The sequence below is a fragment of the Rhodoferax ferrireducens genome, assembly GCF_031458075.1.
Taxonomy (GTDB): Bacteria; Pseudomonadota; Gammaproteobacteria; order Burkholderiales; family Burkholderiaceae_C; genus Rhodoferax_B; species Rhodoferax_B ferrireducens_A.
In genome coordinates this window covers 1,141,044-1,196,498 of the sequence record NZ_JAVDXT010000001.1, presented here as the reverse complement: position 1 = coordinate 1,196,498, position 55,455 = coordinate 1,141,044, and the positions used below count along the sequence as shown (strand labels likewise).

55 protein-coding genes, 1 pseudogene and 1 riboswitch (2 of these 57 running past the window's edge) are annotated in these 55,455 nt (G+C 66.6%); of the genes and pseudogenes, 33 read left to right on the top strand and 23 right to left on the bottom strand.

Annotated features, from left to right (window positions below; translation table 11 throughout):
• The 3 genes in view from J2X19_RS05665 to J2X19_RS05655 are tightly spaced (at most 15 nt apart) and all read left to right on the top strand, a layout consistent with a single transcriptional unit that may run on beyond the window.
• A protein-coding gene (locus J2X19_RS05665) for an MSMEG_0570 family nitrogen starvation response protein (protein WP_310371403.1) crosses the window boundary here: on the top strand, positions 1-222 show its 3' portion. It extends 63 nt beyond the left edge of the window; the window shows 222 of its 285 coding nt (coding positions 64-285); its start codon lies beyond the left edge, outside the window; it ends in the stop codon at positions 220-222.
• A gap of 15 nt (positions 223-237) precedes the next feature.
• Positions 238-1,527, top strand: a complete 1,290-nt coding sequence (locus tag J2X19_RS05660; protein WP_310371401.1) for an MSMEG_0569 family flavin-dependent oxidoreductase — start codon at positions 238-240, stop codon at positions 1,525-1,527.
• Positions 1,524-2,375, top strand: a complete 852-nt coding sequence (locus J2X19_RS05655) for a Pnap_2097 family protein (protein ID WP_310371399.1) — start codon at positions 1,524-1,526, stop codon at positions 2,373-2,375. The genes J2X19_RS05660 and J2X19_RS05655 overlap by 4 nt, the downstream gene beginning before the upstream one ends.
• Here the strand turns inward: J2X19_RS05655 and xerD are convergent.
• Together xerD and J2X19_RS05645 are read right to left on the bottom strand one after the other, a co-directional pair.
• On the bottom strand, positions 2,372-3,268 hold the full coding sequence (gene xerD, locus J2X19_RS05650; protein ID WP_310371397.1) for a site-specific tyrosine recombinase XerD: 897 nt from the start codon (positions 3,266-3,268) through the stop codon (positions 2,372-2,374). The two genes, J2X19_RS05655 and xerD, sit on opposite strands and share 4 nt — an antisense overlap.
• Positions 3,265-4,227 (bottom strand): tripartite tricarboxylate transporter substrate binding protein BugE, encoded by a 963-nt coding sequence (locus J2X19_RS05645; RefSeq protein WP_092758631.1) that lies wholly within the window; start codon positions 4,225-4,227, stop codon positions 3,265-3,267. The genes xerD and J2X19_RS05645 overlap by 4 nt, the downstream gene beginning before the upstream one ends.
• Before the next feature lie 119 nt (positions 4,228-4,346).
• Here J2X19_RS05645 and J2X19_RS05640 point away from each other — a divergent pair, with 119 nt between their 5' ends.
• Positions 4,347-5,252: an AEC family transporter gene (locus J2X19_RS05640; RefSeq protein ID WP_310371395.1), complete on the top strand. Its 906-nt coding sequence runs from the start codon at positions 4,347-4,349 to the stop codon at positions 5,250-5,252.
• Between the two features lie 51 nt (positions 5,253-5,303).
• On the opposite strand, the gene J2X19_RS05635 is transcribed toward J2X19_RS05640, so the two are convergent.
• Positions 5,304-6,191, bottom strand: a complete 888-nt coding sequence (locus J2X19_RS05635) for a LysR substrate-binding domain-containing protein (protein ID WP_116604401.1) — start codon at positions 6,189-6,191, stop codon at positions 5,304-5,306.
• Between the two features lie 97 nt (positions 6,192-6,288).
• On the opposite strand from J2X19_RS05635, the gene J2X19_RS05630 reads away from it, so the two are divergent.
• The 3 genes from J2X19_RS05630 to J2X19_RS05620 are packed head-to-tail and all read left to right on the top strand — an operon-like array spanning position 6,289 to position 8,047.
• Positions 6,289-6,915 carry an FMN-dependent NADH-azoreductase gene (locus tag J2X19_RS05630; protein WP_310371393.1) on the top strand — a complete coding sequence of 209 codons (627 nt, stop codon included), beginning with the start codon at positions 6,289-6,291 and terminating at the stop codon, positions 6,913-6,915.
• Positions 6,916-6,938: 23 nt separating this feature from the next.
• Positions 6,939-7,250, top strand: coding sequence for a YciI family protein (locus J2X19_RS05625; RefSeq protein ID WP_310371391.1), 312 nt, complete (start codon positions 6,939-6,941; stop codon positions 7,248-7,250).
• A 14-nt stretch (positions 7,251-7,264) separates the two neighbouring features.
• Entirely contained in the window at positions 7,265-8,047 is a 783-nt protein-coding gene (locus J2X19_RS05620; RefSeq protein ID WP_310371389.1) for an alpha/beta fold hydrolase, read from the top strand.
• 86 nt (positions 8,048-8,133) lie between these two features.
• Here J2X19_RS05620 and queG read toward each other — a convergent pair whose 3' ends face one another.
• A complete protein-coding gene (gene queG, locus J2X19_RS05615; protein ID WP_310371387.1) occupies positions 8,134-9,216 on the bottom strand; it encodes a tRNA epoxyqueuosine(34) reductase QueG in 1,083 nt (360 codons plus the stop codon).
• Between queG and tsaE the strand changes: the two genes are divergently transcribed.
• Positions 9,196-9,708: a tRNA (adenosine(37)-N6)-threonylcarbamoyltransferase complex ATPase subunit type 1 TsaE gene (gene tsaE / locus J2X19_RS05610; protein WP_405048621.1), complete on the top strand. Its 513-nt coding sequence runs from the start codon at positions 9,196-9,198 to the stop codon at positions 9,706-9,708. The genes queG and tsaE overlap by 21 nt on opposite strands.
• On the top strand, positions 9,705-11,057 hold the full coding sequence (locus tag J2X19_RS05605) for an N-acetylmuramoyl-L-alanine amidase (protein WP_310371385.1): 1,353 nt from the start codon (positions 9,705-9,707) through the stop codon (positions 11,055-11,057). Before tsaE ends, J2X19_RS05605 begins: the two co-directional genes overlap by 4 nt.
• Before the next feature lie 95 nt (positions 11,058-11,152).
• On the opposite strand, the gene J2X19_RS05600 is transcribed toward J2X19_RS05605, so the two are convergent.
• A complete protein-coding gene (locus J2X19_RS05600; protein WP_165830787.1) occupies positions 11,153-12,205 on the bottom strand; it encodes a GGDEF domain-containing protein in 1,053 nt (350 codons plus the stop codon).
• Between the two features lie 329 nt (positions 12,206-12,534).
• On the opposite strand from J2X19_RS05600, the gene J2X19_RS05595 reads away from it, so the two are divergent.
• Positions 12,535-14,151, top strand: a complete 1,617-nt coding sequence (locus tag J2X19_RS05595) for a FecR family protein (RefSeq protein WP_310371382.1) — start codon at positions 12,535-12,537, stop codon at positions 14,149-14,151.
• A 53-nt stretch (positions 14,152-14,204) separates the two neighbouring features.
• Entirely contained in the window at positions 14,205-16,991 is a 2,787-nt protein-coding gene (locus J2X19_RS05590; protein WP_310371380.1) for an EAL domain-containing protein, read from the top strand.
• Between the two features lie 56 nt (positions 16,992-17,047).
• Here the strand turns inward: J2X19_RS05590 and J2X19_RS05585 are convergent, their stop codons facing one another.
• Complete coding sequence (locus J2X19_RS05585; protein WP_310371379.1) at positions 17,048-17,773, bottom strand: GntR family transcriptional regulator; 726 nt, start codon at positions 17,771-17,773, stop codon at positions 17,048-17,050.
• Between the two features lie 105 nt (positions 17,774-17,878).
• Here J2X19_RS05585 and J2X19_RS05580 point away from each other — a divergent pair, with 105 nt between their 5' ends.
• The 4 genes from J2X19_RS05580 (at position 17,879) to J2X19_RS05565 (ending at position 23,094) form a co-directional block, all read left to right on the top strand.
• A complete protein-coding gene (locus J2X19_RS05580; protein WP_310371377.1) occupies positions 17,879-18,844 on the top strand; it encodes a tripartite tricarboxylate transporter substrate binding protein in 966 nt (321 codons plus the stop codon).
• 68 nt (positions 18,845-18,912) lie between these two features.
• Positions 18,913-19,848 carry a 2-hydroxyacid dehydrogenase gene (locus tag J2X19_RS05575; RefSeq protein ID WP_310371375.1) on the top strand — a complete coding sequence of 312 codons (936 nt, stop codon included), beginning with the start codon at positions 18,913-18,915 and terminating at the stop codon, positions 19,846-19,848.
• A 118-nt stretch (positions 19,849-19,966) separates the two neighbouring features.
• Positions 19,967-21,232: a leucine-rich repeat-containing protein kinase family protein gene (locus tag J2X19_RS05570; RefSeq protein ID WP_310371372.1), complete on the top strand. Its 1,266-nt coding sequence runs from the start codon at positions 19,967-19,969 to the stop codon at positions 21,230-21,232.
• 155 nt (positions 21,233-21,387) lie between these two features.
• Positions 21,388-23,094: a cation:proton antiporter domain-containing protein gene (locus J2X19_RS05565; protein WP_310371370.1), complete on the top strand. Its 1,707-nt coding sequence runs from the start codon at positions 21,388-21,390 to the stop codon at positions 23,092-23,094.
• A gap of 41 nt (positions 23,095-23,135) precedes the next feature.
• Here the strand turns inward: J2X19_RS05565 and J2X19_RS05560 are convergent, their stop codons facing one another.
• From J2X19_RS05560 to J2X19_RS05550, 3 genes are read right to left on the bottom strand one after another with little or no spacing between them, the layout of a single operon-like run.
• A complete protein-coding gene (locus tag J2X19_RS05560) occupies positions 23,136-24,104 on the bottom strand; it encodes a Bug family tripartite tricarboxylate transporter substrate binding protein (RefSeq protein ID WP_310371368.1) in 969 nt (322 codons plus the stop codon).
• A gap of 11 nt (positions 24,105-24,115) precedes the next feature.
• Positions 24,116-24,463 (bottom strand): AtuA-related protein, encoded by a 348-nt coding sequence (locus J2X19_RS05555; RefSeq protein ID WP_310371366.1) that lies wholly within the window; start codon positions 24,461-24,463, stop codon positions 24,116-24,118.
• Entirely contained in the window at positions 24,460-25,839 is a 1,380-nt protein-coding gene (locus J2X19_RS05550) for an acyclic terpene utilization AtuA family protein (RefSeq protein WP_310371364.1), read from the bottom strand. Before J2X19_RS05550 ends, J2X19_RS05555 begins: the two co-directional genes overlap by 4 nt.
• Positions 25,840-25,920: 81 nt before the next feature.
• Here J2X19_RS05550 and J2X19_RS05545 point away from each other — a divergent pair, with 81 nt between their 5' ends.
• The 3 genes from J2X19_RS05545 (at position 25,921) to J2X19_RS05535 (ending at position 29,319) form a co-directional block, all read left to right on the top strand.
• Positions 25,921-26,814, top strand: a complete 894-nt coding sequence (locus J2X19_RS05545) for a LysR family transcriptional regulator (protein WP_310371362.1) — start codon at positions 25,921-25,923, stop codon at positions 26,812-26,814.
• A gap of 113 nt (positions 26,815-26,927) precedes the next feature.
• Positions 26,928-28,205, top strand: coding sequence for a YjgN family protein (locus J2X19_RS05540; RefSeq protein ID WP_310371360.1), 1,278 nt, complete (start codon positions 26,928-26,930; stop codon positions 28,203-28,205).
• The gene (locus tag J2X19_RS05535) at positions 28,198-29,319 is read left to right on the top strand and encodes a M48 family metallopeptidase (protein ID WP_310371358.1); all 1,122 of its coding nucleotides are present in this window, start codon (positions 28,198-28,200) and stop codon (positions 29,317-29,319) included. Before J2X19_RS05540 ends, J2X19_RS05535 begins: the two co-directional genes overlap by 8 nt.
• A 74-nt stretch (positions 29,320-29,393) precedes the next feature.
• Here J2X19_RS05535 and J2X19_RS05530 read toward each other — a convergent pair whose 3' ends face one another.
• Together J2X19_RS05530 and J2X19_RS05525 are read right to left on the bottom strand one after the other, a co-directional pair.
• The gene (locus tag J2X19_RS05530; protein WP_116604420.1) at positions 29,394-29,600 is read right to left on the bottom strand and encodes a hypothetical protein; all 207 of its coding nucleotides are present in this window, start codon (positions 29,598-29,600) and stop codon (positions 29,394-29,396) included.
• 61 nt (positions 29,601-29,661) lie between these two features.
• Positions 29,662-29,826: a hypothetical protein gene (locus J2X19_RS05525; RefSeq protein WP_165830789.1), complete on the bottom strand. Its 165-nt coding sequence runs from the start codon at positions 29,824-29,826 to the stop codon at positions 29,662-29,664.
• Between the two features lie 232 nt (positions 29,827-30,058).
• On the opposite strand from J2X19_RS05525, the gene J2X19_RS05520 reads away from it, so the two are divergent.
• Positions 30,059-30,460 (top strand): hypothetical protein, encoded by a 402-nt coding sequence (locus tag J2X19_RS05520; protein WP_310371355.1) that lies wholly within the window; start codon positions 30,059-30,061, stop codon positions 30,458-30,460.
• A gap of 8 nt (positions 30,461-30,468) precedes the next feature.
• Here J2X19_RS05520 and J2X19_RS05515 read toward each other — a convergent pair.
• Positions 30,469-31,170, bottom strand: a pseudogene (locus J2X19_RS05515) (GNAT family N-acetyltransferase); the annotation flags it as partial.
• 104 nt (positions 31,171-31,274) lie between these two features.
• Here J2X19_RS05515 and pdxR point away from each other — a divergent pair.
• The 3 genes from pdxR to J2X19_RS05500 all read left to right on the top strand — a co-directional run bounded on the left by pdxR (position 31,275) and on the right by J2X19_RS05500 (position 34,621).
• Positions 31,275-32,750, top strand: a complete 1,476-nt coding sequence (gene pdxR / locus J2X19_RS05510; protein ID WP_310371353.1) for a MocR-like pyridoxine biosynthesis transcription factor PdxR — start codon at positions 31,275-31,277, stop codon at positions 32,748-32,750.
• 210 nt (positions 32,751-32,960) lie between these two features.
• Entirely contained in the window at positions 32,961-33,620 is a 660-nt protein-coding gene (locus J2X19_RS05505) for an HD domain-containing protein (RefSeq protein ID WP_310371351.1), read from the top strand.
• Between the two features lie 107 nt (positions 33,621-33,727).
• Positions 33,728-34,621, top strand: coding sequence for an alpha/beta hydrolase family protein (locus J2X19_RS05500; RefSeq protein ID WP_310371349.1), 894 nt, complete (start codon positions 33,728-33,730; stop codon positions 34,619-34,621).
• A 42-nt stretch (positions 34,622-34,663) separates the two neighbouring features.
• Here the strand turns inward: J2X19_RS05500 and J2X19_RS05495 are convergent, their stop codons facing one another.
• The 5 genes from J2X19_RS05495 to acnA all read right to left on the bottom strand — a co-directional run bounded on the left by J2X19_RS05495 (position 34,664) and on the right by acnA (position 40,754).
• Entirely contained in the window at positions 34,664-34,972 is a 309-nt protein-coding gene (locus J2X19_RS05495) for an acylphosphatase (RefSeq protein WP_310371347.1), read from the bottom strand.
• Between the two features lie 250 nt (positions 34,973-35,222).
• The gene (locus J2X19_RS05490; RefSeq protein ID WP_310372638.1) at positions 35,223-36,281 is read right to left on the bottom strand and encodes a lactonase family protein; all 1,059 of its coding nucleotides are present in this window, start codon (positions 36,279-36,281) and stop codon (positions 35,223-35,225) included.
• A 74-nt stretch (positions 36,282-36,355) separates the two neighbouring features.
• Positions 36,356-37,093, bottom strand: a complete 738-nt coding sequence (locus J2X19_RS05485) for an ABC transporter substrate-binding protein (protein WP_310371345.1) — start codon at positions 37,091-37,093, stop codon at positions 36,356-36,358.
• Positions 37,094-37,103: 10 nt separating this feature from the next.
• Positions 37,104-38,045: a GntR family transcriptional regulator gene (locus J2X19_RS05480; protein ID WP_116604427.1), complete on the bottom strand. Its 942-nt coding sequence runs from the start codon at positions 38,043-38,045 to the stop codon at positions 37,104-37,106.
• Positions 38,046-38,114: 69 nt separating this feature from the next.
• Positions 38,115-40,754 carry an aconitate hydratase AcnA gene (acnA, locus tag J2X19_RS05475; protein WP_310371342.1) on the bottom strand — a complete coding sequence of 880 codons (2,640 nt, stop codon included), beginning with the start codon at positions 40,752-40,754 and terminating at the stop codon, positions 38,115-38,117.
• 95 nt (positions 40,755-40,849) lie between these two features.
• On the opposite strand from acnA, the gene J2X19_RS05470 reads away from it, so the two are divergent.
• Both J2X19_RS05470 and J2X19_RS05465 read left to right on the top strand, forming a co-directional pair.
• Positions 40,850-41,821, top strand: a complete 972-nt coding sequence (locus tag J2X19_RS05470; RefSeq protein ID WP_116604429.1) for a Bug family tripartite tricarboxylate transporter substrate binding protein — start codon at positions 40,850-40,852, stop codon at positions 41,819-41,821.
• Between the two features lie 33 nt (positions 41,822-41,854).
• The gene (locus J2X19_RS05465; protein ID WP_310371339.1) at positions 41,855-42,841 is read left to right on the top strand and encodes a Bug family tripartite tricarboxylate transporter substrate binding protein; all 987 of its coding nucleotides are present in this window, start codon (positions 41,855-41,857) and stop codon (positions 42,839-42,841) included.
• Positions 42,842-42,931: 90 nt separating this feature from the next.
• Here J2X19_RS05465 and J2X19_RS05460 read toward each other — a convergent pair whose 3' ends face one another.
• A complete protein-coding gene (locus J2X19_RS05460; protein WP_310371337.1) occupies positions 42,932-43,714 on the bottom strand; it encodes an AraC family transcriptional regulator in 783 nt (260 codons plus the stop codon).
• Positions 43,715-43,760: 46 nt separating this feature from the next.
• Here J2X19_RS05460 and J2X19_RS05455 point away from each other — a divergent pair, with 46 nt between their 5' ends.
• Positions 43,761-44,219 carry a gamma-glutamylcyclotransferase family protein gene (locus J2X19_RS05455; RefSeq protein WP_310371335.1) on the top strand — a complete coding sequence of 153 codons (459 nt, stop codon included), beginning with the start codon at positions 43,761-43,763 and terminating at the stop codon, positions 44,217-44,219.
• A 76-nt stretch (positions 44,220-44,295) separates the two neighbouring features.
• Here J2X19_RS05455 and J2X19_RS05450 read toward each other — a convergent pair whose 3' ends face one another.
• From J2X19_RS05450 to J2X19_RS05440, 3 genes are read right to left on the bottom strand one after another with little or no spacing between them, the layout of a single operon-like run.
• The gene (locus J2X19_RS05450; RefSeq protein ID WP_310371333.1) at positions 44,296-44,940 is read right to left on the bottom strand and encodes an ABC transporter ATP-binding protein; all 645 of its coding nucleotides are present in this window, start codon (positions 44,938-44,940) and stop codon (positions 44,296-44,298) included.
• Positions 44,933-46,513 carry an ABC transporter permease gene (locus J2X19_RS05445; protein ID WP_310371331.1) on the bottom strand — a complete coding sequence of 527 codons (1,581 nt, stop codon included), beginning with the start codon at positions 46,511-46,513 and terminating at the stop codon, positions 44,933-44,935. The genes J2X19_RS05450 and J2X19_RS05445 overlap by 8 nt, the downstream gene beginning before the upstream one ends.
• Positions 46,494-47,447: a LysR family transcriptional regulator gene (locus J2X19_RS05440; protein ID WP_310371329.1), complete on the bottom strand. Its 954-nt coding sequence runs from the start codon at positions 47,445-47,447 to the stop codon at positions 46,494-46,496. Before J2X19_RS05440 ends, J2X19_RS05445 begins: the two co-directional genes overlap by 20 nt.
• A gap of 106 nt (positions 47,448-47,553) precedes the next feature.
• On the opposite strand from J2X19_RS05440, the gene J2X19_RS05435 reads away from it, so the two are divergent.
• The gene (locus J2X19_RS05435) at positions 47,554-48,057 is read left to right on the top strand and encodes a GNAT family N-acetyltransferase (protein ID WP_310371327.1); all 504 of its coding nucleotides are present in this window, start codon (positions 47,554-47,556) and stop codon (positions 48,055-48,057) included.
• Positions 48,058-48,072: 15 nt separating this feature from the next.
• Here J2X19_RS05435 and J2X19_RS05430 read toward each other — a convergent pair whose 3' ends face one another.
• Entirely contained in the window at positions 48,073-49,095 is a 1,023-nt protein-coding gene (locus J2X19_RS05430; protein WP_310371325.1) for a thiamine ABC transporter substrate-binding protein, read from the bottom strand.
• Positions 49,096-49,132: 37 nt separating this feature from the next.
• Positions 49,133-49,233: riboswitch (TPP riboswitch) on the bottom strand.
• A 128-nt stretch (positions 49,234-49,361) separates the two neighbouring features.
• Entirely contained in the window at positions 49,362-50,030 is a 669-nt protein-coding gene (locus J2X19_RS05425) for a VTT domain-containing protein (protein ID WP_310371323.1), read from the bottom strand.
• 70 nt (positions 50,031-50,100) lie between these two features.
• Here J2X19_RS05425 and J2X19_RS05420 point away from each other — a divergent pair, with 70 nt between their 5' ends.
• The 7 genes from J2X19_RS05420 to J2X19_RS05390 all read left to right on the top strand — a co-directional run.
• Entirely contained in the window at positions 50,101-50,919 is an 819-nt protein-coding gene (locus tag J2X19_RS05420; protein ID WP_310371321.1) for a cysteine hydrolase family protein, read from the top strand.
• A gap of 110 nt (positions 50,920-51,029) precedes the next feature.
• Positions 51,030-51,521 (top strand): hypothetical protein, encoded by a 492-nt coding sequence (locus J2X19_RS05415; RefSeq protein WP_310371319.1) that lies wholly within the window; start codon positions 51,030-51,032, stop codon positions 51,519-51,521.
• A gap of 24 nt (positions 51,522-51,545) precedes the next feature.
• On the top strand, positions 51,546-52,157 hold the full coding sequence (locus J2X19_RS05410; RefSeq protein WP_310371317.1) for a superoxide dismutase: 612 nt from the start codon (positions 51,546-51,548) through the stop codon (positions 52,155-52,157).
• A 21-nt stretch (positions 52,158-52,178) separates the two neighbouring features.
• Positions 52,179-53,087, top strand: coding sequence for a ZIP family metal transporter (locus tag J2X19_RS05405; RefSeq protein WP_310371316.1), 909 nt, complete (start codon positions 52,179-52,181; stop codon positions 53,085-53,087).
• Between the two features lie 214 nt (positions 53,088-53,301).
• Positions 53,302-54,246 carry a CysB family HTH-type transcriptional regulator gene (locus J2X19_RS05400; RefSeq protein WP_116604442.1) on the top strand — a complete coding sequence of 315 codons (945 nt, stop codon included), beginning with the start codon at positions 53,302-53,304 and terminating at the stop codon, positions 54,244-54,246.
• Between the two features lie 85 nt (positions 54,247-54,331).
• Entirely contained in the window at positions 54,332-54,691 is a 360-nt protein-coding gene (locus tag J2X19_RS05395) for an SPW repeat protein (RefSeq protein WP_310371312.1), read from the top strand.
• A gap of 293 nt (positions 54,692-54,984) precedes the next feature.
• Positions 54,985-55,455, top strand: partial view of an LLM class flavin-dependent oxidoreductase gene (locus tag J2X19_RS05390; protein WP_310371310.1) — the beginning only. 882 nt of this gene lie beyond the right edge of the window; the window shows 471 of its 1,353 coding nt (coding positions 1-471); the start codon lies at positions 54,985-54,987; its stop codon lies beyond the right edge, outside the window.

The following is a 55,455-nucleotide window of genomic DNA, read 5'->3' as shown; positions in this document are numbered from 1 at the left end:
TCGCTGGTGGTGCAGGACTATTTGCAGGTCGGCCACAGCTACCCGCTGAACGACTTTCTGCAGCGCAGCCGTGAGGCGCTGAACATCGCCTCGGAACGGGTGCGCGCCAAGTACGGCTTTGCCTGTTCGCAGGCGATGGACCAACTGGCCGAAATCGAACATCTGGCCGCCCCGTTTCAGCCCCAGGCCGACGCGCAAGTGTTGGTCACCGCTTTCAGCTAAATACGAGAAACCACCATGGCCCATATTGACCCCCACACCACCCACTACAGCGTCGCCATCGTCGGCGGCGGCCAGGCCGGCCTGTCGCTGAGCTACTACCTGCAGCAGCGCGGCATAGACCACCTGGTGCTGGAGAAGAACCAGCTCGTGCACAGCTGGCGCAGCCAGCGCTGGGACTCGTTCTGCCTGGTGACGCCCAACTGGCAATGCAACCTGCCCGGCTGGAGCTACGCTGGCGACGATCCGCACGGCTTCATGGTCAAGGAAGAAATCAACGCCTGGCTCGAAGGCTTTGTGGTCCATGTGGATGCGCCAGCGCTGGAAGGCGTGGTGGTGCACAAGGTAGCGCGTAGCAGCGACAACAAGCCCTTCAGCATCCAGACCAGCCAGGGCACCTTCACCGCCGACCAGGTGGTGGTGGCCTCCGGCGGCTACCACAAGCCCATCGTGCCGCGCCTGGCCGAGCGCCTGCCGGCCCACGTCACGCAGATGCATTCGGCCGAGTACCGCAATCCGCAGTCGCTGCCCGAGGGCGCGGTGCTGGTGGTGGGCTGTGGTCAATCGGGTTCGCAGATCGCCGAAGACCTGCACCTGGCTGGCCGCAAGGTCTTTGTGGCCACCGGCGACGCGCCGCGCTGTGCCCGCTTTTACCGCGGCAAAGACGTGGTCGACTGGCTGGCCGACATGGACTACTACAACATGCCCGTGACGCAACACCCGCTGCGCGAAGGTGTGCGCGACAACACCAACCACTACGTGACCGGCCGCGACGGCGGGCGCGACATCGACCTGCGCCGCTTCGCGCTGGAAGGCATGGAGCTGTACGGCCTGCTGACCGACTTGCAGGGCAACGAACTGCGCTTCCAGCCCAACCTGCAAGCCAATCTGGACCACGCCGACGGCATCTACAACGGCATCAACGCCAGCATCGACAAATACATCGCGGCCCACGGCATCGACGCGCCGCCCGGTGGTGCCTACACCCCGGTGTGGCAACCGGCAGCCGAGCGCAGCAGCCTGGACCTGGCCGCATCTGGCATCAGCAGCGTGGTCTGGTGCATAGGCTTCTCGCCCGACTTCGCCTGGGTCGACGCCCCTGTATTCAACGGCCGTGGCGAGCCGGTGCATGTGCGCGGCGTAACCCAGCAGGCCGGCCTGTACTTCCTGGGCCTGCCCTGGCTGCATACCTGGGGCTCGGGCCGCTTTTCCGGCGTGGCGCGTGACGCGCAGTACCTGGCCGAGCAGATCGCGGCCCGTGCCGGCGCGGTGGACTGCGCGGAAGAGTCAGAACTGCTGCTGTCGTGAGCACGCACCTGCTGCCCACGCCGCTGGTCGGGCGCTACACCGCTGGCATGCCGCAGCTGTGCTGCAGCGGCCTGTCGGAAAACTGGCTACTGAAGGAATGCGGGCACCGGCACTGGCTGGCCATTGCCCACAGCCAGGGCCTTGCGCAGCCGGAGTTCCGCGACGCGCAAGGCCACAAGGTCTACGCGGCTTTCAGCCTGGTGCGCATCCAGCAGGCGCAACTGGAACGGGTGGAAGAAAACGACACGTTCAGCATTTCCACACTATGCCAGCCTACCGGCCGCACCCAGCATTACAGCCAGCATGTGGTGGAGCTGCACGGCCAGTGCATCGCGCGGGTGGCGATGCTGTCGGTGTTTGTGCGCCGTGCGCAGGCGGGCAGCAACCGCAGCATCGTGCGCGCCGTGATGGCCGCACCGCATGCCACTCCCCAGCCTGGGCTGGCCGCGGCAGCCGAGGCCTTTGTGCAGCGCGGACGCGCGCGCCGGGCCGCTGCCCACGCGCCCGCAATGGCAGACGCGCATACCAGCGTCTACACGCCCTGCCCGTACAACGATTTCAATGGCGCGGACCTGCTGTACTTCAGCAGCTTCCAGTCCATGGTGGACCGTGCCGAATGGGCAGGTCTACGCAGCACCCACCCAGCCCAGCTGCGCGAACGCGAACTGGTGTTCTACGGCAATCTGGATATTGGTGACGCCGTGCACACCCAGTTGCAGACCGATGCCAAGCCCGAAGGGCTGCTGGCCCACCGCAGCGTACTGCGGCGTGGCTCCGACGGCATGCGGATTGCGGAGGTCTTCACCCGCAAACAGCCTGTGCAACAGAAGCTGGCGCTGGCTGCCTAACCCCGCGGATGGTGCTTGGCGTGCAGCGCGTGCAGGCGCTCGCGCGCCACGTGGGTGTAGATGGTGGTGGTGGATATATCCGCATGGCCCAGCAGCATCTGCACCGCGCGCAGATCGGCGCCGTGGTTCAGCAAATGGGTGGCGAACGCATGGCGCAAGGTGTGCGGCGACAAGGCCACGTGGATGTCGGCCGCCAGCGCGTATTTGCGCACCAGCATCCAGAACATCACCCGCGACATCGCGCGCCCGGCCTTGTTGCCGCGCGAGGTGATGAACAGGTCGTCGGCCTGTTTGCCGTCCAGAATCTCCGGTCGGGCTTCTTCCATGTAGCGCTCCAGCCAGATGCCGGCCACCTGGCCGAATGGCACCAGCCGCTCCTTGCTGCCCTTGCCCAGCACCCGCAGCACGCCGTCATTCAGGCTCAGCTGGAAGGTCTTCAACAGCACCAGCTCGCTCACGCGCAGGCCGCTGGCATACATCAGCTCCAGCATGGCGCGGTCGCGCAGGCCCAGCGGCGTAGCCACATCGGGCGCGGCCAGCAGGGCTTCGACCTGCGCCTCGGTCAGGGTCTTGATGGCGCGCGGCGCCTGGCGGGCGGGTTGTAGTTTGAGCGTGGGGTCGACCAGAATCTGCCGCTCGCGCAACGCCCAGCGGAAATAGCGTTTGAACACCGTCAAGCGCCGGTTCGCCGAAGTGGCCTTGGTCTGCGCATGGCGGGCCGCGAAATAGGCCTGCAGGTCTTGCTCGCGGGTGTCGTCCAGCGCGCGCGGCTGGGGCTGCAGCCAGGCGGCCAGCAGCGCCAGGTCCCGCCGGTAGGCCGCCAAGGTGTTCTTGGACAGGCCTTGCTCCAGCCACAGGGCGTCGATAAAGGCGTCTATGCGTTCGGTGCTCAATCCAGCGTCAACTTCGAGTCGGTCACCACTTTCTTGTACACCGCGTACTCGGCCTGGATCTCGGCCGCAAACTGCTCGGGCGTATTGGCCACGATGATGGAGCCGGTGTCTTCAATCCGCTTGCGCACGGCCGGGTCTTCCAGCGCCTTGCGCACGCCGGCGTTGATCTTGTCGACCACTTCGCGCGGCAGCCCCTTGGGGCCGTAGATGCCGTAGAAGGCCAGGCGGTTCACCGGCTCCAGGCCGATTTCCTTGAAGGTCGGCACATTCGGCAAGATTGCCAGACGCTGCGGCGCCGCCACCACGATGGGCACCAGGCGGTTGGCCTGGATGAAGGGCAAGGCCGAAGGCAGGTTGTCCAGCATCATCGCCACCTGGCCGGCCACGGTGTCGTTGAGCGCAGGGCCGGCGCCCCGGTAGGGGATGTGCGTCATGAAGGTGCCGGTCTTGCTCTTGAACAGCTCCATCTGCAGATGCTGGATGGTGCCGGTGCCCGACGAGGCAAACGAATACTTGCCCGGCGACTTCTTCAGCTCGGCGATGAAGCCCTTGTAGTCCTTGGCCGGGAAGCTGGGCGTCACCGCAATGATGTTGGGCGTGGCCGCGATGTTGATGATGGGGGTGAAGTCGGTCAGCGGGTTGTACGGCGTCTTGGGGTTGATGGCCGGATTCGCCGCCACCGTGGACACCGTGGCAATGCCCAGCGAATAGCCGTCGGGCGCAGCCTTGGCGGTTTCGTTGGCGCCGATGATGCCGCCGCCACCGGCCTTGTTTTCCACAATCACCGGCTGGCCGATGGCCCGGCCCAGCGCGTCGGCAATGGTGCGGGCAATGATGTCGGTGGTGCCCCCAGGCGCAAATGGCACCTGCAGCTTGACAACTTTGTTGGGATAGCCTTGCGCCAGGGCCGAGCCTGCGGCGGCGAGCAAGGCAGTAGCGAGAAGTGAGCGACGAAACATGGTGTGCGCCTTGGAAAGTTCGGAAGGCCCATCGTAACCAAAACCGGGGGCACTGCGGGTGTGGGGATTACATAGGGGTCTACCCGCAAACGGCACCGCTGCGCTGGTATTCTCAGCCGGTGAATTACGCCCAACTACTCTTCCCCGACTTCTCTCTCATCCTGTGCGGCTACCTGGTCTGCCGCTATACCGCCCTGAACCGCACGGTGTGGGAGCAGGTGGAAAGCCTGACCTATTATTTTCTGTTCCCGGTGCTGCTGTTCCAGTCGATTGTGCGCACCCCGCTGGACCTGCAAGCCGCCTCCAGCCTGATCGTGGCGGGCCTGGCCATGGGCATGCTGTCGATCGGCCTGTCCTACGCCCTGCCCTATCTGCCCTGGATCGGCCACCGCATCAACCGGCGGGAGCACGCGGCGAATGCGCAGATTGCCTTCCGCTTCAATTCCTTCATCGCCCTGGCCCTGGCTGAGCGGCTGGCCGGCCCCCAGGGCCCGCAGTTGGTGGCGGTGCTGATCGGGGTCTGCGTGCCGCTGTTCAATGTGGCGGCGGTGTGGCCGATGGCCCGGCATGCGCAAAGCGGCTTTGCCGGCGCGCTGCTGCGCAATCCGCTGATCCTGGCCACCGCCTCCGGCCTGGCGGCGAACCTGCTGGGCTTTGCGATTCCGCAGTGGCTGGAGCCCACCACCAGCCGCATCGGCGCGGCCTCGATTGCGCTGGGCCTGATGGCAGCGGGCGCGGGCATGCAGTTTGGCCCCCTGGCGCGGGCCAAGGTACTGGCCATCAGCGTGCTGGCGATTCGGCATTTCATCCTGCCGCTGATCGCCCTGGGCCTGTCCTGGCTGATGGGTTTGTCGCCACTGCACACGGTCGTGCTGCTGGCGTTTTCGGCCCTGCCCACCGCCTCCAGCTGCTATGTGCTGGCGGCCAAGATGGGCTACAACGGTGCGCTGACCGCCAGCCTGGTCAGCATGTCGACCCTGCTGGCGATTGCCAGCCTGCCATTTGCACTGGGTCTGGCGCGCTGATTTGCTATTAAATAAATAGCTGCTAGCGCAGGTATTCTCTGCACTGGCGGCCTAAATATCCAAAACCGCTTTGTGAAACTGGGCCACCAGCGGCCGCTGTTCGTCCGCACGCCAGACCAGGTGCACGCTGACCCGCAGGTCCAGCCACGGCAGTTCGCGAAAAACCACATCGGGTGGCGCGTTGGCCTTCCCCAGGCTGGCCTGCACCACAGCCAGCCCGAGGCCCGCGCTGACCAGGTGCAGCGAGGACAGCGGGTCCGAGGTTTCATAAACGATGTCGGGCGTGAAGCCAGCCCGCTGGCAGCCCGCCAGCAAGGCGGGGCGTATCGTATCGACCGGCTGAAGGGCGACGGATATCCATGGACGCTGGTCGAGTTGCGCCGGTTGGATGTTTTTCAATTTGCACAACGGGTCGTCCTTGGGCATGGCCAGCAGCAGCGGCTCGTCAATCACCACGGCGCTACTCAGGCCGGACGTCGGCTCGGGCGCCCGATAGGTAAAACCCAGATCCAGGGTGCGCTGGCGCAGACGCTCGAACTGCCCCATGGTGCCCAGTGCCTGCAGCGATAGCGCCACCGCCGGGCTGGCGCGCCGGAACCGTCGCAACGCCGGGCTCAGGATGTTGGCGTGTATCGCGGCTTCGACGTAGCCGATAGCCAGCCGCCCCGCCGTACCGGAGCCCAGGCGGCGACCGAATGCCTCGACCCGCAAGGCATTCGCCATCAGGGCACGCGCCTCGCCCAGCAAGTCGCGCCCCTCCTGCGTCAGGCGCAGCCGCTTCTTGCTGCGCTCGAAGAGCAGCACGCCAAGCTGGTCTTCGAGCTGCTGGATCTGGCGGCTCAACGGCGACTGCGAAATGTGCAGCAGCTCTGCGGCCTGGCCGACGTTTTCGGTCTCGGCCACCGCAATGAAGTACCGGAGCTGGCGCAGGTCGAGCATGGTTGAGTCCTTTCAGGTCTCAACTGTCGCACATTCCGTCTTGGACAGACACCGCGCGTTCGCCGATCCTCAAGGCCTCTCCCTACCTAACATCACCATGCAAATCCTGCACCTCGACTCCAGCATCCTCACAGACGCATCCGCATCCCGCACACTGACTGCCGCCATCGTCAGCTACATCCGCAGCGAACACCCAGGCGCCCAGGTTAGCTACCGCGATCTCGTGGAAGAAGCAATTCCGCATCTGGACGGCCCCATCGCTGCCGGCTTCAGGCCGATCCACAGCGACGACTCCAGCGCCAGCGTGGCGCGAGAGCACGCCCGCTCGGCAGCACTGGTGGCCGAGCTGCTGGCCAGCGATACCATCGTCATCGGCTCACCCATGTACAACTTCTCGGTTGCGAGTCAGCTGAAGGCCTGGATAGACCGCGTGGTGCAACCCGGGCGTACCTTCCAGTACACCGCCACCGGCCCGATCGGCCTGGCCACAGGCAAGCGGGTGATCGTCGCATCCACCCGCGGCGGTGCGTATACCTCGGGACCGGCAACGGCCATGGACTTCCAGGAAGACTACCTGAAAGCCATCTTCGGCTTCATCGGCATTACCGACATTCGCTTCGTGCGCGCCGAGAACCTGTCGAGAGGCGCCGATGCCAAACAGCTGTCGATGCAGGCCGCCCATGCCGCGGTGGCCGAAGTCGTACGCCACGCCACCACCATCTGATCACCTAGCCTAAGGGAAATTACATGCTCTACCTCGTCACGCTGACCTACGTCCGCCCCCTAGCAGAGGTGCAAGCCCACCTCGACACCCACCGCGACTGGTTGGTCACGTACACGCGCGGCGGCCAGATACTCGTCGCGGGTCCGCTGGAAGACCGTACCGGCGGCTTTGTGCTGGCACGCAGCAACAGCCGAGACGCACTCGACCGCATGCTCGCACTGGACTCCTTCGCGGTGCACAGCCTGGTAGAACACCAGGTGCGCGGCTTTGACGCGGCCATGCGGGCCGAAGCATTCCCGTCCGACTGGGCACCCGGCGCCAAAGCCATTCAATGAAACAGGAGACCTCAATGTTCAACACATCCCCTGCGTGGCGCTGGTTAAGTTGCACCCTGGCCTTGGCGGCCAGTTTCGCGGTAGCGCCAACCCACGCGGCCACGCCCCAGGCCACGGTACGCAACATCGTGCTCGTGCATGGCGCCTTCGCCGATGGCTCCAGCTGGTCGCCGGTGATCAAGCTGCTGCAGCGCAAGGGCTACCACGTGACGGCGGTACAAAACCCGCTGACTTCTCTTGCCGACGACGTTGCAGCCACGCGGCGGGTGCTGGATCGGCAAAAAGGCGGTGTGATCCTGGTCGGCCATTCCTGGGCGGGCACAGTGGTGACCGAAGCCGGCAACGCCGACAACGTGCAGGGCCTGGTGTACCTGTCCGCACTGGTGCCGGACTCAGGCGAATCCACCGCCGACTTGCTGACCCGTCTGGCCGCGCCCATGGAAGGCTTCACGCCGGACAAAGACGGCCTGCTCTGGCTGGACGACCCCGTGGCCTACCGGCAGGTCATGGCGGGCGATGTGCCCGCACCCCAGGCTGCGCTGCTCGCAGCGACCCAGCAGCCCATGGCCGCCCGCGCATTTGGCGACAAGGTGAACACGGCGGCATGGCGCAGCAAACCCAGCTGGTACCTGCTGACCGAAAACGACAAGGCCCTGCCGCCCCGGGTCCAGCAGGCGCTGGCCCAGGCTATAGGCGCAACCACCGTCAGCATCAAGTCCAGCCATATGTCGCTGGTCAGCCATCCGGATGCGGTGGTGGCACTGATAGAGCGTGCGGCACGGTCGGTCGGTCCATAAGCACCAGGCCTGGGTTGGAGCTTATTCGCTATTCAAAAGATAGCTGCTTGCGCAGATATTCTCTGCGCTAGAGGCCTAAAAGGCATCTAAACCCCAAGCGCCCAGGCCACGTGCTCACGCACCAGCGCACTCGGGTCTGCCGCCCGCTGCTGCAAAGCATGGCGGATACCGGCATCCTCCCCGGCCCGCAACGCATTGCCCATGGCCACCGCCACATTGCGCAGCCAGCGCTCATGGCCGATGCGGCGTATCGGCCCGCCTTCGGTGTAGCGCAGAAACTCGTCTTCGGTCCAGCCAAACAGTGTGCCCAGCTGCTGGCCGCTGAGGCCCCGGCGTTCGTCGAAGTCAGGCAAGGCGCTGCGCTGGGCGAACTTGTTCCAGGGGCAGGCCAGCTGGCAGTCGTCGCAGCCGTAGATGCGGTTGGCGATCAGCGGGCGGAACTCCAGCGGGATCGGCCCCGCATGCTCGATGGTCAGGTAGGAGATGCAGCGGCGCGCATCCAGCCGCTGCGGCGCGATGATGGCCTGGGTCGGGCAGATATCGATGCAGGCGCTACAGCTGCCGCAGTGGCCACTGGTAGCCTCGGTGGGCGGCAAGGCGCGGTCCACGTAGATCTCGCCCAAGAAGAACATCGAGCCGGCCTCGCGGTTCAACACCAGGGTGTGCTTGCCTCGCCAGCCCTGGCCGCTGCGCGTGGCCAGCTCGGCCTCCAGCACCGGCGCCGAGTCGGTGAACACCCGGTAGCCTAGCGGACCCAGCTCGGCGGCAATGCGGTCGCTGAGCTTTTGCAGCCGCGCGCGCAAGACCTTGTGGTAGTCGCGGCCCCGGGCGTAGACCGACACAATGCCCTCGCCCGGACGCTGCAAACGGTCGAATTCCAGCGCCTGCCAACCCTCCGGGGTGCTGCGCGGCAGATAATCCATGCGGGCGGTGATGACGCTGACGGTGCCTGGCACCAGCTCTGCCGGGCGCGCGCGTTTCAGGCCATGGCTTTCCATATAGGCCATGCTGCCATGGAACCCTTGGGCCAGCCAGGCAGTCAGACCCGCCTCGGCGGAGCTTAAATCCACCGGGGCCACGCCAATTTGGGAAAATCCGAGTTCGCGCGCCCACCCCTGTATCCGAGACACCTGTTGGAGACCTTCGTTCTGAGCACCGTTCAACACCATCTGCCGATTGTAGAAACCCGCCTCGAGCTGCTGTGGGCAGACGAGGCCGGCACTACGGCCTTCGCGGACAAACTGGCCGCCCAGCCCGACATCCGGCATGCCTTCATCGCCCTGCACGGCGACCTGGGCGCCGGCAAGACCACGCTGGTGCGGCACCTGCTGCGCGCCCTGGGCGTGCAAGGCCGCATCAAGAGCCCGACCTATGCGGTGGTGGAGCCGTATGAGCTGCCGGCGCTGAACCCTCCGCTGAACATCTGGCATTTCGACTTCTACCGCTTCAGCGACCCGCGCGAATGGGAGGACGCGGGCTTTCGCGACATCTTCGCCAGCCCCGGCCTGAAGCTGGCCGAATGGCCGTCCAACGCCGGCGCCCTGCTGCCCACGCCCGACCTTTCGATTACCCTGAACACCATGCACGACGAATCCCGCCAAGCCACCCTGCTCGCATCCACCGCCGTAGGCCAGCGCCTGCTGACCGGGCTGGCCGCATGAAGCGCCGCAGCGTTCTGCAAAGCGGCGCCGTCGTCCTGCTGCTGGGCCTCAACGAGCTGGCCCGTGGCGCCAGCATCGTGGCGGTGCGGGTCTGGCCGGCGCCCGAATACTCGCGCGTCACCATCGAGTCCGATACCGCCTTGTCGGTCAAGCACAGCTTCATCACCAACCCGCCGCGGCTGGCGGTGGACATCGAGGGGATCGACCTGAACCCGGCGCTGCGCGAGCTGGTCGGCCAGGTGCAGGCCAACGACCCGAACATCGCCGGCATCCGCGTCGGCCAGAACGCGCCCGGCATAGTGCGCCTGGTGGTCGACCTGAAGCGCGCGGCCTCGCCCCAGGTGTTTACCTTGAACCCGGTGGCCGCCTACCAGCACCGGCTGGTGTTCGACCTGTATCCCGCGCAAGAAGCCGACCCGCTGGAAGCCCTGATCGCCGAGCGCATGAGCGAACCCACGCCCGCGCCCTTGCCGCCCGACCCGTTGGAAGAGCTTATCGCCAAGCAGTCGGCCAAGCCCACGACAGCTCCCGCGCCTGCTATCGTTGCAATAGCACCTCCCGCAGGTAAAACCAGCGCTAGCGGCCAAAATGATGCTAAAAATGAACCCGCAGCGCCGCAGCGCACCGACCGCCTGATCATCATCGCGCTGGACCCCGGCCACGGCGGCGAAGACCCGGGCGCCATCGGCCCCGGCGGCACCCGCGAGAAAGACGTGGTGCTGAAGGTCGCCCACCTGCTGCGCGAGCGCATCAACGCCACCACCGTCAACGGCAGCCCGATGCGGGCCTTCCTGACCCGTGACGCCGACTTCTTCGTGCCGCTGCAGGTACGGGTGCAAAAAGCCCAGCGCGTGCAGGCCGACCTGTTCGTCAGCATCCACGCCGATGCCTTCCTGACCCCGGCCGCCCGCGGCGCCAGCGTGTTCGCGCTGAGCCAGAGCGGCGCCTCCAGCAGCGCCGCCCGCTGGATGGCCAACAAGGAAAACAAGGCCGACCTGGTGGGCGGCCTGAATGTGCAGGCCAAAGACGTACAGGTGCAAAAAGCCCTGATCGACATGAGCACCACCGCCCAAATCAACGACAGCCTGAAGCTCGGCAGCGCCGTGCTGGGCGAAGTCGGCCGGGTCGGCAAGCTGCACAAGGCGAACGTGGAACAGGCCGGCTTCGCGGTGCTGAAAGCCCCCGACATCCCCAGCGTGCTGATCGAAACCGCCTTCATCAGCAACCCCGAAGAAGAGGCCAAGCTGAAGAGCGACGCCTACCAGGAGCAGCTAGCCGACGCCATCCTGCGCGGCATCCGCGGCTATTTCGCCAAGAATCCGCCGCTGGCCAGAAACCGCTCGGTGTAAACGTTCAGCAACCCATTTGCTACGTTTTCAATAGCTACCAGCACGGTCTCCATAAGCGCCAGCAGCCGGAAAAACGTAAACCCAGTCTGAGGGTGCTACAAACAAACCACTTGGTTGCGGCCCTGCGCCTTGGCCGCGTACAAGGCCTCGTCTGCGCGGCCTATGGTCTTGGCCACCGACTCGCCGGGGCGGTACTGGGTCAGGCCTATCGACACGGTGAAGCGGATATCGATGCCGTTATAGGACACCACCAGGTCCTGCACCTGGGTGCGCACGCGCGACATGCACACGGTGCCCAGCTCCATGGGCGCGTCGGTCAGCATCACCAGAAACTCCTCGCCGCCCCAGCGCGCCAAGGTGTCAGTACCGCGGATGCCGGCCTGTACCGCCTCGACAAACGCCTGCAGCGCCCGGTCGCCAGCCTGGTGGCCGTAGCTGTCGTTGATCCGCTTGAAATGGTCGATGTCCAGCACCGCAATCAGCAGCGGCGAGGCAATCCGTACCGACCGCTGCACCTCCACCCGCAGCAGCTCCTGCATATGGCGGCGGTTCACGGCCGAGGTCAGCTCGTCGCGGATGGCGATCTGCTGGATCTTCTCCAGCGCCTCGGTAAGTTGCTTCTTCTGGCTACGCACGTGTTCGCGTATCTGCGTCAGGCGCCAGGTCAAATAGGTGCTACCGGACAGCACGATCAACACCATCACCAGATAGGCGCCAAACACCACCGGCTCTTCGTCGGTGCTCGGGTAAGTGAGCTCGTAGGCGATGGCCGCAGTGAACAGGCCCACGGAGTACACCGCCACCAGCGCCAGCTGGCGTATCGACATGCCGAAGATGCCGAACATCAGGATCACCGACAACAGGGGCAGGGTCACGCCGCGCGCATGCCCGGCAATCACAAAGGCCACGGCATTGCAGGCCACCGCATACAGCATCTGCACAAACGCCATCGACGGGTCTTGCCAACGCAGGGACACACCGCTGCGTATCAAGCCAAAAAACAGCACCAGCCCGCCCATGCTGAAGATCGACCACACCCCCACGGCCCGGTAGTCGGCCACCCCATGCGCAGCCACCCAATACATTTCGGCAATGCAGGTCAGCATCAGTACCGCCGCCAGAGCGCCTTGGCGGGTGCGGATCCGCATACGCTTCTCGCGGCCCAATAGCAGGTCAAGCCCGCGGTGCAACTGTTGTCTGAGGATATGCAAGCACTTTTCCTGTGCAGAGGGTCTACCACCGAAGAAGCAGTGGCAAGAAAATGTTACTGCGTGCACAGCCAAACACAAACCACTGCTTCACGGAAGCGCTGCTTACTTACCCATACTTGGTGATGGATTCAGCGCTGCTAGGGCACAGGCTGATGATTATTTATAGCGGGAGGCGAAGAATGGAGGGTTTTTAACAATAATTAACAAACTTGGCGGCAGATGCAGGCCGCACCCCACGAAGACCTATGCACAACCCTCTGTTTCCCATGCGTCACCTCCACACTGCACTCTGTAGCCTGGTCCTGCTGGGGGCCGGCAGCGTGGCCTCGGCGGCCGATTTCATCTACACCGTCCAGCCCGGCGACCACCCCTGGAATCTGGCGGGCCGCTATCTCAAAAGCCCCGCGCTGGCGTTGAAGCTGCGCCAGCTGAACCAGATACCCGACGACCGCCGCGTCATGCCCGGCACCCGGCTGCACATTCCCCAGGCCTGGCTCAAGCTCGAATCGGCCCAGGTGCGGCTGCTGGCTGCCACCGGCGACACCAGCCTGCAACCGGGCACCACCGCCGCCCGTAGCGCAGTGGCCGGCGAACTGCTGCAAGCCCCGTCCACCCTGCGCACCGGCCCCAGCGGTAGCGCCACCCTGCAATTTGCCGACGGCTCGCGGGTGCTGGTGCGGCGCGACTCCGAACTGCAGCTGCAGCAGGCCCAAACTCGGCTGCTCGGCCAAGGCAGCCTGGTCACCTTGGCGCTGCTGCACGGCAGCCTGGAGAACCAGGTCACGCCCGTGGGCGAATCGGGGGGACGCTTCGAGATCCGCAGCCCGGCGGCCGTGGCGGCGGTGCGTGGCACCCAGTTCCGCGTGTATGCCGACGGCAGCAGCCTGCGCACCGAGGTGCTAAGCGGCGCCGTCAACGTGGCCAACCCCAGCGGCCAGGTCACGGCCCAGGCCGCCCAGGGCAGCGTGGCGCAGACCGGCCAAACCCCCAGCGCCCCCGTGGCCCTGCTGCCCGCACCCAGCCTGGACAGCCTGCCCGAGCGCGTGGAGCGCCTGCCCATCGACCTGCCGCTGCCCGCCCTGGCCGGTGCCAGCGGCTACCGCACCCAGATCGCCCCCGACACCCAGTTCAGCGTGGCCATCTCCGACGAGACCTCGCCCGCGGCCCGCATCCGCGCCCGCGATGTGGACGACGGCAGCTATGTGCTGCGGGTGCGCGGCATCGACGCCCAGGGCCTGGAGGGCCTATCGTCCCAGCGCACGCTGGTGGTCCATGCCCGGCCCGAGCCGCCGCTGCTGATCGAGCCCGCCCCCGACACCGTCACCACCGCCGAGCGCCCGGTGTTCCGCTGGACCCAGGCCGACCCCGGCTGGAGCTACCGGCTGCAGACCACGGCCAGCGGCGAACCCACCGCCTTCGACGAGCAAGTGGTGCAGGCCGCCACCGCCCAGCCCGCGCGCGACCTGCCCACCGGCCTGTACCAGTGGCGGGTTGCCGCCATCCAGCCCGGCAAAGGCCAGGGGCCCTGGGGCGATGCGCAAGCCTTTCGCCGGGTGCTGCCCGGCCCGGGCGTAGACATACCGCCGCCGCAAGACGGCAGCCTCACCCTGCGCTGGTCGGCCCAGCCGCAAACCACCCAGTACCGGCTGCAGGTGGCGCGCGACAACAGCTTTGCCAGCCCGCAAACCGACGCCCAGACCGAGGCCACGCAGTACCAGCTGCACGACCTGGAGCCCGGCGTCCACCATGTGCGGGTGCAAGCCATAGGCGCCGACGGCTACATCGGCCCCTGGGGCAGCACCCAGACCTTCACCGTCCCTGAACCCCGGCCGCAGTACTGGCGCGCGCTCTTGCTGCTGCTACCCGCCTTGGCACTCTTCTGACCGCCCTATCCGCTCCCCCAGCACATCGCCCGCTCCGGCACCGTCTGGGGCGGGTGGTCCGTCGCCAGGCCTGGTGGCTGGCGGGGCTGGGCACGGCCCTGCTGCTGGCCTGGTGGTATCCGCCGGGGGTACACAGGCTGGACCTGATGGCCTACGACCTGCTGCTGCCAACACGCCCGGCCAGCGCCCAGCCGCCGGTGGTGGTGGCGATTGACGACGACAGCCTGGCCGCCCTGGGCCGCTGGCCCTGGCCCCGTGCGCTGCACGCCCAGATGCTCGACCGGCTGCACGAAGCCGGCGCCCGCAGCATTGCCATCGCCGTGCTGTTCTCCGAACCCGACCGGCTGGACCCGACCAGCGATGCCGCCCTGGCCGCGGCAATTGCCCGCCATGGCCAGGTGGTGCTGGCGGTGGCGCCGGCCCAGCAAGCCGATGGCCAGATGGACAGCCTGCCGCTGCTGCCGGCCCTGGCGACGCCGGGCAGCGGCAGCCACCCACTCGGCCATGTGGATGTGGAAATGGACCTGGACGGCCAGTCGCGCGGCCTGTACCTGCAAGCCGGCAATGGCCGCGCCAGCCTGCCGGCGTTGGCCATGGCGATGTACCAGCTGGCCGCGCCCGCCACCGCCGCCCAGCCGCTGGCCACGGCCAGCCTGCGCAACGCCCGCACCTGGGTGCGCAGCCAGGAGGTGCTGCTGCCGCGCATCACCGGCCTGCCCACCCTGTCGTTTGCCCAGGCGCTGCAATCACCCAAGGTGCTCGTCGGGGTCAAGGACCGGGCGGTGTTCATCGGCATCACGGCCCGCGGCCTGGGCGGCGAGCTGGTCACCCCGCTGGCCGGCCCGCAGTCCACCCTTCCGGCCGTGCTGTTCCATGCCGAGGCGTTTGAGGCCTTGCAAAGCCAGGCGCTGATCCAGCGCGCGGGTGCGCTGACCGGGCTGGTGTTTGCGCTGCTGGCCATCAGCAGCCTGGCGCTGTGGCCCCTGCGCAGCGGCCGCCGGGTACTGCTGGCCGGCGTGATGCTGGGCCTGCCGCTGCTGGTCAGCGGCCTGCTGCTGGCCTATACCCAGCTGTGGCTGCCGCCGGCCGTGCCCAGCGTGGCGCTGGCGGTGGCGCTGGTGTTCTGGGTGGCCGGCAAGCTGCGCGCGGTAAACCGCCAGCTGCTGCGCTCGCGCCAGCATGCGCAGGCCACGCTGCAGGCGATTGACGACGCCGTCATCACCATCGACGCGGTGCACCAATCCATCCGCTTTGCCAACCCCAGCGCCCAGCGGCAGGCCGGCGCGCAAAAGCTGCTGGGCCAGTCCCTGCACAGCGCCTACCCGCTGACGGTGGAGAGCATGGAGCGGCTGCGCGAAGCCGTCCACACCTGCCTGGCCCAGCGCAGCCGGGTCTACCTGCCGCAGTTTCTGAGCCTGCAAACGCCCCATGGCGTGCGTGCGCTGCGGGCCACCACCAGCCCGCTGAGCAGCCCCGAAGGTCAGCTGGACGGCGCGGTGCTGGTGTTCTCCGATGTGACCGAGGCGGTGGCCGCGGCCCGCGAGCTGGACTACGCCGCCAGCCACGACGCGCTGACCGGCCTGCCCAACCGCACCCAGCTGCACGAACGGCTGACGCTGACCCTGTCGCGGGTGCAGCGCCGCGGCAGCCAGGCGGCAATCCTGTTCCTGGACCTGGACCGCTTCAAGCACATCAATGACAGCCTGGGCCACCGCACCGGCGACGCGGTGCTGAAGGTGCTGGCCCTGCGCCTGCGCGAGTTGTGCCGCGACACCGACACCGTGGCCCGCTGGGGTGGCGATGAATTCGTGCTGGTGCTGGAGGACGTGGACGGCCACGACGGCGCCGCCAGCGCCGCCGCCAAAGTGGTCGAAGCACTGTCGCTGGACATCGTGCTCGGCCCGCAGTTCAACCACATGCGCTTGCCCAGCGCCGGCAGCGTGGGCGTGGTGCTGGTGCCGCAGGACGGCTGCGAAATGGAGGAACTGCTGTCCAAGGCCGACATGGCGATGTACCACGCCAAGGCCCAGCCGCGGGCCAGCTTCCAGTTCTGGTCGGAGGACATCAACACCCGGCTGCACGACCGGCTGGCGCTGGAGATCGAGTTGCGCCAGGCCCTGCGCGACGACCTGTTCCTGCTGCACTACCAGCCCCAGTTCACCTTCCAGAACCCGCGCCTGGTCGGCATGGAGGCGCTGATGCGCTGGCAGCGCACGCCCGATCAGCTGGTCATGCCCAGCGGTTTCATCGAGATCGCCGAAGAATCCGACCTGATCGTCGACATGGGCGCCTGGGCGGTACTGCAGGCGGCGCGCCAGGTCGCCCAGTGGCTGCAGGCCGGGCACCAGGCGGTGCCGATTGCGGTCAACATCTCGGCCCGCCAATGTCTGAACCGCGACCTGGTGCAGGTGGTGCGGCTGGCCCTGCTGGAGACCAAGATCCCGCCCCACCTGCTGCGGCTGGAGATCACCGAAACCACCGCCATGACCGATGCCGACCAGGTGATCGGCCTGCTGCGCGAAATCCGCACCCTGGGCGTGGGCCTGTCGGTGGACGACTTCGGCACCGGCTATTCCTCGCTGGCCTACCTCAAGCGCTTCCCGATCGACGAGCTGAAGATCGACCGCTCGTTTGTGATGGACATCGCCACCGACAAGGACGACGCCGCCATCGTCCGCGCCACCATCGCCCTGGCCCACGGCCTGGGCCTGAAGGTGGTGGCCGAGGGCGTGGAGACCGAGGAACAAAGCCGCATGCTGGCCGCCAAGCAATGCGATATTGCCCAGGGCTACCTGTTCGGCCGCCCGCAGCCGCTGGACAGCATCACCGGCCTGCTCTAGCCACGCTACATATTTAATAGCTGGTAGCGCAGGTCGAATATGCGCCAGAGGCCGATTCAGTCTGCAACAAAGTATTCGGGGTGGCGCTGGTGGATGGCGTCCACAAACTGCAGCGGCGAGCGGATATGGCGCAGCATCTGGGCGCTGGCCGCAGCGCTGTCGCCATCAATGATGGCCTGCACCACGCCGCGGTGCTGGTCGATGGCGATGCGGTTGCCGCCCAGCTCGGGGATGGCGATATGGCGGATGCGGTTCATGCCGGTGCGCGCCAGCATCAACGGGTTCCAGGCATGCGGGTGGCCGGCCAGCACCAGGATCTGGTAGTGCAGGTCTTCGTCGGCCAGCAGATGGCCGGAGAAGTTGTGTTGGTCGGACGCCTCGATCTGCCGCGCCAGCAGCTCGGTCAGCTTTTGCCGTTCCGCCAGCGGCGCCTGGGCGGCCAGCTCGGCGGCCCGGCACTCGATCACCTCGCGCACAAAGATGGCGTCGGCAATCTTCGCCCGGCTCAGCCGCGTCACAAAAGTGCCGCGCTGCGGAATCGCCTCCAGCAGGCCATCGCCGACCAAGCGGCGGAACGCGTCGCGCACCGGCGCCCGGCTCACACCCAGCTCTTCCGACACCGCCAGCTCCGACAAAGCCATGCCCGGGGTGAACGAGCAGTTGAGGATGGCGGTGCGCAGGCTCTCGTAGGCCTCGAGCCCGATCAGGCCGCGGCCAGCTCCGCGTGCGGCGGGCGCCGGCGCGGCGGCAAGTTCAGGAAGGATCAAACGGGTACGGGCCATGGCCTGGTAGTTTATCGGTTGCCTTGCGTCGTTTCATCTGGGATACTAGAATACTAGTATAGTAAAACGTAAAAATCCCCAACCACCACCCGGAGAGAGACATCCATGCAACACAGCCTCGTGAGCGCCATCGCCGCCGCCGTCCTGGCCACCACCGGCCTGGCCCATGCCCAGAACTACCCGACCAAGCCCATCACCATCATCGTGCCGGCCTCGCCCGGCGGCGCCATCGACCTGCTGGCGCGGCTGATCGGCCAGAAAATGGGCGAATCCTTTGGCCAGCCGGTCACGGTGGACAACAAGGCCGGCGCCACCGGCATCATCGGCAGCGACTTCGTGGCCAAGGCCACGCCCGACGGCTACACCCTGGCCCTGGTGGCCAGCAGCCACGCCATCAACCCCAGCATGGTGAAAAAGCTGCCGTTCGACACCGTGAAAGGCTTCGAGCCAGTCGCCCTGACCCATGTAGTGCCGCTGGTGCTGGTCACCACGCCGGCGCTGCCGGTGAAATCGCTGAAGGAGCTGGTGGCCTACGGCAAGGCGCACCCCGGCGAACTGTCGTTCGCCTCCAGCGGCTCGGGCGGCGCGCCGCATTTTTCGGGCGAGCTGTTCAAGAGCATGGCCGGCATCGACATGGCCCATATCCCCTACAAGGGCAGCACGCTGGCCCACCCGGACCTGATCAGCGGCCGCACCTCGCTGATGTTCGACACCGTGGCCGCGGTCAACGTGCAGATCAAGGCGAACCGCGTGCAGGCCCTGGCCGTGACCACCACCAAGCGCAGCTCCATCCTGCCCGATGTACCCACCATGGCCGAGGCCGGCATGCCCGGTTTCGACACCAGCACCTGGGGCGGCCTGCTGGCCCCGGCCGGCACGCCCAAGGCCACGGTCGCCAAGCTGAACACCGAGGTGAACCGCATCCTGGCGCTGCCCGATGTGCGCAAGACCTTGCAGGACGCAGGCATCGAACCCGGTGGCGGCACGCCCCAGCAGTTTGGCGACTTCATCCAGTCGGAAATGCTCAAGTGGGCCAAGGTCGCCAAAGGCGCCAACATCCAGCCCGAGTAGACGCAATGTGCGCACCGTCTCCTGCGCTGCGCCACGCTTGAATCCACCCTGTTTTTTCACCTGCCCCCATGAAACCCAAGATCCTGCAACACCTGCACATGCCCCCCCTGCTCGCCACCGCGCTGCACGCCCGCTATGACGTGCACCCACTGTGGGAAGAGGCCGACCCGCAGACCTTCCTGGCCGCACATGGGGCTGACTTCAGCGGCTACGTGACCACCGCCCGTTTCGGCATCAGCGAAGCCACCCTGGCCCTGCTGCCGGCGCTGAAGGTAATCTCCAGTTTCGGCGTGGGTGCCGAAACCTTGCCGCTGGATGCTGCCCGCGCCCGCGGCATCGCTGTCGGCACCACGCCCGAGGTGCTGAACGACTGCGTGGCCGACACCGCTTTTGGCCTGGTGATCGATGTGGCCCGGCGCCTGAGTGCGGCCGACCGCTTTGTGCGCCGCGGCGACTGGCTGCAAGGCCAGTACCCGCTGGCGACCCAGGTCAGCGGCAAGCGCCTGGGCATACTCGGACTGGGCCGTATTGGCCAGGTGGTGGCGCGCCGCGCCAGCGGTTTCGACATGGAGGTGCGCTACCACAACCGCCGGCCCAACCCCGCCGTGCCCTATGTTTTTGAAGCCACGCTGGAGTCGCTGGCGAACTGGGCCGACTTCCTGGTGGTGGTCAGCGCCGGTGGACCAGAAACCCGCAAGCTGGTGAATGCAGATGTGCTGCGCGCACTCGGCCCCAAGGGCTTCCTGGTCAATGTGTCGCGCGGCTCGGTGGTCGACGAAGAAGCCCTGGTGCAGGCACTGGAGACCGGCGCCATCGCCGGTGCCGGCCTCGATGTGTTCGAAGACGAGCCGCGGGTGCCGCAGCGCCTGCTGGCGTTGGACAACGTGGTGCTGCTGCCGCACCTGGCCAGCGCCACCCATGAGACCCGTCAAGCCATGGCCGAGATGGTGGTGCAGAACCTGGATGCGTTCTACGCCACTGGCGCGGTGCAGGCCGGGCCCTGAACCGCCATACTATGTATTTGATAGCTGCTGGCGCTGGTGGAATATGCGCCAGCGGCCTGTTTTATGCAAAAAGTCCGGCACAGGGAGGCAGCGGGAGCGCTCCCCGACAATAGCCCCCATGGACACTCTTTCCCAACTCCGCGCCGGCCAGCTGCACGGCATCCAGCGGCTCGACCTGGCCTGCGGCCTGACCAGCTTTCCACGCGAAATCTTTGACCTGGCGGATTCGCTGCAGGTGCTGAACCTGTCGGGCAATGCGCTGAGCAGCCTGCCCGAAGATCTGCACCGGCTGCACCAGTTGCAGGTGATCTTTTGCTCGAACAACCGGTTCACCGAGCTGCCTGCAGTGCTGGGCCAGTGCGCGCAGCTGCAGATGGTCGGCTTCAAGTCGAACCAGATCCGTACCGTGCCGTCCGCCGCCCTGCCACCCCAGCTGCGCTGGCTGATCTTGACCGACAACCAGATAGACACCCTGCCCGCCGAACTCGGCCAGTGCCGCCAGCTGCAAAAGCTGATGCTGGCCGGCAACCGGCTGCAGCAGCTGCCGGCCACGCTGGCCCAGTGCCAGCAGCTGGAGCTGCTGCGCATCTCGGCCAACCCGCTGGACGCCCTGCCCGGCTGGCTGCTGGATCTGCCCCGCCTGGCCTGGCTGGCCTATGCCGACCAACCCGTGGCCGCCACCTCAGCCCATGCCGTGCCGTGGCAGGCGCTGGAGTTGCAGCAGCAGCTCGGTGAAGGCGCGTCGGGTGTGATCCACCAGGCCGCATGGCAAGGCGAGCCCGTGGCGGTCAAGCTGTTCAAGGGCGCTGTCACCAGCGACGGCTGGCCGCAGAGCGAGCTGGCCGCCTGCCTGGCCGCGGGCGCGCACCCGCACCTGGTGCGCACCCTCGGCCCGCTGGCCGACCATCCCGATGGCACGGCGGGGCTGGTGATGCCCCTGGTACCGCCGCACTTCACTACCCTGGCCGGGCCGCCCAGCCTGGCGTCCTGCACCCGCGACGTGTACCCGGCAGGCACGGTTTTTTCGGTCGCCAAAGTGCTGCGCATTGCGCTAGGCGTGGCCTCGGCCGCCGCCCATCTGCACGCCCGCGGCCTGCTGCACGGCGACCTGTATGCGCACAACCTGCAGTGCGATGAAAACGGCCACTGCCTGCTGGGCGACATGGGGGCAGCTTCGTTCCTGCCCACCGATGCCGGGCAAGCCCGGGCGCTGCAGCAGCTGGAAGCTCGCGCCTTTGGCTGCCTGCTGGAAGAACTGATCGCGCACTGCCCCACCGACCTGCCAGCGCTGGCCGCGCTGCGCGACGACTGCCTGCAGCCGCAGCCAGCGGCGCGGCCCGTGTTCGCTGGCATCCGGCAGAGGCTGGTGGATCTGTCCGGTTGAGCCGGCCGGCCCCGAAGCTATATTTTTGCTAGCGTGCCGACCCCCGACCGGCGCGGTCTTTACATCAGCGGTTATGGTAGAGGCCTGTTCCCCCAAATTACACAGGAGTTCCATGCCCGCCCCCAGCCGACGCGCTACATCCTCAGGAGCCGCCCATGCTCCATAGCACGCCCCTCATCACCACTATTGCCACCGCCCTCGGTCTGGCCTTGGTGTTTGGTTTTCTCGCCGTGCGGTTCAAGCTGCCTGCACTGGTGGGCTATCTGCTGGCCGGGGTCTTGATAGGCCCGTTCACACCCGGTTTTGTGGCCGACGGCCAGATCGCCGCCGAGCTGGCCGAGATCGGCGTGATGCTGCTGATGTTCGGCGTGGGCATGCATTTTTCGATGGACGACCTGATGTCGGTGCGCAAGATCGCGCTGCCCGGCGCGGTGCTGCAAATCACCGTGGCCACGGCCATGGGCGCGGGTGTGGCGCATTTATGGGGCTGGCCCATGGGCGAGGCCATCGTCTTCGGCCTGGCGCTGTCGGTGGCCAGCACGGTGGTGCTGCTGCGCGCGCTGGAGTCGCGCAATGCACTCGACTCACTGAACGGCAAGATCGCGGTCGGCTGGCTGGTGGTCGAAGACCTGGCCATGGTGCTGGTGCTGGTGCTGCTGCCGCCCCTGGCCGGCTGGCTGGGCGGTACCGCCCCGGGTGACGAGCAGGGCGGCGGCGGTGGCAGCCTGTGGTTGTCGTTGGGCCTGACCCTGCTCAAGGTATCGGCCTTCGTCGGCCTGATGCTGGTCGTGGGCCGCCGGGTCTTCCCCAAGCTGCTGTGGCTGGTGGCGCGCACCGGTTCACGCGAGCTGTTCACGCTGTGCGTGATCGCCGCCGCGGTCAGCATCGCCTACGGCGCGGCCTCGCTGTTCGGCGTGTCGTTTGCGCTGGGCGCGTTCTTCGCCGGCATGGTGATGCGCGAGTCCGAGTTCAGCCACCGCGCAGCCGAAGACTCGCTGCCGCTGCGCGAAGCTTTTGCCGTGCTGTTCTTTGTGTCGGTCGGCATGCTGTTCGACCCGATGGTGATGGTGCGCCAGCCGCTGCAGGTACTGGCGGTGCTGGCCATCATCATCGTCGGCAAATCCATCGCCGCCGCGGCGCTGGTGCTGGTGTTCCGCTACCCGCTGAACACCGCGCTGAACGTGTCGGCCAGCCTGGCGCAGATCGGCGAGTTCTCGTTCATCCTGGCCGGGCTCGGTGCCAGTCTGGGCCTGCTGCGGCCTGAAGGCCAAAGCCTGATCCTGGCCGGCGCGCTGCTGTCCATCGCCATCAACCCGCTGGTGTTCAAAGGCATCGACGGGCTGGAGGTCTGGATACAGTCGCGCAGCAAGCTGGCCCATATGCTGGAGGGCCGCGCCGACCACCTGGCCGAGCTGCCCATGGACACACACGAAAAATACCTGTCCCAGCAGGTGGTGCTGGTGGGCTATGGCCGGGTTGGCAAACGCATTGCCAGTGCCCTGACCGACCGCGGCATCCCCTTCGTGGTGGTCGACCAGAACCGCGAACGGGTCGAGCAGCTGCGCGCCAGCGGCGGCACCGCGGTGTCGGGCGATGCGGCCGATGCCGGCGTGTTGATCCAGGCCCATATCGCCCGCGCCAGCATGCTGGTGGTGGCCACCCCCGATGCCTTCAATGTGCGCCAGATGGTGGAGAACGCCCGCATGCTGAACCCGCACATCGAAACCGTGGTGCGCACCCACAACGAAGCCGAAGCCGCGCTGCTGGCGCAAGAGAACATCAACCGGGTGTTCCTGGGCGAAGACGAACTGGCCCACAGCATGGGCCGGCATGTGCTGGAGCGCTTCGGCAAGACCGCTTAGTTCTAACTAAGCCAGCCCTGCCCCCACGCCGGGGCAGCGGCTTACTCGGGTTCCATCCCCGCCGACTTGATGATCTTGCCCCACTTCAACGACTCCGAGGCCTGCACCTTGCGCAGCTCGTCCGGGCTGGTGGTAGTGATCTCGGTGCCGGTGTTCTGGTAGAAGCTGGCGGCGGTGCTGCTGTGCGCGGCCTTCACCAGCAGCTCGTTGAGACGCGTGACCACCGGCGCAGGCGTGCCGGCCGGGGCGTAGGCGGCGAACCAATAGGTCATCTCGTAACCCTTCACACCGGCTTCGCTGATGGTCGGCACCTCGGGCGCCAGCGGGCTGCGCTGCAGGGTCGACACGCCCAGCGCCTTGAGCTTGCCGGCCTTGACCTGCGGCATGCCGGTGGCCATGTCGGTGATCATCATCTCGATCTGGCCGCCGATCAGGTCGGTCACGGCCGGCGGGTTGCTGCGGTAGGGAATCGCCACGATGTAGGCACCGGCCATCTGCTTGAACAGCTCGCCGGCGATGCGGCTGGACGAGCTGCCTGCACCGAAACTCAGCTTGCCGGGCTTGGACTTGGCCAGCTTGACGAACTCGGCCACGCTGTTCACGCCCAGCGCCGGGTTTACCACCATGATCTGGCCGCCGCGGCCCAGCAGAGTCAGCGGCTCAAAGTCCTTCACCGGGTCGTAGGGCAGCTTTTTGTACAGATGCTCATTGGCCGCGTGGGTGGTGTTGGTGGCGATCAGCACGGTGTAGCCGTCGGGCTTGGCCTTGGCCGCGGCCTGGGCGCCGATGAAGGCGTTGGCGCCAGGCTTGTTGTCCACCACCACACTGATCTTGGTGTCGACGGTGATGGCCTGGGCCAGCGCGCGGGCCAGCAGGTCGGTTGCGCTGCCGGCGGCAAACGGCACGATGAAGGTGATCGGCTTGTCGGGGAAGGTCTGGGCCTGGCTGGCGGTGCCAAACAGCGCAGCGGCCGACAAGGCGGCGGTGAGGGTCAAGAGTTTGCGGCGCATGGAGTCTCCAGTTAGTTTTCGGGTTGTAGCAGGGGTAAGAGTTCGGCAGGTATTGTCAGCGGCAAATCGAGCAGCCAGTAAGACAGGGCTTTGCCATGGCTGTCGAGGTTCAGCGCGTCGTTCACGCCGCCGTCCAGCACCTCGTCCAATACAAAATTCATAGCACCCAGCGCAGGCAATACATGCCTGGTCACCTGTTTGGGCTTACGGTGTGCAAAATGCGCGGCCACCGCCTCGGCCGTGACCTGTGCCACCAGCAGTTCGAACAGCTCGGGCCGGTAGGCGATCACGCTGATGTTGGAGCGGTTGCCTTTGTCGCCGGTGCGGCTGTGGGCCGCGCGGTACAGGGGTAGCTTCATAGATCCTCCAACATCGTAAAACCGGTCTGCACCAAGCTGCGCGGCAGCAGGCAGGACAAGGTGTTGAGCCGCGCGGTCAGCGTGGTGCGCACGCCGCCGCCGCCGGCCGGGCCGCAGGTGTAGAGCGCGGTGACTTCGCGGCACAGGCGCTCGGCCTGGGCCTTGTCGGCATGGCTGGCGGCCACACGCAGGCGCACGTCTTTCGCTTCGCCGGCTGGCGTCTGGGCTTGCAGCCGGCCCGCGTCATCGGCCAGCACGCTGAGCACGCCGATCAGGTCGACGCGCAGCTCCAGCTGCGGCAGGCGCTGGCGTAGCACCTCGGCGGCCAGGCGGGCCCGGCCTTCGGCGCGCGGGCCGGCGTAGGAGATTTCGCCCTCGGCCAGCCAGCCGCCTTCATGGCAGACGTTGACCTTCAGCGTGTCCGGCCGCGCATGGCCGCACACGCCGTGCAGCGCCACCTGGTTCGCCGCGATCTCTTCGACCCGGGCCGCGCCAATATCGGCCACCACGTCGGGCGTCAGGTAGGCGACCGGGTCGTGCAGCTCGTACAGCAGCTGCTCCTTCACCGTGGCGGTGGTCACCATGCCGCCCGTGCCATCGGCCTTGCCGATGCTGCAGTGGCCATCGGCATACAGGGTGGCGATGGGGTAGCCGAGGCTGGCCAGATCTGGCACTTCCTTGAAGCCCGGGTCGGCAAAGTAGCCGCCGCAGACCTGGCCGCCGCATTCCAGCAGATGGCCGGCCATGGTGGCCGCGCCCAGACGCGCCCAGTCATCCCGGGCCCAGCCAAAGTGGGCCAGCGCCGGGCCAACGGCCAGCGAGGGGTCGGCCACCCGGCCGCAGACCACGATCTGCGCGCCCGCGTTCAGCGCATCGGCAATCGGCTCGGCGCCGATGTAGGCGTTGGCGCTGACCACCGCCAGGCCATCCAGCACCGCGCCGAGTTCAGCCCGCAAGGCCGGGCGCAGCCCGGGGCCGGACACATCGTCGCCCCAGACCACGGCGATGCGTGGCGCGGCCAGGCCCAGCTCGGCCGCCATGCGCTGTATCAAGCGCGCGGCAGCCGGCGGATTGGCCGCACCGAAGTTGCTGACGATGCGGATGCCATGTGCCAGGCAGCGCGCCAGCACCGGGCGCAGCATGGCGTCGAGCAGCGGCTCGTAGCCGGCCTCGGGGTCGGCGCGGCGGCGCAGTTGGGCCAGGGCCAGGGTGCGCTCGGCCAGGGTTTCAAAGATCAAAAAGGCCGGCCCGCCGCGCGCCACCAGGGTATCGACCACCGCCGAAGCGGCGTCCACGCGGTCGCCCGAGAAGCCCGCGGCGCAGCCGATCAACAGCGGAGGTGGCAGAGGTGGCGGAGGTGCAGATTGAGGGCTCACAGTGTCTCCAGGACAGGGAATGGCCGGATTGTGCGGCCAGCCACATCATTCGTAAAATGGGAAAAACCGCATGATTCATCGATGAAATCAATCAATATCTCGGCCCGTGACCTGGAGGCCTTCATGGCGCTGGAGGCCACCCGGCACTTCACCCGCGCGGCCGAGCGCTGCAATCTGTCGCAAAGCGCGTTCAGCCAGCGGATCCGGCGCATCGAGGAGACGGCCGGAGTCAAGCTGTTCGAGCGCTCGACCCGGCATGTGGTGCTGACGCCCGAGGGCAGCGTGTTTGCCGACGAGGTGCGGCGCATCGAGCAAGACCTGCGCAGCGCGCTGGCCAATCTGCAGGACCTGGCCGCGCGCCGGGTCGGCCGGGTGGCGGTGGCCGCCCTGCCCTCGATCGCCGCGGTGTGGATGCCGGCGGCCATCGCCCAGTACCGGGCCCAGCATCCGCAGATCGACATCCAGCTGACCGACTGCCTGGCCAGCGCCAGCCTGGCCCTGCTGCGCGAAGGCAAGGTCGACTTTGCGCTGACCGCCGGCGGCGACCTGCGCGAATTCAGCACCCGGCTGCTGCGCAAGGAAGGCTACTGGCTAGTCTGCCGCAAAGACCATGTGCTGGCCCGGCATACCAGCGTGCGGCTCAAGCAGCTGGCCGGGCATGCGATGGTCCACATGGCGCGCAACAGCAGCGTGCGCCAGCACCTGGAGCAGGCCACGGGTGTGGAGCAGCTGACCGGCTCCAGCATGGAGGTTGAACACCTGGCGACTCTGGCGGCGCTGGTGGTGCAAGGCCTGGGCATTGCCATCGTGCCCGAGCTGACGCTGTTCCACTTCCAGAACCCGGCCCTGCACACCTGCCCGGTGCGCGACGCGTCGCTGCACCGCCCGCTGGTGCTGGCCCAGCGCAAAGGCGAGGCGTTGTCGGTGGCGGCACAGGCCATGGTGGCGCTGCTGCTGGCGCAGGCCAAGGCCTGAGGTGTCCCTCTTTTCTATGAAAAACATAGCTGCACGTGCAGTCTAGATAAGCGCTGGCGGCCATTCCCGCTAAGTAGCACTGCTACACTTCCCGGCAGTTGAAAAGGGAGAGCATGGACTACCAGGACACCCGCGACGGCAACGCGCTGCCGCTGCCAGCGCCATCGCGCGACGCCCCGCCCGCCGGCCAGATCGACGCGCATCCGCTGGAATTCAGTGGCAGTGGTGGCGGCTACTTCCGGGTCTGGGCCGTCAACGTGCTGCTGTCCATCATCACTCTGGGCTTCTACACGCCCTGGGCCCGCCGGCGCACCGCGCAGTACTTCTACAGCCACAGCCTGGTGGCCGACAGCCCGCTGGAATTCACCGCACAGCAGCGCAAGATGGTGGTTGGCTTTGTGCTGCTGGTGCTGCTGACCCTGGCCTACAAAATCGCGGTAGAAACCGGGCAGGACACGGCAGTCGCCTTGTTCCTGCTGGGCGGTGCCGCGCTCGCGCCCTACATCTGGGGCAGCGCCATGCGGTTCCGCCTGGGTGCCACCCGCTGGCGCGGCCTGCGCCTGCAGTTCACCGCCCGCTGGCGCGAGGTCTACATTGCCAGCTGGCCGGTGTTTGCGCTGGCGCTGGTGTGGATAGGCGTGGTGTTCGGCCTGCAGGCGCTGGCGCCCGAGGCCGGCGAGGCCGTGCAGCAGGTCGGCGCCAAGGCGCGCAAAGCCCTGCCCAGCGTCAGCTGGGCCATGGGCGGCGTAGTGCTGCTGGGCATTGTGCTGTCGCTGCTGTGCGCCATCCGCCTCGAATACAACTACAAGAGCCTGCTGGTGCAGCGCACCCGGCTGGGCGCGGCGGCCGGCCGCTGGAAGCCGGTGTACCTGGACTTCGTCAAGATATGGCTGGCCACGGTGGCGGTGTTCGTGCTGTCCGTCGTGTTGATCGGCGCACTGCTGGCGGCGGCCATCGGCGGCTCGGCCGTGCTGTTGATGGGCCAGGCGCAGCGGCTCGGGCCGTGGATGTTTGTGCTGGTGCTGGCCGGCGTGGTCGGCGGCGCGGTGCTGCTGGTGCTGGCCTCGGCGCCGGCCCGCGCCTACCGCGAAGCCCGCATGTTCCAGCTGGTGTGGAACAACGTGGGCCTGGGCCAGGTGGCGCGCTTCAAATGCGGGCTGCGCACCCGCAGCTATGTGCTGCTGCGCATCAAGAACATTCTGCTGACCCTGTTCACCCTGGGCCTGTACCGCCCATTCGCCCGGGTCAGCGAATACCGCATGAAGTTCGAATCGGTGACCTTGTTCGTCAAAGGCGGTGTGGACCAGGTGACGGGCGCCATGGTGCGCCAGCAGCAAGGCGCGCTCGGCGATGCGCTGGCCGATGCCGCGGGGCTGGACCTGATTGGCTAGCGCCCTGCCAGCGCTGGTGCCCGCGCGCTGGTTCGACGGCCGGAGCAGCCAAGCCCAGCCGGTGCTGGTCGGCCTGGTGCCTGCGCCCGGTGGGCCCAACCTGCTGCTGCATCCGCTGGCCCAGGCCGGCACGCCGCCCACCACCTTCCGCCACACCGATGTCGGCTGGCCCGAAGCCTGGAACGCCCACAAACCCCAGCTGCGGCTGGTAGTGGACTTGCGCGAACATGGCAGCCTGGAGATTGACGCCGTTGCCGACTGGCAGGCTGCGCTGCAGGCCGCCGGCGCCCGCCCCGGCCTGGCCCAGCGCCTACAGACCCGCTGGCCGGCACTGCTGGGCGCGCTGGCCGTAGCCGCCATCGGGCTGGCGCTGTTCTACCGCTACGGCACGCCCTGGCTGGCCACCCAGCTCACCGGCCAGGTGCCATTGGCCTGGGAAACCACGCTGGCCGCGCAGGCGCTGCAGCAGCTGGACGATGGCACGCTGAAACCCAGCCAACTGCCCGCCGAGCGCCAAGCCGCGCTGCGCAACCGCTTCGACACCCTGGTGCAGCAGGCTCCGGCCACGCTGCAGCGTTACGGTGGCTACCAGCCGCGCTTCACACTGGCGTTCCGTTCGGGCATGGGGGCGAATGCGTTTGCGCTGCCCGGTGGCACCGTGGTGCTGACCGATGGGCTGGTCAAAGCCGCTGCAGACAAAGGGTTGGACGACAACGCCCTGGTCGGCGTGCTGGCGCATGAGATGGGCCACGTGGTGCACCGCCACACCACCCGCATGCTGGTCGAGCAAGGGGTGCTGAATGTCGGCCTGGGGCTGGCACTGGGCGATGTGTCGGGGGTCTTGTCTACCGGCGGCGCCCTGCTGACGGGCCTGGCCTACCGGCGTGGCCACGAGCGCGAGGCCGACTGCTATGCCATCGCACTGCTGGGCCATGCGGCCCTGCCTACTGCGCCCATGGGCCAACTGCTGCTGGCGATTGCGCGGGGGGGCGACAAGGCGACCAATAAGGAAGGGCCGGCCTCGGCATGGACGCTGCTGAGCAGCCACCCGGATACCGTGGAGCGCGCCACCGCGCTACAACAAGGGCACACGCAGCAGTGCCCCAAGGACTAGAAAAATAACACCAAATCAGGCGTTGGCGCATATTGGATATGCGCAAGAAGCTATCTAAACGATAGCATCCAGATTTAGACGATGGCCGTCAGTTCCGACGACTTCACAAAGCTGGAACCGGCGCGTGGCCATTCGACCAGCACACCACCGTCGGTTTGCGCGACCACGTAGCCATCGGTGCGCAAGATGCTGCCACGGCGGACCAGGTTGACACGCTCGCCCGGTGTAAAAGTCGCGCTGGCAACGCTGAACAAAGATTTGAGGAAATAAATAACTTGCATGGTGGTACTCCAAAATATGCAGGCACACGCCTGTGGCCACAACGGCCGGATGAAATTGAAATTAGTGCGACTGCAGCCAGTAGCGTTCGCGGGACTCCAGGTCGGCAAACGACTGGGCTTTGCCGAGATAGCTTTCCACATCCCGCTGATCCTGTTGGTCCATGCTGCGGCCCAGTGCCTGGACAGCGCGGCGGGCAGCCAGCCAAAGTAAAAAGAAGATGTTCATAGCAAAGATTCCTGGATAAGTGACGCGCCCCATTTCTAGGGTTAACCCTAGTATCGCACAATGCAGGTGCGCATGCGCACCAAAACATGCGGATTAGTGGGCGTTGTCAGATATAAGACACGCTTTTGCCTCAACTTGGTGCATCGCAGGATGCCAACGCTGTGCCGGTGGCCTGCTTTAAGATAGCCGGCTAGTCTTCCCCGGATGGGGTCTACAGCGCCTCGACGACGATATGAACGCCCCATTTCCGATCCGCAAAGAGTGCCCGCCCGGCGCCTGCGTCTGCAATCGCCAGGCCTTGCTGAGCGATCCGCAGGCCGATATCCGCATCCTCAAGCTCACCCGGGAAGAAGAAAGCCGGCTGCTCGCCCGGCTGGAGACGCTGTCCAGCCTGGCCGACCTGAAGAAAATGGAAAGCCGCCTGCACGAACAGCTGGGCATCGTACTGACCATCACCCCCAGCATCCACGAGGTGCGCACCCTGCGCGGCATCAGCATCCAGCTGCAGGAGCAGCCCGGCCTGTGCCGCAAGACCAAGCAGGCCATCCCCGCCGCCATACGCCGCAGCCTGGAGAAAAGCCCGGACATCGCCTACGCGATCCTGGACGCGCACGGCCTGTGGGACGGTACCTAGAGCTCTGTACGGATCTGCGCCAGCGAGCGGCGCTGCTGCCCTTGGGCGTCGAAGTTCTCGGGCGCCAACCATTGCGCGAAGCCGGCGCGCAGCGCGGGCCATTCGCTGTCGATGATGGAGAACCAGGCGGTGTCGCGGTTGCGGCCCTTGTAGACCGTGGCCTGCAAAAAGATACCTTCGAAGCGGAAGCCCAGGCGCTCGGCGGCCCGCAGCGAAGGCGCGTTCAAGTTGTCGCACTTCCACTCGAAGCGCCGGTAGCCCAGGGTGTCGAACACGTAGTGCATCAACAGGTACTGGGCTTCGGTGGAAATCGGCGTGCGCTGCAGCAGCGGCGAGAACACCACGAAGCCGACCTCGATCACGCCGTTGGCCGGGTCCATGCGCATCAGCGCCAGCGTGCCCACTGCGCGTTCGGTCTTCAAGTCGATTACCGCGTAGTGCAGGAAATCGCTGTTGGCCGCGGCCCGCTCGGCATGCGCGCGGTAGTCGGCGGCGCTGGCGAATGGGCCCACAGGCAGATAGGTCCAGTCGCGGTCGTCCGGCGCCTGGCTATAGGCTGCGTACAGGTCGTCGGCATGGCGCTGCGGGTCCAGCGGCTCCAGCCGGCAGTAGCGCCCCAGGATAGGCGCGCGCGCCGGCAGTGCGCGCGGGCTCCAGTCGGGCAAGGGCTCGCCTATGGCTTGCTGGTAGGCGTTCAAGGTGTGGGGCATACAGGCTTTCTGGTGGCAATGTGTGGGGCGGTAAAAGGCTAAAGGTAAGCGATACGTGGAATCATTAAAAGTGCCACACTTGCATGATTTGATAGTGCCACGCCATGCGCCCCTCTCTGCCCGCTGCCCAGGTCTTGTTTGAAACGCCATTGGCCACCCAGCCTGCTGCCGAACCCTTGCAGCGCCAGCTGCACCAGCGCCTGAAGCTCGCCATCCTGGACGGCCGGCTCGCGCCCGGCAACCGGTTGCCGGGCTCGCGCGTGCTGGCCGAGGGGCTGGCGATTTCGCGCAACACCGTGACCGCGGCCTACGAGCATCTGGCGGCCGAGGGCTATGTGCAGCAAGACCGCCAGGGCACGCGGGTGGCCACGCTGTCGCGCCCGGCCCGGCCCCGGCCGGTGCGGGATGCAGCCGCAGTCCCGCAGACAGCGCGGCGCCTGGCGCAGATCCAGCCCACGGCCCCGCACGCCGATGCCAGCAGCACGCTGCGCCCGGGCGTGCCCGCGCTGTCGCACTTTCCGCTGGCGGCCTGGCGGCGGGCCTACGACCAGGCGATCCGCCGCGCCGGCACTGCGGCGCTGGGCTATGGCCAGCCGACCGGCGAGCCGGCCCTGCGCACCGCCATTGCCCGGCATTTGGCGATTGCCCGTGGCGTGCGCTGCGAGCCCGCGCAGATCGTCATCACCGAGGGCACACAGGAGGCGCTGGCGCTGTGCGTGCGCCTGCTGACCAACCCCGGCGACACCGCCTGGGTCGAAGACCCGGGCTACCGCGGTGCCAAGGTCGCCATGCAAGGCGGCGACCTGCGCGTCGTGCCGATGCGGGTCGATGCCGAAGGCCTGGTGCTGGCCGAGTCCGACTGGAAAGCCCAGCCGCCGCGCCTGGTCTACACCACGCCTTCACACCAGTACCCGGCCGGCGCGGTGCTCACGGTGGCGCGCCGGCTCGACCTGATCGCCCAGGCACGCCGAGCCGGGGCCTGGATCATCGAGGACGACTACGACAGCGAATTCCGCCATGCGGGCGAGCCCATAGGCGCGATGCAAGGCCTGGTGCCGCAGGCGCCGGTGCTCTACGTGGGCAGCTTCAGCAAGACCATGTTCCCGTCGCTGCGCCTGGGCTTTCTGGTGCTGCCGGAGGCGCTGGTGGCCGAGCTGCAGACGCCGCTGCAGGAGATGCTGCGCGGTGGCCACCGCTACGAGCAGCTGGCCATGGCCGAGTTCGTGGAAAGCGGCCAGTTCAGCCGCCACCTGGGCCGCATGCGCCGCCTGTACCGGGACCGCCAGCAGGCGCTGCGCGAAGCCCTGACCCGGCATCTGCACCTGCCGCACACCATCGAGGGCGGCCACTGCGGCCTGCACCTCACAGTGCGGCTGCCGGCCAGCTACCCCGACAAAGCCATCGCCGCTGCCGCCCTGCCCTACGGCATCACGCCCGCCCCGCTGTCCGTCTTTGCACTGCAGCCTCTGCCGCAGGACAACGGCCTGGTGCTGGGCTACGGCAATACCTCGGCCGAGCTGTTCGAGCCCCTGGTGCAGCGCCTGTCGCAGCTGGCGCTTGCCGCGCGGCTGACTGGCTAAGTCGGCTCTAGAAATCAAGCCAAACAGGGCTTTAGCGCATACTTCACCTGCGCAAGCAGCTACTTATTCAATAGCGTTTACACCATGGGCTGGCACATACGTAACGCCATAGCCTCAGGCAAAATTCGACCCACTGCAGACATGGACAGTTGCCTCCCGATCCATGCTTTGCATGGCGGCGTACTGACTTTTTCAAGGTTGCCTGGCCACATGAAAGACTGGAAAGACTTGCTCGACTACTGGCGCCCCCCACTGGTTCGCTTGGCTACCCACGGTGACGCCGGCGACAGCGCACACGACCTGAACCACTTGAACAGGGTTTGGGCAACGGCCAAGATACTCCTTGTGACGCATCCCGATGCAGATCAACTGGTGGTGATGGCCGCCTGCTACCTGCACGATCTTGTCAATTTGCCCAAGAACCACCCAGACCGTAGCAATGCCTCCCGACTATCCGCCCTGCAGGCCGAAGCGCAGCTGTCGAAGCTGGGATTTCCCCCAGAGCGGCTGGCTGGCGTAGTGCATGCCATCGAAGCGCACAGTTATTCCGCCCAGATACGCCCTGGATCGATCGAAGCCAAGATCGTGCAGGATGCCGATCGTCTGGACGCTTTAGGGGCCGTGGGCCTGGCGCGCATGTTCCACATCGGAGGTCAGTTGGGCCGCTCCCTCGCGCATGCGACCGAACCGCTTGCCGAGGCCCGCACGCTTGACGATATGCGTTATACCCTCGACCACATCGAGAACAAGCTCCTGCGCTTGCCGATGGCTATGAATACGGCCGAGGGGCGGGAATTGGCGCAATCCCGTGTCCAGCTGCTTGTCCGCTTTCGCGACCAATTTGTGGCGGAGTGGCTGGGAGCCATCTGACAACGGTACGCAACTTTTCGCAGCAACGCGCATCGAAGGTCGACGCCTGGAGCCGGTTTCGCTGACGCCATGCCGGCCGTTCTCAACCCAGAAGTAACTGGACGACCATGAATATTCGAAGCCCTCTCTTTCTCCGGGCCCTGTGGGGCATGGTGGCACTGCTGTTGACAGCATTCGCGGCGACCTCGGCGCTGGCCGACATTGCCGTGCGGGAGATCAAGATCCCGATGACGGTGAAAGGCATGCTCAGCGATTCGCACATCCAGCTGTCCGCCACCGAATACAAGCCCGAGGGCGACGGGCCGTTTCCGCTGTTGCTCATCAACCATGGCACGCCACGGTCCCAGGCCGACTTTGCGGCGATGAAGAACAACTACGCCTGGCAGGCCCAGCTCTTTGCCCGGCGGGGCTTCGTGGTGATCCACACCTTGCGTCGCGGCTATGGCGGCTCCGACGGGCCATGGGCCGAGAACTATTTCAACTGCGCCAACCCCGACTACATCGGCGCCGGGCTCGAAAGTGCCAAGGACATCGATGCTGCACTGGAATACGGCCGCGCACAGCCCTATGTCGATGCAAAACACGTGGTGCTGCTTGGGAAATCCGCCGGTGGCTTTGGCGTGCTCGCCCTGTCCAGCCAGAACCCCGCGGGTGTCGTTGGCACGATCAACTTTGCAGGCGGACGCGGCTCACGCGGGCCGGACAATGTCTGCAACGAGGGCAAGCTGGTGGATGCCTTCAGCCACTACGCCAGAACGACCCATATACCCATGCTGTGGTTCTATTCGGAGAATGACCACTTCTTCGGTCCGGCGCTTGCGAAACGCTTGGGCGAGTCCTATCAAGCCAAAGGCGTAGACATGGACCTAAAAATGGTGCCAGCCTATGGCAGCGATGGGCACAGCTTCTTCGAAGGACGCCCGAACGCTTCCGTTTGGGTGCCAACCGTGGATGCGTTTTTCAAGAAAATCGGATTGCAGGGCTTGCAACAGCCCTCCTGACCAGATTGGGCAGAACACCAGATGGAAGCACCCGCTGTACCGCTACTGCGTGGGCAAACGGTCGAAGCTGTCGAGGTGCGGAAACGGGGGGTGCACGCGTGTGGCGTCCATGTCCGTGACAAGCGCGCCCGGCACGCCATCCCGCAGCCAGGCGGTCATGGCCGCGACATCGTCCGGGGAACCCTGGAGCGTCACTTCCACGGAGCCGTCGGCCCGATTGCGGACCCATCCCCGGATGCCCACCGTTCGTGCTTGCCGCATGCAGGCGTCGCGGTACCCAACGCCCTGCACACGGCCGCGCACCCGTAGCAGCCAATTTTCTACCGCCCCATCGTTGGCATGAGAATGCATACGCACCATCCTTCGCGTCAACCGCTGCGGAACAACACAGTAAAACCGGCGCCATTGCCCCTTCTTGGGCGTTCGGTCGTCCGGCGATCCGGCATGGCTGAATCTTCTTAGCCAGCACTCGCCCTATTGTGTGCCTTAGGGCAAATCAAGTGGAGTAGCCCAGCCAGTCTGGCTCCAAAAATCAAGCCAAACAAGACTCTGGCGCATACTCCACCAGCGCAAGCAGCTATTTATTCCATAGCAATATCGTTTAACCAAACACCAGGCACACCGGGCTGCCGCAGGGCTCGCGGGTCTGGGTGGGTAGCAGCCGGCCGCTGGCCGCATCGATGGCAAACGTGACGATGCTGTCGCTGTCTTCATTGAGCACAAACATGTGGCGGCCGTCGGGGGCGATGGCGAAGAAGCGCGGGGTCTGGCCTTGCGAGGGGGTGGCTTCCAGCCAGGTAAGCCGGCCAGTGGCGGTGTCGACGCGAAACGCCGCGATGCTGTCGTAGCCGCGGTTGGATGCGTACAGCGTGCGGCCGTCGGGCGACAGCGCAATCTCCGAAGCCCGGCTGTTGCCGGTATAGCTGTCGGGCAGCGACGAGACGATCTGCAGCGCACGCAGCGCCCCGCTGGCAGTGTCGAAGTGGCAGGCCGTGACCGTCGAATCCAGCTCGTTGACCACATAGGCATACGGCGCCTGCGGGTGGAACACGATGTGGCGTGGCCCGGCGCCTTCGCGCGCCTGCAGCCAGGGCTGGGCCGCCGGCACCAGCTGGCCCTGGGTGAAATCGAACACAAACACCCGGTCCAGCCCCTTGTCGGGCACGGCCACGAAGCGGCCGCTGGGGTCAAAGGGGTTGAAATGCGGCTTGGCGAACGGCTGCTCGTGCCGGTGCGGGCCGGGCGGTCCGACCATGGGTACGCGCTGCTGCACCGCGCCCAGGCGGCCGTCCTCGGCCACCGGTAGCACCACCAGGCTGCCGCCCTGCTGGCCCAGGTGGTCGGACACCAATAGAAACTTCTCGCTCGCGTCCAGCGCCAGGTGCACCGGGTTGCGGCCGCCGCAGTCCTGCCGCTGCAGCCACTGCAGGCAGCCGTTGTCCGGATCGACGCTGAACACGCTGAGCTCGTGGCCATCGCCATGCACCGCATACAGCCGATCGCGCCGCTGGTTCAACGCCAGAAAGGACGGATTCACCAGGTCCGACACCAGCTGCACCCGCTCCAGCCGGCCCAGCGCCGGATCCACGCGGTAGACGCTGATGCCCTCGCCGCGCGCATTGCGTTCGCGGGTGGTGCGCGAGCCGACGTAGGCGTACAGCTTTGCGCCCACTGGAGTACCTTCGTGCTGCGCACTGCGGTGCGAGCTGGCTTGGGAGCGGCCCGGCGCTGCGCTCATGGCTGCGCGGCTGGCGCCACCGACGCGCCCTGGATGCCATGGCGCAGCAAGGCATCGGCGACGAAGCCGCTGGCCTTCATGTCTTCCACATAGCGGTGCAGCAGCTGGGCGGCGGCTGCGCCGCGGCCCTTGGGCAGGCCCATGGCCTGCTGGATCACCATGAAGCGGCCGGGCAGCAGGCGCAGGCCAGGCAGGCGGCGCGCATCGGCCTGCAGCTGCTGCTTGACGCCGGCCGCCACCTCGGCGCCCTGGGCGATAAAGGTGTCGACCACGGCAGGCGATGTGGGTGCGCGCAGGATCTCGGCGTGTTGGATTTCGCGGCTCAGGTGCAGGTCGTAGGCGCTGCCTTTGCCGACCACCACGCGGTTGCCCGCGCGGTCCACCTCGGCGTTGTCGGTGATGGGCGAATCCTCGCGCACCAGGTAGGCGCCTTCGATCAGCACATAGGGCGCGGTAAAGGCGATGCCGGCGCCGCGCACCGGGTCCTCCGCAAAGAAGCCGAAATCGGCCTGCTCCTGGGTTACTGCCTCGACCGACTTGCCGGCGGCATCGAACACCACCAGTTCTATGCCTACGCCCAGCAGCTGGGCAAAGCCGCGCGCCAGGTCGATGGACACGCCAAACGGCTGGCCGTTGGCGTCGAGGTTGGCCAGAATCGGGTTGCCCACGTTGATTGAGGCCCTCAGCGTGCCGGTGGGCGCGAAACTGGCGATGAGGTCGGAGGAAACAGTCATGGTTTTTCTCTCAGCGGGTAGTGGCTAAAACAGGATCAACGGAGGGAGTGGCGGGCTCGGTCTGCAGCAGGTCGCTGATGCGCTCCAGATTGCGCAGCGTGCTGCCCAGGTGCTCGCGCATCGCGGCCGAGGCCTCGTCATTGCGCTCGTGCTCCAGCAGCTGCAGGATCTCCAGGTGCTGCTGGCAATGCTCTACATAGCGGCTGCGGTCGCGCATGGAGCGGTAGGACAGCAGGCGCCGCACCCGGTTCACGCGGCGGATGGTGTCGACAAAAAACGCATTGCCCGAGGCCTCGACCAGCGACTCGTGGAACAGCACGCCGCGGTCGTGCAACTGGTCGGCCGTGGCGGTGGCGATGCCGCCGTCCAGCAAGTGCTGCTCGGCCGCGCGGCAGCGGGCCAGCACCTGCTTGTCCAGCCGGTAGCCGGGCTCCAGCAAGGCCGCCGGCTCCAGCGCCAGGCGCAGCCGGTAAGACTTGAGCAGGCTGTCCGGCGTGGTCAGCATGGAGGAAAAGGTCCAGCCATAGGCGGGGTTGCGCTCGGCCCAGCCCTCCTGGGCGATGCGGTTCAGCACCGTCTTCAGCTGCGCGGGCGACAGCTGGTAGCGGGCCTTGAGCGAGGCCTCCGAGCAGGAATCGGGCAGCCGCCCCTGCAGATGGTCTTCGGCGATCTTGAAGTAGGCGGTGACGCTGGCGTCGGCGGCATCGCCGCCCAGCTCCTGCAGCAGCTCGGCCGGCAGCTCGGCGCCGGCCCGGGCCAGAAAATAGCCGCGGTTGCGCTCGCGCAGCAGTACGCCCTTGTCTTCCAACAGCTGCAAGGCCTCGTTGACCGGCGAACGCGATACCCGCAGCCGGTCGGCCAGGGCCTGGGCGCGCAAATGGCTGCCCACGGGCCAGTCCTCGGTCTGGATCAGGGTGAGTATCTGGGCAGGAATGGAGGCAGCGGGTTTCATGGCCAAGATTGTCCCATCCTGCCCAGGGCAGTGCTTGGCGTGCGGTGGCATGGCCGGCCCCATCCTCGGCTAGCCGGCCAGAGCCTGCTGCTCGGCAATCGTCTTGCCCAGGATCAGCGGGATCACGCCGCCGCTGCGCAGCAGCTCCAGCTCCAGCTGGGTCTCGATGGCGGCCGTGGCCTGCAGCGACTCCTCGCTGCCGTTGGCGCGCAGCACACGCACCGCAACCGTGCAGCGCGGCGCCAGGGCTTCGGCGGGCGCAACCACCTCGATGCGGTCGCCGGGCTGCAGCTGCAGGGTCTGTGGGCCGACGCCGGCCGGAAAACGCAGCGGCAGTATGCCCATGCCGATCAGGTTAGAGCGGTGGATGCGCTCGAAACCCATGGCCAGCACCGCGCGTATGCCCAGCAGGCGCTGGCCTTTGGCGGCCCAGTCGCGCGACGAGCCGGTGCCATAGCGCTCACCCGCCACCAGCACCACAGACTGGCCGGCATCGCGGTAGCGCTGCGCCACATCCCAGATGGGTTGCACATCGCCGCTGGGCACGTGCAGGGTGTGGGCTACCGGTGCGCCCGGCGCCAGCAGGTTCTTCAGCGTCTTGTTGTGGAAGGCCGCGCGCAGCATCACCTCCCAGTTGCCGCGCCGCGAGGCGAACACGTTCAGGTCCTGCCGGTCGGCGCCGCGCGCCACCAGAAAGTCCGCCACCAGGCTGTCGGGCGGGATGGCGCTGGCCGGCGAAATATGGTCGGTGGTGATGTCGTCGCCCAGCACCAGCAGCGGATAAGCCTGGTAGCTGCCCAGCTGGCTGCCGGACGCGACCGACGCGACCGAGGCGAACGGCGGCCGGCGCAGAGCGGTAGAGGCCGGGTCCCAGGGGAACAGCGGGGTCTGCGGCGCCTGCAGCCCAAACCACAGCGGGTTCTGGCTGGCGATGGCGAAGTCTTTTTTGTAGTCCGCCGGATCGGCGCCCAGGGCCAGGTGCTCGGCGATTTCCGCGCGCGTCGGCCACAGGTCGTGCAGCCAGATGCTGCGACCGTCGGCCGTCACCTGCACCGGCTGGTCGCGCAGATTGCGGGCCGCGTCGCCGGCCAGGCCAAACACCACCACCAGCGGCGGCGACATGATGAAGCTGAGCTCGATGTCCGGGTGCACCCGGCCGGGGAAATTGCGGTTGCCCGACAGGATGGCGACGGCCTTGCTCTGGCCGGCCTCCTGGGCTGTGCGGATCGGCGCAGTCAAGGGACCGGGGTTGCCGATGCAGGTGGTGCAGCCATAGCCGACGATGCCGAAGCCCACCGCATCCAGGTCGGCCAGCAGGCCGGCACGCTGCAGGTAGCTGGCCGCGGCCGGCGAGCCCGGCCCCAGCGAGGTCTTGACCCAGGCCGGCACGGCCAGGCCCAGCGCGCGCGCCTTGCGCGCCACCAAACCGGCGGCGATCAGCAGCGAAGGGTCGGAGGTATTGGTGCAGCTGGTGATGGCCGCCAGCGCCACCGGGTGGGCCGGCAGCGGGCCGCCGGGCTGCGGCTGGAACTGCAGCGCCGCCAGGGCCTTGGCGCTGTCGCCATAGTCCATCAGATCCTGCGGGCGGCGCGGGCCGGCGATGTGCATGCCGATGGCGCCCAGGTCGATGTCGAGCACCCGGGTGTAGCGCGGCGTGGCAGCAGGGTCGAACCACAGGCCCGCGTGCCGGCAATAGGCCTCGACCAGCGCGATATGGGCCTCGCTGCGGCCGGTGGCGCGCAGGTAGTCCAGCGTGTGCGCGTCGACCGCGAAGAAGCCGGTGGTGGCGCCGTATTCGGGCGCCATGTTCGCCACCACGGCGCGCTCGCCGGCGCTCAGCGTAGCCACGCCGGGGCCGAAGTATTCGACAAACTCGCCCGACACGCCGAGTGCGCGCAGGCGCTGGGTGGCGGTCAGTGCCAGGTCGGTGGCCAGCACGCCGGCGGGCAAGGCGCCGCTCAGGCGCACGCCGATCACATCGGGGATGCGCAGCATGGTCGGCATGCCGAACATCACGGTCTGCGCCTCCAGCCCGCCAACGCCCCAGCCGAGCACGCCGATGCCGTTGACCATAGGCGTATGGCTGTCGGTGCCAATCATCATGTCGGGCACGGCCCAGAGCACGCCGTCGCGCTGCTCGGTGGTCACCACCGTCGCCAGCTGCTCCAGGTTGATGGTGTGCATGATGCCGGTGCCCGGGGGGTGCACCCGCACCCGGTCCAGCGACTGCGAAGCCCAGCGCAGAAAGCGGTAGCGCTCGGCATTGCGGCGGATCTCGTGCTGCAGGTTCAGCGTCGCCGCGTCGGCCTGGGCATAGACCTCGACCGCCAGCGAATGGTCTACCGACACATCCACCGGCAGGCCCGGGTTCAGCAGCATGGGGTCTACGCCGGCTTCGTCCAGCGCATTGCGCATGGCGGCGATGTCCACCAGCGCGGGGGTGCTGGTGGTGTCGTGCATCAGCACCCGGCCCGGCTGGAAGGCGATCTCGGCCTCGCTGCTGCCGCTGTCCAGCCAGGCCAGCAAGGCGGCCACGGCGGCCTCGCGTTCGCGGCCCTGCATATGGCGCAAAACGTTTTCCAGCAGCAGGCGCAGCACCACCGGCAAGGCCCGCAGGCGGGCGCCAAACAAGCCTTGTAAATCGATGACCCGCAGGTCCTGTGCGCCGACCTGCAGCTGCACCGTGGGGAAGGTATTGGTGTTTTCCATAGGATGTATTTTGCACATTGAGTTAATAAAATGCATTTTAGCGCAAACCCTGATATGTTTTAAGCCGCTACGTTCACCTACTTCTGGAGCCCTTTATGCACATCCCCCGCCGCTACGCCCTGCTGTCTGCAGCGCTGCTGGCCCTGCCCGCCCTGGCGCAGGACTATCCGTCCAAGACCATCACCCTGGTCGTGCCCTTCACCGCCGGCGGCGGGGTGGACGCGATTGCGCGCCTGCTGGCCGACAAGCTGCGCGCCTCGCTGGGCCAGTCGGTGGTGGTGGACAACAAGCCCGGCGCCAGCGGCATGCTGGGCGCGAATGCGGTGGCCAAGGCCAAGGGCGACGGCTACACCCTGCTGATCGGCAGCGCTGGCGAAACCGCCATCAACCCGCTGGTCTACAAGGGCCGTATGCAGTACGCACCCGAGAAAGACCTGGCGCCCATCACCCTGGTGACCCGCGTACCGAACGTGCTGGCCGCATCGCCCAACCTGCCGGTAAAGAACCTCGAAGAACTGGTGGCCTACGCCAAGAAGAACCCGGGCAAGCTGAGCTACGCCACCAGCGGCGTAGGCAACCCGCAGCACCTGAATGGCGAGCTGCTGCAGTCGCTGGCCGGCATCAAGATGAACCACGTGCCCTACAAGGGCTCGTCGGGCCAGATGGTCGATGTGGCGTCGGGCAATGTGGACATCACCTTTGTCAGCATGGCCGGCGCAGCACCCTTCATCAAGGGCAACCGGGTGAAAGTGCTGGCCGTGACCTCGGCCAAGCGCGCCAGCTTTGCCCCCGACCTACCCGCCATCGCCGAATACGCGCCGCTGGCCTCGTACAACCTGGAAAACTGGTTCGGCCTGTTCGCACCAGCGTCGACCCCGGCTGCGGTGCAGGCCAAGCTGAACGCCGCGGTCACCGAGGCCTTACGCGACCCCGAACTCGTCAAGCGCCTGCAAGACCAGGGCGGCGAGCCCGCCCCCATGGCGCAGGCGCAGTTCAAGGACTTCATCGCCACCGAGACCGCCAAGTACGCGCGCATCGTCGACGCCGCCCACATCACCGCCGAATAAGCCCCCACCCCCCGCCCCCAGGAGACAAGAACCATGTTCACACCCCAGACTTTGCGCTGCGCCGCAAGCGCCATCGCACTCACAACCGGCCTGTGCAATGCCGCCTTGGCGCAAGACGCTGCCAGCTATCCGAGCAAGACCATCACCATCATCGTGCCCTTCGCTGCCGGCGGAAACACCGATGTGAAGACACGGCTGGTGGCTCGGCAACTCGGCGAGGTCCTCAAGCAGCCGGTGATCGTCGACAACAAGCCCGGCGCCAGCGGCAATATCGGCATCGAGCTGCTGAGCCGCGCTGCGCCCGATGGCTACACCATCGCCATGGGCAGCTTTGGCCCGCTGGCGGTGAACCCCTGGATCTTCCCCAAGATGAGCTTCGACCCCAAGAGCCTGGTGCCCATCATCCTGCTGGAGAAAAGCCCGCTGGTGCTGACAGCCCCCAGCGACAAGCCGTTCAAGACCGTGGCCGATGTGGTGAACGCCGCCAAGGCCAAGCCCGGCGCGCTGAACATCGCCAACGCCGGCCCGGGCGGCGCCCACCATCTGTCGGCCGAGCTGTTTGAAAGCGCGGCCGGCATCGAGATGGTCGGCGTGCCCTTCAAGGGCGGTGGCCCGGCCGCTACCGCGCTGCTGGCCGGCCAGGTGGACCTGATGTTCGAGCAAACCGGCGCCGCCCTGCCCTCGATCCAGGCCGGCAAGATTCGCGCTATCGCCGTGACCTCGGCCAAGCGCCTGGCGTCCATGCCCGAGGTGCCCACCTTCGCCGAGGCCGGCTACCCGCAGGTCACCGTGTCCAACTGGATGGGCTACGTCGCCCCCAAGGGCACGCCGCCGGCCATCGTGGCCAAGCTGCAGGCAGCCTTCGCCAAGGCCATCGAGCACCCCGATGTGAAGGACCGCATCCTCGGCCAGAGCAACGAGTTTGGCGGCGGCGGCAGCCAGGACTTCGCCGCCTTCATCGACAGCGAAAGCGCCAAATGGGCCAAGCTGGTGAAGGACCGCGGCATCAAGATTGAATAGCGGAAGTTCAAGGAAAATTGGACTCCAGCGCATATAAAACCTGCGCTGGCAGCTATTGAATCAATAGCAAGCTGCAATAAAACCTGCAGGCTACTGGGGGCGGAAGCTGCCCGGCGTGCAATCCAGCACCGCACGAAAAGCCGCCACATAGGCGGCTGGGCTGGCGAACCCGAGCGCATGGGCAATCGATTTGGTGGATCGATTGGCAGCCAGCCAATCCAGCGAGGTAATGATGCGCGCACGCTGCCGCCAGTCGCGGAAGCTCAGGCCCACTTCGGCACCAAAGCGCCGGCTGAAGCTGCGCCCCGACATGGCTGCATGGGCTGCCACCGTCTCCATTGGCATGCTCCACTGCGGGCTGGCCATGAGTTGCACCAGGGCGGCGTGCAGGCGCGCATCTTCCGGCATCGGCAAATGCGTGGGCAGGCAAGGGGTTTCGCGCAGCGCATGCAGGAGCAGCCGCGCCATCAGGCCGCGCATCGCCAGGCTGCGTTGCGCGTCAAACAAACCCAGCACCAGCTCCTGGACCAGCCGCGACGCCACCACCACATGCACTTCGCCGGCGCGCACAAAGCCCTCGCATTGCGCAATCCATGCGGGCTCGAAGTACACCGTGCGCATCTCGGTGGCCGACAGCATCTGGATCGCATGCGGCTGCTGTGCGGGCACCCAGAGTGCACGCTGCGGCGGCACGATCCAGCGGCTCGGCCCGGTATCCACCCGCATCACACCGCTGACGGCGAACACCAGCTGCCCGGTCGCGTGCTGGTGCTGCGGCAACCGGCTGTCGCGCGCATGGTGTTTGGCGAGCACGCTCCAGCCGTCCGCATATTGGCGCTTGGTCGATATCTTTTGGCTTTCTACTTTTGGCATGCCAACATAGTATCGAAGCCTGACCACTTTGACCAAGGCTTGCTCCATGCACACCGCTGCAACTCCGACCTCTGCTACCCCAGCCGCTGCGCCCCATGTGGCGGTGTTTTTCTATGGCAGTTTCATGCGCCGCGAGGTGATGGCCAAGGCTGAGTTTGAACCCGAAACCATCGAGGTGGCCCGACTCGGCGGATTCGACATCCACATCGACCCGCATGCCAACATCAGCCGGTCCGGGCAGCACGCGGTGTACGGAATTCTGGTGCGGGCTACGCACGCAGACTTGCAGCGCCTGTACACGATGGATGGGGTCGGCGTTTTCTTACCCCAGGCCGTGCTGGTGGAGACCGAAGGCGGAAAACTGCAGCCCGCGCTGTGCTACATCCCACCCGCGCGTGGCCACCAGCCCGCAGACCTTGGCTACCTTGCGCACCTGGTCAGCGCGGCGCGCGGCTATGGTTTTCCGGCTTGGTATGTGGAACGGCTGGAGAGCTTCGCCCACTGACAAGCCTGAATTTTTAAACAAAATCGGGCTGTGGCGCAGATTCCACCAGCGCCAGTAGCTATTGATTCAATAGCACCTACCAGAGCTGCTGCAAATGCCCGGCCACCAGCCGCAGGCCGCGCGTGGCCATGGCCCGGGCCTCGGTCTCGTCATGGGTTACCAGCACGGTGGCCATGCCGGCTTCAAAGATGCGCTCGCGGAACTCGGTTTGCAGGTCCAGCCGCAGCGCGGCATCCAGCGCCGAAAACGGCTCGTCCAGCAGCAAGGCGCGCGGCGCGGTGATCAAGGCCCGCGCCAGGGCCACGCGCTGCTGCTCGCCGCCGGACAAGGTCCACACCCTGTGCCGCGTGTGGGCCGCCAGGCCGAAGCGCTCCAGCATCAGCTCGGCACGTTGGCGCGCCTGGGCCTTGGCCACGCGCTGCTCGACCAGGCCAAAGGCCACGTTGTCGCGCACATCCAGGTGCGGAAACAGCGCAAAGTCCTGGAACATCAGCGCAAAGCCACGCCGCTCGGGCGGCTGCCGGCTGATGTCCTCGCTGTCGAACCAGACGCTGCCGGCCTCGGCCGCCTCCAGCCCGGCGGCGATCTTCAGCAGCGTGCTTTTGCCGCTGCCGGATGGGCCGAGCAAGGCGACGATTTCGCCCTCGGCCACCTGCAGGCTCAGCTTGTCGGCCAAGGGGCGTGCACCGTAGTGTTTGGTGATGTTGCGCAGTTCAAGCATGGGGAGGTTCCGCCCGGCGTGGGCCTTCAATCAATGCAAACGCGGCCAGGGCCAAGGCCATCAGCATGCAGGCCAGCACCAGTGCCGCATCGGCGTTGGCCGCGCCGGGCCGGCCCAGGCGTTGGTAGATCAAGGTGGTCAGAGTCGCCCATTCGGGGCGGGATAAAAACAGGGTCACGGCGAACTCGCCCAGGGCCGTGGCCGCGGCAAAGGCCATGCCGCGGCGCAGCGCGGGCGCGACCATCGGCAGGGTCACGCGCCAGAACACCCGCCAGGGCGTGGCGCCCAGGCTGCGCGCGGCCTGCGGCAGGTGCTCGGGCAGGCTGTCGAGCGCGGCAGCCAGAGATTTGGCGACGAAGGGATAGGCCAGCACGGCGTAGGCACTGAGCAGCAGCGGCAGGCTGGCGGTCCACTGCGGGTACAGCAGCAGCAGGCCAAAAGCCACGGTGATCGGCGACACCACGAAGGGCAGAAAGGCGGCCGCGCGCAGTGCCACCGAGGCCTGGGCCGCCAGCGCATGCAGCACGCCGAGCACGGTGGCCAGCAGCAGCGCGATGGCCGAGAAGCGCAAGGTGTTCCACAGCGCGGCCAAGGTCTCGGCGTCCCACAGCAGCGCCCAGGTATCCCAGCCTGCATGCACGGCGCGCCATAGGATGGCCAGCAACGGCGCGGCGCAGAAGAAGGCCAGCACGGCCAGGGCCGCCAGCACACCCAGCCAGTGCGCGGGGCGGCTCGGGCGGCGGCGGGCGATGGGCTGCACGCGGGTGGGCGTGGCCAGGCGCTTTTCGATCAGCGCATAGCCCCAGGCCACCGCACCGGTCAGCAGCAGCATCCACAGCGCCAGCAGGCTGGCCGGGGCCAGCTGCAGCTCGTGGGCGACCAGGGTGTAGATCTCGACCTCCACCGTGGCGTAGCGCTGGCCCCCCAGCACCAGGGCCAGGCCGAAGCCGGCAAAGCAGTACAAGAACACCAGGCACAGGCTGGACGCCAGCCAGGGCGCAATCGCCGGCCATTCGACCCGCCAGAAAGCCCGCCAGGGCGTGGCACCCAGCGTGCGCGCCGCCGCCACGCGCTGCGCGCTGACGTGGCCGAGCGCATCCACACCGGCGCGCACCACCACGCAGAGGTTGAAGAACAGGTTGCCGTACAGCAGCAGCCAGGGCGTGTCCTGCAGGTCCAACCCCAGGGCGGTGCTCAGCACGCCGCGCGGGCCCCACAGCGCCAACACGCCCAGCGCCGCGACCAGCGTCGGCACCACAAACGGCAGCATCAGCAGGCGCAGCACCAGGGTGCGGCCCGCAAATTCCCAGCGCGCCAGCACCCAGGCCACGGGCAGGCCTAACAGCAGCGCGGCGATGCAGGTAGCGGCCGCCTGCAGCACCGACCACAGCACGCGCCAGCGCAGGTACGGGTCGGACCACAAAGCCCAGGGGGATGTCGCAGTTTGGCTGGCCAGGTCGCCCCACCAGCCTTCGAATGCCAGCCGCAGCACCGGGGCCACCAGCAGCACGACCAGGGCCAGCAATGGCAGCAGACCGAGCAGCCAGCGGCGATCAAAGACCATTTTTTGCATGCGTGGCATCGCCGCCCGTGCTGGGCACTACCGCCAGCAGCTGCTCGCGCATCCACACATGGGCGGCCGTGCGGTTGTGTTTGATGTGACCATAGGCCTTCAAGGTGTAGCGCGGCAGCGGAAACGGGGCCGGGTAGATCGCAATGTCGGCCGATTCCTGCAAGATCTTCGCCGCGTAGCGGGGCACGGTCATGATCAGCGCCGACTGGGCCACGATGAAGGGGGCGGCCAGCACCGAAGGCAGCTGCACGGCCACCTGGCGCTGCAAACCCTGGCGGTCCAGCACTTTGTCTACGAAGCCTGTGGCCTCGTTCCAGGGTGTGACCACCACATGCCGCGCCGCCAGATACTGGTCGAGGTCCAGCCCGCCACGGATCAGGGGGTGGCGCCGGCTGGCGATCACCACATAGTCGTCCTCCAGCCAGGTAAAGCTTTCGATGCCGGGGGTGGGCTCCATGGCTTCGTCCACATAGCCCAGGGCAAAGTCGATGCGGCCACTGGCCAGTTCCTCTGCCGATTCGCGGCCACTGGAGTAAACAGTCTTGAAACCCAGGCCGGGCGCCACTTCCTGCATACGGGCCATCAGGCGCGGCAGCACCGCGAAGGCGGTGTAGTCGGTGGCGGCCAGCACGAAGACCCGGTCGCTGATGGCGGGGTCGAAGCTGCCCGACATGGCCAGGCCGCGCGAAAAAATTTCCAGCCCGGCAGCCACCGGTTCAGCCAGCCGTTCGGCATAGCCTGTGGGTTGCATGGCATTGCCCACGCGGACGAATAAATCGTCCGCCAGCACCTCGCGCAGCCGGGCCAGGGCGTGGCTCAAAGCCGAGGGGCTCATGGCCAGCTCGTCGGCGGCAGCCGTCACCGAGCGGTGGCGGAACAGGGCATCCAATGCCAGCAGCAGATTCAGGTCCAGGCGGCGCAGGTTGGAATGCATAAACCCCATCATATTCTGAAAAAAATGCACTTCCTGCATTTGGCAGTGCGTCGTAGCATCGCTAAACCCTGTCACCACTTCCCTTCCCCTCCTCACCCGAATCTCCATGAACCTATCCATCCGCCCGGCCCTGGTGCACGACTCTGCGCTGATCCTCCGCTTCATCCAGGAGCTGGCCGTGTACGAAAAAGCCGGTGACCAGGTCGCCGCTACCGTGGACACCCTCGCCACCAGCCTCTTCGCGGCAGACAGCCCGGCCCGCGCCTTGATTTGCGAGGTCGATGGCGAAGCCATTGGCTACGCCATCTATTTCTTCAACTACTCCACCTGGCAGGCCAAAAAGGGCTTGTATCTGGAAGACCTGTACATCACGCCGGCCCAGCGTGGCACGGGTGCGGGCAAGCAGCTGCTGCGGCACCTCGCGGCCATCGCCACCGACCAAGGCTGCGGCCGATTCGAGTGGAGCGTGCTGGACTGGAACCAGCCCGCCATCGACTTCTACCAGTCGATTGGCGCCCAGCCACAAGACGAATGGGTGCGCTACCGGATGCAAGGCGCGGCGCTGCAAGACTTTGCGGTCCAGCAAGCTAAGCCGGGCGCGCGAAGCTGAGCTACACCCAGCAAATTATTTCAATACGACCTGCGTCCAGCGCGCCACCCAGGCCGTGCCCTTGTCGGCAATCGTCTCGGCGGGCAGGCTCTCGTAGGCTGTGGGTTCGGTCGCGTGTTTCATCACTTCGGCCAGCGGGGTATGGGCCTCTACCGGGTACATCCACATGCTGGTCTGCAAGGCCTCTTGCGCGGCGCCGGAGCGCATAAAGCGGATAAACAGGTGGGCGGCATCGCGCTGGCCGCCGCCGGCCACCAGGGCCACGCCTTCGATCTGGCGGAACACGCCGCCCTTGAGGAACAGGTTGGCAGTGGGCGACTCGCTGATCTTTTCCTTGCTGTAGAACACCTCGGCCGCCGGACTGGTGGCGTAGCTGACCACCAGCGGGCGCGTGCCGCCATTGCGGCTGAACTCGGTGTAGTAGGCCTCGCTCCAGCCCTTGACCACCTTGACGCCGTTGGCGCGCATGCGGGCCCACCAGTCGAAGGCTTTTTCTTCGCCCATGCCGGCGATAGTAGCCAGCAGGAACTGGTAGCCGGGGCTGGAGGTGGCGGGGTTCGGCACCACCAGCAGATTGCGGTAGGCGGGCTGGGCCAGTTCGTCCATGCTCTTGGGCAGGGGCAGGCCGCTCTTGGCGAAGCTGGCCTTGTCAAAGTTCAGAGTGACAAAGCCGTAGTCCACCGGCACCACGCTGCCGCCGACCTGGGCGATGGGCGAGCCCTCAGTAAACTTGATCGGCTCCAGCACCTTGGCGGCCTGGGCCTTGGCAACCAGGGCGTTGTCCAGGCCGAACACCACATCGGCAATCGGCTGGGCGCGGGTCAGGATCAGCTTGTTCAGCATCTCGCCCGCATCGCCGGCCTTGATCAGGCTGAGCTTGATGCCGGCCTCGGCTTCGAACTTGGCCAGCAGCGGCTTGGGCAGCGAGAACGAGCTGTGCACCAGCACGCGCAATTCGCCATCGGCAGCCAAGGTGGAAAAAGACGACAGCGCGGCCAGCGCGGCGGCGGCGAAGGAAAAGGTGCGGCGTTGCAGCATAGGTGGCTTTCAATGCGCCAGCGGCGGGCGCATGCAAGGCCGGAGCCCATCACGCTCCCTACGCCGGCATGACCCGGATCAGGTGTGTGGGGTATTTCTCAGTCTGCACATCTGCTGCAGACACCCCCGGTGAAGGGCCGGATTGTAAATCCAGAGGGCTGGTCCAAGTTCTCCCTGACAACACTGGACAAACTTGTGGATAACCCCCGTGAGCTGCTGTATATGCAAGCTAAGCCCTTGATCTACAAGGACAAAGCTTACGCTGCTTAATTTTTAGGCGATGCCAGCACCACCGGCTTGCGGGCCCAGCGCTGCTTCAGCGCGCCGGCCACAATGATTAGGCCGGGGATCAGAATCATGGCCCAGATGATCTTGTCCAGGTTCTGCTTGACCCAGGGGAAGTTGCCAAAGAAATAGCCGATGGTGATGATGCCCACCACCCACAGCACACCGCCCAGCACGTCGTAAAAGGTGAACTTGGCCCGGCTCATCAGCGCCACGCCGGCCACGAAGGGCGCGAAGGTGCGCAGAAAGGGCATGAAGCGCGCGGCCACCAGGGTTACGCCGCCATATTTCTCGTAGAACGCATGCGCCTGGTTGAAGGCCTGCTTGTTGAAAAACTTCGAGTCTTCCCACTGGAACACCTTAGGGCCGAAGAAGCGGCCAATCGCGTAATTGCACTGGTTGCCCAAGATGGCTGCGGCCAGCAGCAGGCCCACCGCCAGCGGGTACGACATCAGGCCCACGCCGCACATGGCGCCGACCACGAACAGCAGCGAGTCGCCGGGCAGAAACGGCATCACCACCACGCCGGTCTCCACGAAGATGATGGCAAACAGCAGCGCATAGACCCAGGGGCCATAGCTGATCACAAAGGCCTGCAAGTGCTTGTCCACATGCAGGATGAAGTCGAAAAGTTGGGTAATGAGTTCCATGGCTGCCGATTATCTCTGCTGGCTGCTAGCATCTTGTGACACTGCCAAAACATACACCCCAGGGACCGCCATGACACGCCACACCCATCTGCTGATCATCGACCCGCAAAACGATTTTTGCGATCTGCCGGCGGATAGCGGCGGCAGCCCGGCCCTGCCGGTGGTTGGCGCCCATGCGGACATGCAACGGCTGGCCAGCTTCATCCGCGCCCACGCCGCCGCGCTGACCGACATCAGCATCACGCTGGACTCGCACCACCGCTGGGACATTGCCCACCCCACGTTCTGGCAGCAGGCCGATGGCAGTGCGGTAGCGCCCTTCACCACTATCACCGCCGCCGCGGTGTACGCGGGCCAGTACCTGCCGCGCCAGGCCGGGGCGTTGGGCCGCACGCTCGCCTACCTGGACGCGCTCGAAGCCCGGGGCCGCTATACGCTGATGGTCTGGCCGGTGCACTGCGAGATCGGCACCTGGGGCCACAACGTGCATGCCGATGTGCATGCCGCCTACAACGCCTGGGAAGACCAGCACGGCGCCATCGTCACCAAGCTGGGCAAGGGCAGCAACCCCTGGACCGAACACTACAGCGCCGTCATGGCCGAGGTGCCCGACGCGCACGACGAGGCCACCCAGCTGAACCAGGCGCTGATGGCCGCCATGGACCAGGCCGACGTGCTGCTGATCGCCGGCGAAGCCAGCAGCCACTGCGTGCGCGCCACCACCGAACACATCGTGGCCCACCTGGCCCGGCACAAGCCCCAGCGCATCGTGCTGCTGACCGACTGCATGAGCCCGGTGGGCGGATTCGAGGCCCAGCACACGGCGTTTTTGCAAGAGATGCAAGCCCAGGGGCTGGAGCTGGCGACCAGTGTGAATCTCCAGCTATAGATTTTTTAAATGCGAACGGTTATCATTTGATGGCCTGATTACGCAAAACTCCATTCGACGCAAAGGGTACGGCGCTGCAGACCGCGGCGCCCGCACCATGGATGTTTTGCATGTACCCCTTTGCCGACGGATTCGCCGGGCCCAGCCCCGCTCCATGCCTGCCGCCCAGCCTGGCCCAATGGGAACGCCTGACGCAGCGCGGCTGCAGCGCACTGCAGGTCGGACGCACTGAGCTGGCGCTGTTCAGCTTCCACCAGGCCCTGTCCATCGCCCAAGACCTGCTGCTCGGCGGCCCCGCCCCCCAGCATGCCGACGACTGCCTAGCCGCACTGGTGGTGTCGCACCACCAACTGGCCGATTTGTGCGCCAACGCCCAGCTGCTGGAGCAGGCCGCCAACCACCTGTGCCGCGCCCATGGCGCAGTGATGGGCCTGCTACAGACCCCGACCACCGGCCTGGCGCTGCAGCAAGCCGCCTGGCGGCACAGCCGCGAAACCCATGCCGAACTGCTGCAGTACCAGCGCCGCTGGGGTCCGCATGCCGGCATCGCCCGGCTGCTGCGCGCCTGCGCCGAGCCCGCCGCCGGCAGCACCGTGCATTGACCCATTTGTAAACCCGGAGACCCCATGGCCCATACCCTGCCCGCCCTGCCCTATGCCTACGACGCGCTGGAGCCGCAAATCGACACCCAGACCATGCAGATCCACCACAGCAAGCACCACCAGGCCTACATCAACAATCTGAACGCCGCGCTGCAGAACACGCCCTATGCCGATCTCGGCATCGAGGCGCTGGTCAACGCCATCGACACCCTGCCCGAAGCCCTGCGCAACACGGTACGCAACCACGGCGGCGGCCATGCCAACCACAGCCTGTTCTGGACCGTCATGTCGCCCAACGGCGGCGGCCAGCCCACAGGCGCCCTGGCCCAGGCCATCGACGCCGACCTGGGCGGCTTCGAGGCCTTCAAGGCCGCCTTCACCCAGGCCGCGCTGACCCGCTTTGGCAGCGGCTGGGCCTGGCTCAGCGTCACACCGCAGGGCCAGCTGGTGGTGGAAAGCAGCGGCAACCAGGACAGCCCGCTGATGGCCGGCAACACCCCCATCCTCGGGCTGGACGTATGGGAGCACGCCTACTACCTGCTGTACCAGAACCGCCGGCCCGACTACATCGCGGCCTTCTACAACGTGGTGGACTGGGCCGAAGTGGCCCGCCGCTTCCAGGCCGCGCGCGGCTGATCTTGCGCATGGAGACCCGCCATGGACCGACCCGACACCATCTGGCGCAACAGCGCTAGCGACCCGGTGCGCCGGCTGCGCAAACTGCTGGGCTGGGGCATCGCACTGCTGGGCGCGGGCCTGCTGGCCAGCGACTTCTGGCACTACTGCCAGGCCCACCCGCTGGTGCTGAATGCGCTGATCGGCGGCTCGGTGGCCGCGCTGGCCACGGCCCTGGGTACGCTGCCGGTGGTGTTCTCGCACAGCCTGTCGGACCGCACGCAGGACACGCTGTTCGGCTTCGGCGCCGGCGTGATGCTGGCGGCCTGCGCGTTCTCGCTGATCATCCCCGGCCTGGCCGCGGCCCGGGCCACCGGCGCCGGCAGTTGGGGCGCGGGCGGCACCATGGGCTTGTCCATCCTGCTGGGCGGGGCGGCGCTGCTGGCCATGGAGCGCCTGCTGCCGCACGAGCATTTCATCAAAGGCCTGGAAGGCCCGCCCTCGCGCGTGCTGCGCCGCACCTGGCTGTTTGTGTTTGCCATCACCTTGCACAACCTGCCCGAGGGCCTGGCGATCGGCGTGGGCTATGCCGCCACCGACCCGCTGCGTGCCAGCGCCCTGGCCACCGGCATCGCCATCCAGGACGTGCCCGAAGGCCTGGTGGTTGCCGTGGCCCTGCTGGCCGCCGGCTACAAGCGCAGCTTTGCGGTGCTGCTGGGCATGGCCTCGGGTCTGGTCGAGCCGCTGGGCGCAGTGCTGGGCGCGGCCGCCATCAGCCAGTCGGCCAGCCTGCTGCCCTGGGGCCTGGGCTTTGCGGCCGGCGCCATGCTGTTCGTCATCAGCCACGAAATCATCCCTGAATCACACCGCAAAGGCCATGAAGCCTGGGCTACCGGCGGGCTGATGCTGGGCTTTGTGCTGATGATGGTGTTGGACACAGCACTCGCCTGAGCCGGCGGAATTTAAAGCAAACAGGCCGCTGGCGCTTATTCCACCAGCGCAAGCAGCTACCATTTACATAGCATTCATCCCCTCTACAGGCTTGCGCGCGGGCGGCCCGCAGGTCCACAGATAGATGCGCCATATCGAATCTACGATTTGTTCGTTTGGAAAAACAGCGTTTCGCCAAATAATCAAATTCAGTTATTAAATATGGCGCTCTTATATGAATTTCCAGCAACTGCGTTCCGTGCGGGAGACCGTGCGCTGCGGCTTTAACCTGACCGAAGTCGCCAACGTCCTGCATACCTCCCAACCCGGCGTCAGCCGGCAGATCCGCGAGCTCGAAGAAGAGCTGGGCATCGAGCTGTTTGTGCGCGCCGGCAAGCGGCTCACCGGCCTGACCGACCCCGGCGGCCATGTGCTGCCCATCATCGAGCGCATGCTGCTGGACAGCAGCAACCTGCGCAAGGCCGGCGAAGAATTCGTGTCCCGGCAAAGCGGCCTGCTGTCGATTGCCGCCACCCATTCGCAAGCCCGCTACGCGCTGCCGACGGCGGTGCAGGAGTTCCGCAACCACTTCCCCAACGTGACCCTGCACCTGCACCAGGGCTCGCCCGCCCAGGTGGCCGAGATGCTGCTGTCGGGCGAGGCCGACGTCGGCATTGCCACCGAGGCCCTGACCCAGTACGACGAGCTGCTGGCCCTGCCCTGCTACCCCTGGACCCACTCGGTCATCGTGCCGCCCGGCCACCCGCTGCTGGACGCACCGCTGACCCTGGAGACGCTGACCCAGTACCCGCTGATCACCTACGACAACGGCTTCACCGGCCGCACCCGCATCAACGAGGCCTTTGCGCAGCGCCAGCTGGTGCCGCACATCGCCATCAGCGCCATGGACGCCGACGTGATCAAGACCTATGTGGAGCTGGGCATGGGCGTGGGCATCGTGGCGTCCATCGCCTACGAGGCCGAACGTGACCTGGCGTTGCGCGCCATCGACGCCGGCCAGCTGTTCGGCATCAACCTGACCAAGCTGGGGGTGCGCCGCGGCAGCTATCTGCGCGGCTATGTGTACGCGTTCATCGAGTCGTTTGCGCCGACGCTGAACCGCAGCGTGGTGGAGCAGGCGCTGACCGGCACAGCGGCCTCCATCGACTACGTGATCTGAGCCGCCGCAGGGAACTGGCGCCGCGCTGCGCACTCCAAAACAGGTCGGCATTTATCTTGGTTTTCGCCGACAGGAGGTAGTCACCATGAAGCAACTCAAGCATTGGCAAGATCCCGTCAACGGACTGCTGGGCGTTTGGCTGGCGCTCTCACCCTGGGCCTTGCAATACGTGTCCCACAGCACAGCCATGACCAACGCCGTGGTCGTCGGCGTGCTGCTAATCGCCGCAGCGCTGGGTGCCATGCTGGTGCCGCGCGCCTGGGAGGAATGGACCGAGGCAGCGCTCGGGCTGTGGATGGTCGTATCGCCATGGCTGCTGGGTTTCCAGATGCAAACCCATGCAATGAACGCCGCGGTGGGCACGGGTCTCGTGGTCATGGCCCTGGCTGCGTGGACCCTGGCCACCGACAAGGACTACAACGACTGGCTGCACCCCAGCGCCTGAGCGCAGGGTGACGGCAACCGGGGCCGCACCAGGCTGACAACCTAGCGCGCCCAGGTCGCTGTGGGAGTCACATATCGCGCTATGCCGCGAGGGAGATGGTTTGCTATATAAAAAATAGCTGCTACCGCCCGCTCCCTCTGCGCCAGCGACATAAAAAGCATGCATCCAAGAGCCATGGAATGGGCGGCCAGGACGGCCATTCCGCGCATATCCATATCTGAAAGCCTTCGTTCCCCGGCACCGGAAGCGCCGCTAAGGTAAGCGAATTCTTCCACTTCCCTGGATGCGTTCCCATGGCCAGACAACTCAAATTCGGATTCGTGCTGCACGGTGTGGGCGCAGGTTGGGGCGACTGGCGCCATCCGGCGGCCGTCACCGATGCCAGCGTCAACTTCGGCTTCTACAAGGAACAGGCACAGCTGGCCGAGCAAGGCCGCTTCGACTTCTTGTTCGTGGCCGACAGCGTGCACATCACGCCACGCTCCAGCCCGCATTACCTGAACCGTTTTGAGCCGCTGACCATCTTGTCGGCGCTGGCGGGGGCTACCTCGTACATCGGCCTGGTGGCCACCGTCACCGCCAGCTACAGCGAGCCCTTCACCGTGGCCCGGCAGTTCGCCTCGCTGGACCACATCAGCAACGGCCGCGCCGGCTGGAACGTCGTCACGTCCTGGCTGGACGGCAGCGCGCGCAACTACAGCAAGCCCACCCACTACGAGCACGATGTGCGCTACGCGCTGGCCAAGGAACACCTCAGCGTGGTC

Coding starts and splice junctions, on each gene's coding strand:
- J2X19_RS05525 (WP_165830789.1), bottom strand. CDS start 29,826: ATGAACATCTTCTTTTTACTTTGGCTGGCTGCCCGCCGCGCTGTCCAG.
- J2X19_RS05415 (WP_310371319.1), top strand. CDS start 51,030: ATGTACCCCTTTGCCGACGGATTCGCCGGGCCCAGCCCCGCTCCATGC.
- J2X19_RS05660 (WP_310371401.1), top strand. CDS start 238: ATGGCCCATATTGACCCCCACACCACCCACTACAGCGTCGCCATCGTC.
- J2X19_RS05435 (WP_310371327.1), top strand. CDS start 47,554: ATGAACCTATCCATCCGCCCGGCCCTGGTGCACGACTCTGCGCTGATC.
- J2X19_RS05455 (WP_310371335.1), top strand. CDS start 43,761: ATGCACACCGCTGCAACTCCGACCTCTGCTACCCCAGCCGCTGCGCCC.
- J2X19_RS05410 (WP_310371317.1), top strand. CDS start 51,546: ATGGCCCATACCCTGCCCGCCCTGCCCTATGCCTACGACGCGCTGGAG.
- J2X19_RS05480 (WP_116604427.1), bottom strand. CDS start 38,045: ATGAAACCCGCTGCCTCCATTCCTGCCCAGATACTCACCCTGATCCAG.
- J2X19_RS05595 (WP_310371382.1), top strand. CDS start 12,535: ATGCGTCACCTCCACACTGCACTCTGTAGCCTGGTCCTGCTGGGGGCC.
- J2X19_RS05440 (WP_310371329.1), bottom strand. CDS start 47,447: ATGCATTCCAACCTGCGCCGCCTGGACCTGAATCTGCTGCTGGCATTG.
- J2X19_RS05445 (WP_310371331.1), bottom strand. CDS start 46,513: ATGCAAAAAATGGTCTTTGATCGCCGCTGGCTGCTCGGTCTGCTGCCA.
- J2X19_RS05605 (WP_310371385.1), top strand. CDS start 9,705: ATGAAGCGCCGCAGCGTTCTGCAAAGCGGCGCCGTCGTCCTGCTGCTG.
- J2X19_RS05645 (WP_092758631.1), bottom strand. CDS start 4,227: ATGTTTCGTCGCTCACTTCTCGCTACTGCCTTGCTCGCCGCCGCAGGC.
- J2X19_RS05400 (WP_116604442.1), top strand. CDS start 53,302: ATGAATTTCCAGCAACTGCGTTCCGTGCGGGAGACCGTGCGCTGCGGC.
- J2X19_RS05540 (WP_310371360.1), top strand. CDS start 26,928: ATGGACTACCAGGACACCCGCGACGGCAACGCGCTGCCGCTGCCAGCG.
- J2X19_RS05395 (WP_310371312.1), top strand. CDS start 54,332: ATGAAGCAACTCAAGCATTGGCAAGATCCCGTCAACGGACTGCTGGGC.
- acnA (WP_310371342.1), bottom strand. CDS start 40,754: ATGGAAAACACCAATACCTTCCCCACGGTGCAGCTGCAGGTCGGCGCA.
- J2X19_RS05545 (WP_310371362.1), top strand. CDS start 25,921: ATGAAATCAATCAATATCTCGGCCCGTGACCTGGAGGCCTTCATGGCG.
- J2X19_RS05580 (WP_310371377.1), top strand. CDS start 17,879: ATGCAACACAGCCTCGTGAGCGCCATCGCCGCCGCCGTCCTGGCCACC.
- pdxR (WP_310371353.1), top strand. CDS start 31,275: ATGCGCCCCTCTCTGCCCGCTGCCCAGGTCTTGTTTGAAACGCCATTG.
- queG (WP_310371387.1), bottom strand. CDS start 9,216: ATGGTGTTGAACGGTGCTCAGAACGAAGGTCTCCAACAGGTGTCTCGG.
- J2X19_RS05565 (WP_310371370.1), top strand. CDS start 21,388: ATGCTCCATAGCACGCCCCTCATCACCACTATTGCCACCGCCCTCGGT.
- J2X19_RS05625 (WP_310371391.1), top strand. CDS start 6,939: ATGCTCTACCTCGTCACGCTGACCTACGTCCGCCCCCTAGCAGAGGTG.
- J2X19_RS05560 (WP_310371368.1), bottom strand. CDS start 24,104: ATGCGCCGCAAACTCTTGACCCTCACCGCCGCCTTGTCGGCCGCTGCG.
- J2X19_RS05630 (WP_310371393.1), top strand. CDS start 6,289: ATGCAAATCCTGCACCTCGACTCCAGCATCCTCACAGACGCATCCGCA.
- J2X19_RS05600 (WP_165830787.1), bottom strand. CDS start 12,205: ATGCGGATCCGCACCCGCCAAGGCGCTCTGGCGGCGGTACTGATGCTG.
- J2X19_RS05505 (WP_310371351.1), top strand. CDS start 32,961: ATGAAAGACTGGAAAGACTTGCTCGACTACTGGCGCCCCCCACTGGTT.
- J2X19_RS05430 (WP_310371325.1), bottom strand. CDS start 49,095: ATGCTGCAACGCCGCACCTTTTCCTTCGCCGCCGCCGCGCTGGCCGCG.
- J2X19_RS05620 (WP_310371389.1), top strand. CDS start 7,265: ATGTTCAACACATCCCCTGCGTGGCGCTGGTTAAGTTGCACCCTGGCC.
- J2X19_RS05530 (WP_116604420.1), bottom strand. CDS start 29,600: ATGCAAGTTATTTATTTCCTCAAATCTTTGTTCAGCGTTGCCAGCGCG.
- J2X19_RS05460 (WP_310371337.1), bottom strand. CDS start 43,714: ATGCCAAAAGTAGAAAGCCAAAAGATATCGACCAAGCGCCAATATGCG.
- J2X19_RS05405 (WP_310371316.1), top strand. CDS start 52,179: ATGGACCGACCCGACACCATCTGGCGCAACAGCGCTAGCGACCCGGTG.
- J2X19_RS05555 (WP_310371366.1), bottom strand. CDS start 24,463: ATGAAGCTACCCCTGTACCGCGCGGCCCACAGCCGCACCGGCGACAAA.
- J2X19_RS05570 (WP_310371372.1), top strand. CDS start 19,967: ATGGACACTCTTTCCCAACTCCGCGCCGGCCAGCTGCACGGCATCCAG.
- J2X19_RS05575 (WP_310371375.1), top strand. CDS start 18,913: ATGAAACCCAAGATCCTGCAACACCTGCACATGCCCCCCCTGCTCGCC.
- J2X19_RS05450 (WP_310371333.1), bottom strand. CDS start 44,940: ATGCTTGAACTGCGCAACATCACCAAACACTACGGTGCACGCCCCTTG.
- J2X19_RS05465 (WP_310371339.1), top strand. CDS start 41,855: ATGTTCACACCCCAGACTTTGCGCTGCGCCGCAAGCGCCATCGCACTC.
- J2X19_RS05495 (WP_310371347.1), bottom strand. CDS start 34,972: ATGCATTCTCATGCCAACGATGGGGCGGTAGAAAATTGGCTGCTACGG.
- J2X19_RS05470 (WP_116604429.1), top strand. CDS start 40,850: ATGCACATCCCCCGCCGCTACGCCCTGCTGTCTGCAGCGCTGCTGGCC.
- J2X19_RS05635 (WP_116604401.1), bottom strand. CDS start 6,191: ATGCTCGACCTGCGCCAGCTCCGGTACTTCATTGCGGTGGCCGAGACC.
- J2X19_RS05520 (WP_310371355.1), top strand. CDS start 30,059: ATGAACGCCCCATTTCCGATCCGCAAAGAGTGCCCGCCCGGCGCCTGC.
- J2X19_RS05485 (WP_310371345.1), bottom strand. CDS start 37,093: ATGACTGTTTCCTCCGACCTCATCGCCAGTTTCGCGCCCACCGGCACG.
- J2X19_RS05500 (WP_310371349.1), top strand. CDS start 33,728: ATGAATATTCGAAGCCCTCTCTTTCTCCGGGCCCTGTGGGGCATGGTG.
- J2X19_RS05425 (WP_310371323.1), bottom strand. CDS start 50,030: ATGGAACTCATTACCCAACTTTTCGACTTCATCCTGCATGTGGACAAG.
- J2X19_RS05420 (WP_310371321.1), top strand. CDS start 50,101: ATGACACGCCACACCCATCTGCTGATCATCGACCCGCAAAACGATTTT.
- J2X19_RS05585 (WP_310371379.1), bottom strand. CDS start 17,773: ATGGCCCGTACCCGTTTGATCCTTCCTGAACTTGCCGCCGCGCCGGCG.